General features: G+C 72.7%; 54 protein-coding genes, 1 tRNA gene, 1 pseudogene and 1 riboswitch (2 of these 57 only partly in view). Of the genes and pseudogenes, 27 read left to right on the top strand and 29 right to left on the bottom strand.

All coding sequences use genetic code 11. The features are described from left to right. Nucleotides 1–886 carry the 5' portion of a threonine synthase gene (gene thrC / locus AC07B0_RS22720; protein WP_356875962.1) on the bottom strand. Its footprint begins 404 nt before the window's first position, so 886 of the gene's 1,290 nt are visible here — the first part of the coding sequence; its start codon is at nucleotides 884–886; its stop codon lies off the left edge, out of view. Nucleotides 887–903: 17 nt separating this feature from the next. Continuing rightward, nucleotides 904–1,061: riboswitch (SAM riboswitch) on the bottom strand. Between the two features lie 182 nt (nucleotides 1,062–1,243). On the opposite strand from thrC, the gene AC07B0_RS22715 reads away from it, so the two are divergent. Then, on the top strand, nucleotides 1,244–2,194 hold the full coding sequence (locus AC07B0_RS22715) for a glucosyl-3-phosphoglycerate synthase (RefSeq protein ID WP_356876001.1): 951 nt from the start codon (nucleotides 1,244–1,246) through the stop codon (nucleotides 2,192–2,194). Between the two features lie 83 nt (nucleotides 2,195–2,277). Next, nucleotides 2,278–3,735, top strand: coding sequence for an alpha,alpha-trehalose-phosphate synthase (UDP-forming) (locus AC07B0_RS22710; RefSeq protein WP_478898798.1), 1,458 nt, complete (start codon nucleotides 2,278–2,280; stop codon nucleotides 3,733–3,735). A 57-nt stretch (nucleotides 3,736–3,792) separates the two neighbouring features. Here the strand turns inward: AC07B0_RS22710 and otsB are convergent, their stop codons facing one another. The 3 genes from otsB to AC07B0_RS22695 all read right to left on the bottom strand — a co-directional run bounded on the left by otsB (nucleotide 3,793) and on the right by AC07B0_RS22695 (nucleotide 6,420). After that, entirely contained in the window at nucleotides 3,793–4,647 is an 855-nt protein-coding gene (otsB, locus tag AC07B0_RS22705) for a trehalose-phosphatase (RefSeq protein ID WP_356875966.1), read from the bottom strand. 127 nt (nucleotides 4,648–4,774) lie between these two features. Further along, nucleotides 4,775–5,035, bottom strand: a complete 261-nt coding sequence (locus tag AC07B0_RS22700; protein ID WP_356875968.1) for a DUF3263 domain-containing protein — start codon at nucleotides 5,033–5,035, stop codon at nucleotides 4,775–4,777. Nucleotides 5,036–5,115: 80 nt separating this feature from the next. Next, nucleotides 5,116–6,420 (bottom strand): extracellular solute-binding protein, encoded by a 1,305-nt coding sequence (locus AC07B0_RS22695; RefSeq protein WP_356875970.1) that lies wholly within the window; start codon nucleotides 6,418–6,420, stop codon nucleotides 5,116–5,118. A gap of 212 nt (nucleotides 6,421–6,632) precedes the next feature. Here AC07B0_RS22695 and AC07B0_RS22690 point away from each other — a divergent pair, with 212 nt between their 5' ends. From AC07B0_RS22690 to AC07B0_RS22680, 3 genes are all read left to right on the top strand, one after another. Further along, entirely contained in the window at nucleotides 6,633–7,565 is a 933-nt protein-coding gene (locus AC07B0_RS22690; protein WP_356876003.1) for an ROK family protein, read from the top strand. Beyond that, nucleotides 7,565–8,716, top strand: coding sequence for an N-acetylglucosamine-6-phosphate deacetylase (gene nagA / locus AC07B0_RS22685; protein ID WP_356875972.1), 1,152 nt, complete (start codon nucleotides 7,565–7,567; stop codon nucleotides 8,714–8,716). Before AC07B0_RS22690 ends, nagA begins: the two co-directional genes overlap by 1 nt. Before the next feature lie 102 nt (nucleotides 8,717–8,818). Further along, entirely contained in the window at nucleotides 8,819–9,736 is a 918-nt protein-coding gene (locus tag AC07B0_RS22680; protein WP_356875974.1) for a 1-phosphofructokinase family hexose kinase, read from the top strand. Nucleotides 9,737–9,754: 18 nt separating this feature from the next. On the opposite strand, the gene AC07B0_RS22675 is transcribed toward AC07B0_RS22680, so the two are convergent. Then, complete coding sequence (locus AC07B0_RS22675) at nucleotides 9,755–10,795, bottom strand: CBM35 domain-containing protein (protein ID WP_469380553.1); 1,041 nt, start codon at nucleotides 10,793–10,795, stop codon at nucleotides 9,755–9,757. Between the two features lie 68 nt (nucleotides 10,796–10,863). Beyond that, nucleotides 10,864–12,576, bottom strand: coding sequence for a diguanylate cyclase CdgB (gene cdgB, locus AC07B0_RS22670; protein WP_356875978.1), 1,713 nt, complete (start codon nucleotides 12,574–12,576; stop codon nucleotides 10,864–10,866). 402 nt (nucleotides 12,577–12,978) lie between these two features. Here cdgB and AC07B0_RS22665 point away from each other — a divergent pair, with 402 nt between their 5' ends. Then, on the top strand, nucleotides 12,979–13,464 hold the full coding sequence (locus tag AC07B0_RS22665; RefSeq protein WP_467296636.1) for a flavin reductase family protein: 486 nt from the start codon (nucleotides 12,979–12,981) through the stop codon (nucleotides 13,462–13,464). Between the two features lie 79 nt (nucleotides 13,465–13,543). On the opposite strand, the gene arfB is transcribed toward AC07B0_RS22665, so the two are convergent. Then, nucleotides 13,544–13,969 (bottom strand): alternative ribosome rescue aminoacyl-tRNA hydrolase ArfB, encoded by a 426-nt coding sequence (gene arfB / locus AC07B0_RS22660; RefSeq protein WP_356875980.1) that lies wholly within the window; start codon nucleotides 13,967–13,969, stop codon nucleotides 13,544–13,546. 156 nt (nucleotides 13,970–14,125) lie between these two features. On the opposite strand from arfB, the gene AC07B0_RS22655 reads away from it, so the two are divergent. Further along, a complete protein-coding gene (locus tag AC07B0_RS22655) occupies nucleotides 14,126–14,701 on the top strand; it encodes a TerD family protein (RefSeq protein ID WP_031145314.1) in 576 nt (191 codons plus the stop codon). An 81-nt stretch (nucleotides 14,702–14,782) separates the two neighbouring features. Continuing rightward, nucleotides 14,783–15,325 (top strand): GNAT family N-acetyltransferase, encoded by a 543-nt coding sequence (locus AC07B0_RS22650; RefSeq protein WP_356875982.1) that lies wholly within the window; start codon nucleotides 14,783–14,785, stop codon nucleotides 15,323–15,325. A 34-nt stretch (nucleotides 15,326–15,359) separates the two neighbouring features. Here the strand turns inward: AC07B0_RS22650 and AC07B0_RS22645 are convergent, their stop codons facing one another. After that, nucleotides 15,360–16,799 (bottom strand): M1 family metallopeptidase, encoded by a 1,440-nt coding sequence (locus AC07B0_RS22645; protein WP_467296471.1) that lies wholly within the window; start codon nucleotides 16,797–16,799, stop codon nucleotides 15,360–15,362. 71 nt (nucleotides 16,800–16,870) lie between these two features. Beyond that, on the bottom strand, nucleotides 16,871–17,419 hold the full coding sequence (locus tag AC07B0_RS22640) for a GlcG/HbpS family heme-binding protein (protein ID WP_478898797.1): 549 nt from the start codon (nucleotides 17,417–17,419) through the stop codon (nucleotides 16,871–16,873). 682 nt (nucleotides 17,420–18,101) lie between these two features. On the opposite strand from AC07B0_RS22640, the gene AC07B0_RS22635 reads away from it, so the two are divergent. From AC07B0_RS22635 to AC07B0_RS22620, 4 genes are all read left to right on the top strand, one after another. Continuing rightward, on the top strand, nucleotides 18,102–19,280 hold the full coding sequence (locus AC07B0_RS22635) for a sensor histidine kinase (protein ID WP_478898865.1): 1,179 nt from the start codon (nucleotides 18,102–18,104) through the stop codon (nucleotides 19,278–19,280). Further along, on the top strand, nucleotides 19,277–19,900 hold the full coding sequence (locus AC07B0_RS22630) for a response regulator (RefSeq protein WP_467296467.1): 624 nt from the start codon (nucleotides 19,277–19,279) through the stop codon (nucleotides 19,898–19,900). Before AC07B0_RS22635 ends, AC07B0_RS22630 begins: the two co-directional genes overlap by 4 nt. A gap of 1,212 nt (nucleotides 19,901–21,112) precedes the next feature. Then, nucleotides 21,113–22,267: a M4 family metallopeptidase gene (locus tag AC07B0_RS22625; RefSeq protein ID WP_478898796.1), complete on the top strand. Its 1,155-nt coding sequence runs from the start codon at nucleotides 21,113–21,115 to the stop codon at nucleotides 22,265–22,267. Nucleotides 22,268–22,383: 116 nt separating this feature from the next. Then, the gene (locus AC07B0_RS22620) at nucleotides 22,384–22,887 is read left to right on the top strand and encodes a hypothetical protein (protein WP_356883016.1); all 504 of its coding nucleotides are present in this window, start codon (nucleotides 22,384–22,386) and stop codon (nucleotides 22,885–22,887) included. Nucleotides 22,888–22,919: 32 nt separating this feature from the next. Here the strand turns inward: AC07B0_RS22620 and AC07B0_RS22615 are convergent. The 4 genes and pseudogenes from AC07B0_RS22615 to AC07B0_RS22600 form a co-directional block, all read right to left on the bottom strand. Further along, nucleotides 22,920–23,560: pseudogene (locus AC07B0_RS22615) on the bottom strand (pentapeptide repeat-containing protein). Nucleotides 23,561–23,595: 35 nt separating this feature from the next. Further along, nucleotides 23,596–24,075, bottom strand: coding sequence for a GNAT family N-acetyltransferase (locus AC07B0_RS22610; protein WP_356883013.1), 480 nt, complete (start codon nucleotides 24,073–24,075; stop codon nucleotides 23,596–23,598). Nucleotides 24,076–24,103: 28 nt separating this feature from the next. Further along, nucleotides 24,104–25,009, bottom strand: a complete 906-nt coding sequence (locus AC07B0_RS22605) for an aminoglycoside phosphotransferase family protein (RefSeq protein ID WP_469380541.1) — start codon at nucleotides 25,007–25,009, stop codon at nucleotides 24,104–24,106. A 36-nt stretch (nucleotides 25,010–25,045) separates the two neighbouring features. Then, nucleotides 25,046–25,735 (bottom strand): DsbA family protein, encoded by a 690-nt coding sequence (locus AC07B0_RS22600; protein ID WP_469380539.1) that lies wholly within the window; start codon nucleotides 25,733–25,735, stop codon nucleotides 25,046–25,048. 278 nt (nucleotides 25,736–26,013) lie between these two features. Here AC07B0_RS22600 and AC07B0_RS22595 point away from each other — a divergent pair, with 278 nt between their 5' ends. Further along, complete coding sequence (locus tag AC07B0_RS22595; RefSeq protein WP_469380537.1) at nucleotides 26,014–27,393, top strand: NAD(P)/FAD-dependent oxidoreductase; 1,380 nt, start codon at nucleotides 26,014–26,016, stop codon at nucleotides 27,391–27,393. An 86-nt stretch (nucleotides 27,394–27,479) separates the two neighbouring features. Here the strand turns inward: AC07B0_RS22595 and AC07B0_RS22590 are convergent. Beyond that, nucleotides 27,480–27,555 (bottom strand) — tRNA-Thr (locus tag AC07B0_RS22590). A gap of 159 nt (nucleotides 27,556–27,714) precedes the next feature. On the opposite strand from AC07B0_RS22590, the gene AC07B0_RS22585 reads away from it, so the two are divergent. The 4 genes from AC07B0_RS22585 to AC07B0_RS22570 all read left to right on the top strand — a co-directional run bounded on the left by AC07B0_RS22585 (nucleotide 27,715) and on the right by AC07B0_RS22570 (nucleotide 32,112). Continuing rightward, nucleotides 27,715–29,097: an RNA-guided endonuclease InsQ/TnpB family protein gene (locus AC07B0_RS22585; protein WP_478898795.1), complete on the top strand. Its 1,383-nt coding sequence runs from the start codon at nucleotides 27,715–27,717 to the stop codon at nucleotides 29,095–29,097. Nucleotides 29,098–29,471: 374 nt separating this feature from the next. Further along, the gene (locus AC07B0_RS22580; RefSeq protein ID WP_356883003.1) at nucleotides 29,472–30,563 is read left to right on the top strand and encodes an ABC transporter ATP-binding protein; all 1,092 of its coding nucleotides are present in this window, start codon (nucleotides 29,472–29,474) and stop codon (nucleotides 30,561–30,563) included. Between the two features lie 274 nt (nucleotides 30,564–30,837). Further along, complete coding sequence (locus AC07B0_RS22575) at nucleotides 30,838–31,251, top strand: hypothetical protein (protein WP_356883001.1); 414 nt, start codon at nucleotides 30,838–30,840, stop codon at nucleotides 31,249–31,251. Between the two features lie 63 nt (nucleotides 31,252–31,314). Beyond that, nucleotides 31,315–32,112, top strand: a complete 798-nt coding sequence (locus AC07B0_RS22570) for a nucleotidyltransferase family protein (RefSeq protein ID WP_478898794.1) — start codon at nucleotides 31,315–31,317, stop codon at nucleotides 32,110–32,112. A gap of 121 nt (nucleotides 32,113–32,233) precedes the next feature. Here AC07B0_RS22570 and AC07B0_RS22565 read toward each other — a convergent pair whose 3' ends face one another. The 6 genes from AC07B0_RS22565 to AC07B0_RS22540 form a co-directional block, all read right to left on the bottom strand. After that, nucleotides 32,234–33,778 carry a DoxX family protein gene (locus tag AC07B0_RS22565; RefSeq protein WP_467296454.1) on the bottom strand — a complete coding sequence of 515 codons (1,545 nt, stop codon included), beginning with the start codon at nucleotides 33,776–33,778 and terminating at the stop codon, nucleotides 32,234–32,236. 171 nt (nucleotides 33,779–33,949) lie between these two features. Continuing rightward, entirely contained in the window at nucleotides 33,950–34,921 is a 972-nt protein-coding gene (gene rlmB / locus AC07B0_RS22560; RefSeq protein WP_356882996.1) for a 23S rRNA (guanosine(2251)-2'-O)-methyltransferase RlmB, read from the bottom strand. Between the two features lie 100 nt (nucleotides 34,922–35,021). Then, nucleotides 35,022–36,422 carry a cysteine--tRNA ligase gene (gene cysS / locus AC07B0_RS22555; RefSeq protein WP_356882994.1) on the bottom strand — a complete coding sequence of 467 codons (1,401 nt, stop codon included), beginning with the start codon at nucleotides 36,420–36,422 and terminating at the stop codon, nucleotides 35,022–35,024. A 162-nt stretch (nucleotides 36,423–36,584) separates the two neighbouring features. Next, on the bottom strand, nucleotides 36,585–37,109 hold the full coding sequence (ispF, locus tag AC07B0_RS22550) for a 2-C-methyl-D-erythritol 2,4-cyclodiphosphate synthase (RefSeq protein WP_356882992.1): 525 nt from the start codon (nucleotides 37,107–37,109) through the stop codon (nucleotides 36,585–36,587). Beyond that, entirely contained in the window at nucleotides 37,099–37,845 is a 747-nt protein-coding gene (ispD, locus tag AC07B0_RS22545; RefSeq protein WP_356882990.1) for a 2-C-methyl-D-erythritol 4-phosphate cytidylyltransferase, read from the bottom strand. The genes ispF and ispD overlap by 11 nt, the downstream gene beginning before the upstream one ends. A 253-nt stretch (nucleotides 37,846–38,098) precedes the next feature. After that, nucleotides 38,099–38,581: a CarD family transcriptional regulator gene (locus AC07B0_RS22540; protein ID WP_003953493.1), complete on the bottom strand. Its 483-nt coding sequence runs from the start codon at nucleotides 38,579–38,581 to the stop codon at nucleotides 38,099–38,101. A gap of 554 nt (nucleotides 38,582–39,135) precedes the next feature. Here AC07B0_RS22540 and AC07B0_RS22535 point away from each other — a divergent pair. Next, nucleotides 39,136–39,819: a DUF461 domain-containing protein gene (locus tag AC07B0_RS22535; RefSeq protein ID WP_356882988.1), complete on the top strand. Its 684-nt coding sequence runs from the start codon at nucleotides 39,136–39,138 to the stop codon at nucleotides 39,817–39,819. Nucleotides 39,820–39,915: 96 nt separating this feature from the next. Here the strand turns inward: AC07B0_RS22535 and phoP are convergent, their stop codons facing one another. Further along, nucleotides 39,916–40,596, bottom strand: a complete 681-nt coding sequence (gene phoP, locus AC07B0_RS22530; protein WP_037795450.1) for a two-component system response regulator PhoP — start codon at nucleotides 40,594–40,596, stop codon at nucleotides 39,916–39,918. Beyond that, nucleotides 40,593–41,819, bottom strand: a complete 1,227-nt coding sequence (phoR, locus tag AC07B0_RS22525; RefSeq protein WP_356882986.1) for a two-component system sensor histidine kinase PhoR — start codon at nucleotides 41,817–41,819, stop codon at nucleotides 40,593–40,595. The genes phoP and phoR overlap by 4 nt, the downstream gene beginning before the upstream one ends. A 197-nt stretch (nucleotides 41,820–42,016) precedes the next feature. Here phoR and phoU point away from each other — a divergent pair, with 197 nt between their 5' ends. Continuing rightward, nucleotides 42,017–42,694 (top strand): phosphate signaling complex protein PhoU, encoded by a 678-nt coding sequence (gene phoU / locus AC07B0_RS22520; RefSeq protein ID WP_351825640.1) that lies wholly within the window; start codon nucleotides 42,017–42,019, stop codon nucleotides 42,692–42,694. A 137-nt stretch (nucleotides 42,695–42,831) separates the two neighbouring features. Beyond that, nucleotides 42,832–42,981 (top strand): hypothetical protein, encoded by a 150-nt coding sequence (locus AC07B0_RS22515; RefSeq protein WP_167344738.1) that lies wholly within the window; start codon nucleotides 42,832–42,834, stop codon nucleotides 42,979–42,981. A 96-nt stretch (nucleotides 42,982–43,077) separates the two neighbouring features. On the opposite strand, the gene AC07B0_RS22510 is transcribed toward AC07B0_RS22515, so the two are convergent. Further along, nucleotides 43,078–43,839: a phosphoglyceromutase gene (locus AC07B0_RS22510; RefSeq protein ID WP_356882984.1), complete on the bottom strand. Its 762-nt coding sequence runs from the start codon at nucleotides 43,837–43,839 to the stop codon at nucleotides 43,078–43,080. 153 nt (nucleotides 43,840–43,992) lie between these two features. On the opposite strand from AC07B0_RS22510, the gene AC07B0_RS22505 reads away from it, so the two are divergent. Next, complete coding sequence (locus AC07B0_RS22505) at nucleotides 43,993–45,453, top strand: MDR family MFS transporter (protein ID WP_478898793.1); 1,461 nt, start codon at nucleotides 43,993–43,995, stop codon at nucleotides 45,451–45,453. Nucleotides 45,454–45,495: 42 nt separating this feature from the next. Here the strand turns inward: AC07B0_RS22505 and AC07B0_RS22500 are convergent, their stop codons facing one another. Both AC07B0_RS22500 and mshA read right to left on the bottom strand, forming a co-directional pair. After that, a complete protein-coding gene (locus AC07B0_RS22500) occupies nucleotides 45,496–45,990 on the bottom strand; it encodes a type III secretion system chaperone family protein (protein WP_478898792.1) in 495 nt (164 codons plus the stop codon). Beyond that, nucleotides 45,983–47,365 carry a D-inositol-3-phosphate glycosyltransferase gene (mshA, locus tag AC07B0_RS22495; RefSeq protein ID WP_467296440.1) on the bottom strand — a complete coding sequence of 461 codons (1,383 nt, stop codon included), beginning with the start codon at nucleotides 47,363–47,365 and terminating at the stop codon, nucleotides 45,983–45,985. Before mshA ends, AC07B0_RS22500 begins: the two co-directional genes overlap by 8 nt. 222 nt (nucleotides 47,366–47,587) lie before the next feature. Between mshA and AC07B0_RS22490 the strand changes: the two genes are divergently transcribed. From AC07B0_RS22490 to AC07B0_RS22480, 3 genes are all read left to right on the top strand, one after another. Beyond that, on the top strand, nucleotides 47,588–48,400 hold the full coding sequence (locus AC07B0_RS22490; RefSeq protein WP_478898791.1) for a class I SAM-dependent methyltransferase: 813 nt from the start codon (nucleotides 47,588–47,590) through the stop codon (nucleotides 48,398–48,400). Between the two features lie 221 nt (nucleotides 48,401–48,621). Further along, nucleotides 48,622–49,743 (top strand): C40 family peptidase, encoded by a 1,122-nt coding sequence (locus AC07B0_RS22485; RefSeq protein WP_478898790.1) that lies wholly within the window; start codon nucleotides 48,622–48,624, stop codon nucleotides 49,741–49,743. 275 nt (nucleotides 49,744–50,018) lie between these two features. Further along, nucleotides 50,019–51,338 (top strand): PP2C family protein-serine/threonine phosphatase, encoded by a 1,320-nt coding sequence (locus AC07B0_RS22480; RefSeq protein ID WP_478898789.1) that lies wholly within the window; start codon nucleotides 50,019–50,021, stop codon nucleotides 51,336–51,338. Nucleotides 51,339–51,417: 79 nt separating this feature from the next. Here the strand turns inward: AC07B0_RS22480 and AC07B0_RS22475 are convergent, their stop codons facing one another. From AC07B0_RS22475 to AC07B0_RS22465, 3 genes are all read right to left on the bottom strand, one after another. Continuing rightward, nucleotides 51,418–51,756, bottom strand: a complete 339-nt coding sequence (locus tag AC07B0_RS22475) for a DUF2516 family protein (protein WP_356882972.1) — start codon at nucleotides 51,754–51,756, stop codon at nucleotides 51,418–51,420. Nucleotides 51,757–51,871: 115 nt separating this feature from the next. Further along, nucleotides 51,872–52,477 (bottom strand): hypothetical protein, encoded by a 606-nt coding sequence (locus AC07B0_RS22470; RefSeq protein WP_478898788.1) that lies wholly within the window; start codon nucleotides 52,475–52,477, stop codon nucleotides 51,872–51,874. Nucleotides 52,478–52,500: 23 nt separating this feature from the next. Beyond that, nucleotides 52,501–52,929, bottom strand: a complete 429-nt coding sequence (locus AC07B0_RS22465; protein WP_356882968.1) for a helix-turn-helix domain-containing protein — start codon at nucleotides 52,927–52,929, stop codon at nucleotides 52,501–52,503. Nucleotides 52,930–53,017: 88 nt separating this feature from the next. Here AC07B0_RS22465 and AC07B0_RS22460 point away from each other — a divergent pair, with 88 nt between their 5' ends. Beyond that, entirely contained in the window at nucleotides 53,018–53,503 is a 486-nt protein-coding gene (locus AC07B0_RS22460; protein ID WP_469380518.1) for a helix-turn-helix transcriptional regulator, read from the top strand. Nucleotides 53,504–53,513: 10 nt separating this feature from the next. Further along, nucleotides 53,514–53,930: a VOC family protein gene (locus tag AC07B0_RS22455; protein WP_356882964.1), complete on the top strand. Its 417-nt coding sequence runs from the start codon at nucleotides 53,514–53,516 to the stop codon at nucleotides 53,928–53,930. A 202-nt stretch (nucleotides 53,931–54,132) separates the two neighbouring features. On the opposite strand, the gene AC07B0_RS22450 is transcribed toward AC07B0_RS22455, so the two are convergent. After that, a complete protein-coding gene (locus tag AC07B0_RS22450) occupies nucleotides 54,133–54,492 on the bottom strand; it encodes a winged helix-turn-helix transcriptional regulator (protein WP_356882962.1) in 360 nt (119 codons plus the stop codon). A gap of 50 nt (nucleotides 54,493–54,542) precedes the next feature. On the opposite strand from AC07B0_RS22450, the gene AC07B0_RS22445 reads away from it, so the two are divergent. Beyond that, nucleotides 54,543–54,927 carry the 5' end (the start) of an NAD(P)-dependent oxidoreductase gene (locus AC07B0_RS22445; RefSeq protein WP_356882960.1) on the top strand. Its footprint extends 515 nt past the window's final position, so only the first 385 of its 900 coding nucleotides appear in the window; it begins with the start codon at nucleotides 54,543–54,545; its stop codon lies beyond the right edge, outside the window.

Genomic DNA, 54,927 nt, shown 5'->3' with positions numbered 1-54,927 from the left:
GGGAGCAGCCCTCGGCCTGGGCGCCGAAGATCTTGTACGGCTTGTCCTCGACGAGACCGAGCTTGATCAGCTCCTGGAGACCCTTGTCGATCTTCGTCAGCTGGGAGCCGGACGCGATCGGGATGACGATCTGGTCGGGCAGCCGCCAGCCGAGCTGCTCGCAGATCTCGTAGGCGAGGGTCTTGGAGCCCTCTCCGTAGTACGGGCGCAGGTTGACGTTGACGAAGCCCCAGCCCTCGCCCAGCGGGTCGCCGATGAGCTCGGAGCAGAACCGGTTGACGTCGTCGTAGTTGCCCTCGATGCCGACCAGGTCGCCACCGTAGACACCGGCCATGACGACCTTGCCCTGCTCCAGGTCGTGCGGGATGAACACGCAGGAGCGGAAGCCGGCGCGGGCGGCCGCGGCGCCGACGGCGCCGGCCAGGTTGCCCGTGGAGGAGCAGGACAGGGTGGTGAAGCCGAAGGCGCGGGCGGCCTCGACGGCGATGGCCACGACACGGTCCTTGAAGGAGTGCGTCGGGTTGCCGGAGTCGTCCTTGACGTACAGCTTGCCGGTGACGCCGAGCTCCTTGGCCAGGTTCGCGGCGTCGACGAGCTTGGTGAAGCCCGGGTTCAGGCTGGGCTTGGAGGCCACGTCCGCCGGGACGGGCAGCAGCGGGGCGTAGCGCCAGATGTTGTCGGGGCCGGCCTCGATCGCGGCGCGCAGGGCCTCGGGGTTCCCGAGGGGCAGCTCGTAGGCGACTTCCAGCGGTCCGAAACACTCGGCGCAGGCGAAAATGGGACCGAGCTCGAAGCGGGTACCGCACTCGCGGCAGGAAAGGCCGGTGGCGGGTCCGAGATCCACGGAATCCAGGTCGGCAGAGGTGGCGACGGTCTGTGCAGCCATGATGGCGAGGCCCTTTCTCCTCATCTTCCCCATGGCGCACTTCGCCATGAGACGGAATTGGCACCTTCCCTAGCCGGGGACCCCGCGGGAGTGCGTCTCAGACGCATCGCGAGAACCGACTGGAGGGTTGCCGGGGCTTCAACGGGCCGTATCCCTCTGCCCCTCTGGATGAGCGGTATGGCACCGGGCGGCGCGCAGGGCGCGTCCGGGCGTTTGTACGCGGGACCCCCGGCATGCGGTGGTCCTTCGCGTTGTTCAAGACTGTAACCGAAGGTCCGGGTGGTTGAGACAGCCGTCCGAACCGCGAGATGGATCACTTTTCGGTCCAAACCACCGATGAAGCAGGGAGTCCCGAGAGTGCTGGAAGAGGTGGAGCGCTGGCTGGCCGCCCGCTCCTGGTCCGCAGCCGACCGACCGCTCGACCAGCTGCTCGACCGGAAACGGGCGGCGGGCACGACGGTCAGCGTGGTGCTGCCCGCCCTCGACGAGGAGGCCACCGTCGGACGGATCGTCGAGGTGATCCGGCGCGACCTGATCGAAGGCCCGCCGATCCCCCTCGTCGACGAGCTCGTGGTGATCGATTCCGGCTCGACCGACCGTACGGCGAAGGTCGCGGCCGAGGCCGGCGCCCGGGTGGTGCACCGCGACGACATCCTGCCGCGGCTGCCCGCGCTGCCCGGCAAGGGCGAGGTGCTGTGGCGCTCGCTGCTCGCCACGAGCGGCGAGGTCGTCTGCTTCGTGGACGCCGACCTGCGGGACTTCTCGGCGGCGTTCGTGTCCGGGATCGTGGGCCCGCTGCTCACCGATCCGCAGGTCCAGTTCGTCAAGGCGATGTACGACCGCCCGCTGGGGGACGCCCCCGGCCAGGGCGGCCGGGTCACCGAGCTGGTCGCGCGGCCCCTCCTCAACCTGCACTGGCCGCAGCTGGCCGGCTTCGTGCAGCCGCTGGGCGGCGAGTACGCCGTACGGCGCTCCCTGCTGGAGCGGCTGCCGTTCCCCGTCGGGTACGGGGTGGAGCTGGGGCTGCTCGTGGACGCGCTGCACACGGTCGGGCTGGACGCGCTGGCCCAGGTCGACGTCGGGGTCCGGCTGCACCGGCACCAGGACGGGCAGGCGCTGGGCCGGATGGCCGCCGCGATCTACCGCACGGCGCAGCTGCGGCTCTCGCGCGGGCACCTCGTGCGGCCGGAGCTGACGCAGTTCGAGCGGGGGCCGGACGGGTTCGTTCCGCGCACCTATCCGGTGGACACCGAAGAGCGGCCGCCGATGGTGGAGATCAAGGAGTACGCGGGGCGCCGCGTGGCCTGACCGGGGGTCCGGGCCGGGAGTGATCCTCGCCGCGCTCGGCGTACACGCGTTTGACCGGGGGCGGGCCTGGCTAGGTTGGCCGCATGGCTTCTCAGGCTTCTCAGGTACTCGTCGCCGCGAACCGCGGCCCGCTCTCGTACGCCCTCGAACAGGACGGCACGCTCAGTGCCCGGCGCGGCGGGGGCGGTCTCGTCTCCGGCCTCTCCGCGGCCCTCGCGCGGCAGCCGGAGGCCCTGTGGATCTGCGCGGCCCTGTCCGACGCCGACCGGGAGGCGGTCCGCCGGGGCGTGTCCGAGCCGGGCGTGCGGATGCTCGACATCGATCCGGGGGTGTACGACGACGCGTACAACGGCATCGCCAACTCGGTGCTCTGGTTCACCCACCACCACCTGTACGACGTCCCGCGCGAGCCGGCCTTCGACGCGGAGTTCCGGCGGCAGTGGGAGTCGTACGCCGCCTACAACCGGGCCTTCGCCGAGGCGCTGGCGGAGGAGGCCGCGCAGGGCGCGTCGGTCCTCGTCCAGGACTACCACCTGGCGCTGGTGCCGGGAGCGCTCCGCGAGCTGCGGCCCGACCTGCGGATCTCGCACTTCACGCACACGCCGTGGGCCTCGTCCGAGTACCTGGACATGCTCCCGGACGACGTCCGGCGGGACCTGCTGTGGGGGATGCTCGGCGCGGACGTGGTGGGCTTCCACACCTGGGCCTGGGCGGACCGCTTCCTCGACTGCGCGCGGCTGGACGACGAGCGGGGCGTCGCGGAGCCGAAGTCCGCGGCGGAGTCCCGGTACGTCGAGAAGTCCCCGCTGGGGCCGGTGCGGCACCGGCGGACGGAGGTGCGGGTGTTCCCGCTGGGCGTGGACGGGGACGACCTGCGGGCGCTGGCGCACCGGCCGGAGGTCGACGACAAGCTGGCGGGGCTGCGGGCGGAGGTCGCGGGCCGCAAGACGATCGTCCGCGTGGACCGCACCGAGCTGTCGAAGAACATCCTGCGCGGCCTGCTGGCCTACCGGGAGCTGCTCACCGGGCACCCCGAGTGGCGCGGCGCGGTGGTGCACCTGGCGTCCGCGTACCCGTCGCGGCAGGACCTGAAGGTGTACCGGGACTACACGGCGGCGGTCGCGGAGCTGGCGCAGGAGATCAACGCGGAGTTCGGCACGGAGGACTGGCAGCCGGTGCTCGTGTCGGTGAAGGACGACTTCACGCGCTCCCTGGCGGCGTACCGGCTGGCGGACGTGGCGCTCGTGAACCCGGTCCGGGACGGCATGAACCTCGTCGCGAAGGAGATCCCGGTGGTGTCGGAGGCGGGCTGCGCGCTGGTCCTGTCGACAGGGGCGGGAGCCTACGGGGAGCTCCGCGAGGACGCCCTGACGGTGAACCCCTTCGACGTGTCGGCCACGGCCGAGGCCCTGCACGCGGCCCTGTCGATGCCGGCCGCGGAACGTGCGGAGCGCACGAAGCGCCTGGCAGCCGCCGCCACGGCCCTCCCCCCGTCGCCCTGGTTCGAAGCCCAGCTCGCGGCCCTCACGCCCGACGCCTGACCGCACACCCCCGCCGCGGCGCTCCGTGCGGGCGCCTCGGCGGGGTCGGTGGCGGGGTCAGCGGGTGAGGGCCCTGGCCAGGGTGGCGAGGAGGGCGACCACGTCCGCGGGGCCGTCCAGGACGATGTCCGCGCGGGCGGCCAGCTCCGGAACCTCCGCGGAGCCACTGCACACCAGCAGGCCCGGCAGACCGTCGGCCCGCCGCTTCTCGACGGCGGAGAACGCCGCGAGGTCTCCCAGGTCGTCGCCCGCGTACAGCACCGCCTCCGCGTCCCGCTCCGCGAGGAACTCCGTCAAGGCGACGCCCTTGTCCATGCCGGGCGGCCTCAGCTCCAGGACGGCCCGTCCGGGTTCGACCATCAGCCCGTGCCGCGCGGCCAGCTCGGCCAGGGGTTCCCGCAGGGCCGCGAACGCCCTCTCGGGGTCCTCGGCGCGGCGGGTGTGGACGGCCAGCGCCCGGCCCTTCTCCTCGATCCAGGTTCCGCGCCAGGCGCCGATGGAGTCCAGGAAGCCGGGCAGCTCGGCCCGTACGGCCGCGACGCCGGGATGTTCGGCGGGGGCGTGGACGATCCCGGTGACGGCGTCCCAGCGCTCGGCCCCGTAGTGGCCGAGGACCACCAGGTGCTCCAGCCCGGGCACCCCGGCGAACCCGCCGTACCGTACGGCGACCCCGGCGGGCCGGCCGGTGACGACGGCCACGGCGGCGACCTCGGGCGCCAGCGCGGCGAGCGCCGGAACGGCGTCCGGGTGGGCGCGGGCCTGGTCCGGGTCGGGAACGATGTCGGCGAGGGTGCCGTCGAAGTCGAGGGCGACGACCGCCCTGCGGGGTGCGCGGAGGAGGGCTTCGAGGCCCTCGCGTCCGGCAGCGGTGACGGGCACGGGCATCGGCAGGTCGTGCGGACGGCTCCCCATACCGATGACCCTACCGGCGTAGTCCGCCCTCCGCCCAGACCGCCTCCGCCCCGGCCGCCGCCGAAGCCTCCCGCAGCCGTCCGGTGCGCCCCGCCCGGGACCGCCGCCGGCCGTGGGCGCGGCGAGGTTACCTGCGGCCCCGCTGGGCCTCGCGGAGGCGCCGGAGGCGGTTCACCGTGCCCGGGGCGTGGGCCAGGGCGCGGGGGTCGTCCATGAGGGCGTTCAGGAGCTGGTAGTAGCGCACGGGCGTCAGGCCGAGGGCCTCGCGTATCGCGCGTTCCTTCGCGCCGGGTCCCGGCCAGGTGCGGCCCTCGTAGGCGAGTACGGCGGCCTCGGTGGCGGTCAGCCGTGCCGCCGGCCGCTCCCCCACCTGCCCGTCGTCCGTCATACGGCCAGATTAACGCCGACCGCCGACACCGCCTGCGGGGCGGCCGGCCGGTCGCCGTCGGCCCCGCCCGCCGCCGCCGGTCAGCGGTCGCCGTCCTCCTTGCGCGCCTTCGTCGCGATGTCCTCCAGGACCTTCGCGGGCTGTCCGCCGGGCTTCACGACCTGCCCGATGTTCTCCTTCACGTCCTCGCTGACCCCGGCCCAGGACTTCTTGCCGACGGGGTAGAGGCGGGCGTTGGGCAGGGCCGTCAGGAAGGTCTTCAGCTGGGCCGCCGAGCCGCCCGTGCTCGCTTCCATGGCGCGGTAGCCGCTGGTGGTGACGGGCAGCAGGTCGTACTGGTTGGTGAAGGCGGTCACGTTCTTCTGCGAGTACAGGTGGTCCAGGAACTTCCCGGACTCCTTCCTGTGGCCGTTCTTGAAGGCCATGACCCAGTCCGCGACGCCCATCGTGGAGTGGTCGGTGCCGTCGACGGTGGGCATCTGCACCATGCCGAACTTCACGCCCTTGCCCGCGGCCTGCTTGAGCAGCGTGGGGTGGCCGTTGAGCATGCCGACCTCGCCCTTGGTGAAGGCGTCGAAGGCGGCCTGGCGGTCGAGCTTGCCCGGTTCGACGGAGCCGGTCAGGCCCTGGCCGACCAGCTTGTCGCGCAGGAACTCGAAGGCCTTCACGTTCTCCGGGGCGTCGATCTGGTACGCCTCCTCGTTGTCCGTGTAGCCGCCGCCGCCGGCGAGCATCCACATCATCGACTCGGCCTGGGCCTCCTCGCGGCCCAGGGGCAGCGCGAAGGGCGTGGGGACGTTCGCGCCCTTGAGCTTCTTGGCGGCCGCCTCCAGGTCCGCCCAGCTCTTCGGCTGCCAGGGGGTCGAGCCGTCCTTGGGTATGACGCCGGCGTCGCCGAGGAGCTTGGTGTTGTAGAAGAGCAGGCGGGTGCTGGCCACGAAGGGCATGCCGTACTGGACGCGCTTGACCTTGCCTGCGTCGGCGAGCGGGGCCAGGAAGTCGGCCTCGGTGTTCACCGAGAGCAGTTCGTCGACGGTGTAGAGCTTGCCCGCCTCCGCGTAGTCGGCGTAGGCGCCGATCTGCGCGATGTCGGGGGCCTTGCCCGCCTTGACCATCTCGGCGACCTTGGCGTCGACCTCCGACCAGGAGTAGACGCTGACCTCGACGTGGACGCCGGGGTTGTCCTCCTCGAAGGCCGTGGCGAGGCCCTTCCAGTACCCGGCCGAGGAGTTCTGCGGATTGTCGCCGTAGTCGGCCGCCACGACCCGCAGGGTCACCTCGTTGTCCCCGGTGAGGCTTTCCAGGCTGCCGCAGCCGGTCAGCGTCACGGCGGTCAGGCACAGCACGGCGCCGGACGCGGCCAGGCTCAGGTAACGGCCCTTCACGGTTCTCGATCCACCCCTTGTCGTACGTACGATTCGACGTAAGGTCTACACCACTTTGGCGGTCCCCTCCCACCTGCGACGCGCGCCGCGCCCGGACTGTGTCCGGACCGTATCCGGACCTGGGTCCCGAATTTGTATGGCCACTCAACAATCCCTCCCAATGGACTAGACCTTTGCCTGCCGAGCACGCGAGACTGTCACCTGTGAAACCCGTGAAACACGTCATCGCCCTCGATGTGGGCGGCACCGGGATGAAGGCCGCCCTCATCGCCGAGGACGGCACCCTGCTGCACGAGGCGCGCCGCGCCACCGGCCGCGAGCGGGGTCCCGAGGCCGTCGTCGAGACGATCCTGGACTTCGCCTCCGAGCTGCTCGGCCTCGGCCGGGAACGCTTCGGCGCGGCCGCCTCGGCCGCCGGCGTCGCCGTCCCCGGCATCGTCGACGCCGAGCGGGGCACCGCCGTCTACGCCGCCAACCTGGGCTGGCGCGACGTACCGATGCGCGAGCTCCTCAGCAGACGCCTCGGCGGCATCCCGGTGGCACTGGGCCACGACGTGCGCACGGGCGGGCTCGCGGAGGGCCGCATCGGCGCGGGCCGCGGCGCCGACCGCTTCCTGTTCGTCCCGCTCGGCACGGGCATCGCCGGCGCCATCGGCATCGCCGGCCGCATCGAGGCCGGCGCCCACGGCTACGCGGGCGAGATCGGTCACATCGTGGTCCGGCCCGGCGGCCCCGCCTGCGGCTGCGGGCAGTACGGCTGCCTGGAGACCCTGGCCTCCGCCTCCGCCGTCAGCCGCGCCTGGGCGGCCGCCTCCGGCGACCCCGACGCGGACGCGGCGGACTGCGCGAAGGCCGTCGAGTCCGGCGACGCGCGCGCCCGCGAGGTCTGGCTGGCGGCCATCGGCGCCCTCGCCGACGGCCTCGTCACCGCGATCACCCTGCTGGACCCGCGCACGCTGATCATCGGTGGCGGGCTGGCGGAGGCGGGGGAAACCTTGTTCACACCACTTCGGACGGCCGTCGAGGAACGCGTGACGTTCCAGCGGCTGCCCGAGATCGTTCCGGCGGCCCTCGGGGACACAGCCGGATGCCTGGGCGCAGGGCTGCTCGCCTGGGACCTACTCGCCACGGAGGTACCTGCCTGATGTCCGGAAGCTCACACAGCACCGTTCTGTCGGGCGCCAGGGTGGTGCTGCCGACCGGCACCGTGGCCAACGGCCGGATCATCGTCGCGGGCGAACGCATCGCGGGCAGCGCCGACGAGGGCGCCCGCACCGTCGACCTGTCCGGGCACTGGATCGTCCCCGGCTTCGTGGACATGCACAACCACGGCGGCGGCGGGGCCTCCTTCACCTCCGGGACCGCCGAGGACGTCCTCAAGGGCGTCCGCACCCACCGCGAACACGGGACCACCACCCTCGTCGCCTCCACGGTCACCGGAGACCTCGACGAACTGGCCCGGCGCGCCGGACTGCTGGCCGAACTGACCCAGCAGGGCGAGATCGCGGGCATCCACTTCGAAGGGCCGTTCATCAACCCCTGCCGCAAGGGCGCCCACAAGGAGGACCTGCTCCGCGACCCCGACCCGGCCGAGGTCCGCAAGCTGATCGACGCCGCGCACGGCGCCGCCCGCATGTTCACCCTGGCGACCGAACTGCCGGGCGGACTGGACTCCGTACGGCTGCTCGCCGAGCACGGCGTCATCGCCGCGATCGGCCACACGGACTCCACGTACGAACAGACCCGGCAGGCCATCGACGCGGGCGCCACCGTGGCCACCCACCTGTACAACGCGATGCCGGGCCTGGAACACCGCGCCCCGGGCCCGATCGCCGCGCTGCTGGAGGACGAGCGGGTCACCGTCGAGCTGATCAACGACGGCACCCACCTGCACCCGGCGATGCTGGAACTGGCCTTCCACCACGCGGGCGCCCACCGCGTCGCGCTGATCACCGACGCCATGGACGCGGCCGGCTTCGGCGACGGGATCTACCACCTCGGACCGCTGGAGGTCGAGGTGAAGGCCGGTGTGGCCCGGCTCGTCGAGGGCGGCTCCATCGCCGGCTCGACCCTCACCCTGGACACCGCCTTCAAGCGCTCGGTGACCCTGGACCGGCTCCCCGTCGAATCCGTGGTCCAGGCGATCTCCGCCAACCCGGCCAAGCTGCTCGGCCTCTACGACCAGGTCGGATCGCTGGACCCGGGCAAGTACGCCGACCTCGTCGTCCTGGACGCCGAGTTCGACGTCAAGGGCGTCATGCGGCGCGGCGAATGGGTCGTCAGCCCCGTTGCCTGAGCGCCCGTCCGGCCGTACGGACGGAGGCCACCGGCCCGTGGGACTGGGCTGACCGGCCTCCGTTTGGCATGATCCCGGCACACACCGAAACCGGGACTGGTCATGATCCTCACCGTGACGCTCAACACCGCGCTGGACATCACCCACCGGGTGCCGCGCCTGCGTCCGCACTCCACCCACCGCGCCACCGACGTCGCCGAACGCCCCGGCGGCAAGGGCCTGAACGTGGCCCGGGTGCTCGCCGCCCTCGGCCACGAGGTCACGGCGACGGGCTTCGCGGGCGGGCCGTCGGGCGCGGTCGTCCGCGAACTGCTCGCCGCCTCGCCCGGCGTGACCGACGCCCTGCTCCCCTGCGCGGGCAGCACCCGCCGCACCCTGGCCGTCGTCGACGAAGCCACCGGCGACACCACGCAGTTCAACGAACCGGGCCCGCAGATCACCGCCGCCGAGTGGGCCGCGTTCCTCGCCCACTACACCGAACTCGTCGCCGGGGCCCGGGCGGTGGCCCTGTGCGGCAGCCTGCCGCCCGGCGTACCGGTCGGCGCGTACGCGGCCCTCGTACGGACCGCCCGCGCGGCCGGCGCCCCCGTGCTCCTGGACACCAGCGGCGAGGCCCTGCGCCGCGGGATCGCCGCCCGCCCCGAGATGATCAAGCCGAACGCCGCCGAACTCGCCGAGCTGACCGGCTCCCGCGACCCGCTCCCCGCCACCCGCGACGCCCGCCGCCGGGGCGCGCACGCGGTGATCACCTCCCTGGGCCCCGCCGGACTCCTCGCCGCCACCCCGCACGGCACCTGGCAGGCGGCCCCGCCCCGCGCCCTGACCGGCAACCCGACGGGCGCGGGCGACTCCGCGGTGGCGGGCCTGCTCTCCGCCCTGACGGAGGGCCTCGACTGGCCGGCCCGCCTCACCCGCGCGGTAGCCCTCTCGGCAGCCACCGTCCACGCCCCCGCCGCAGGCGAATTCGACCCCCGCACCTACGAGGAGGTACGGGGGTCGGTGAAGGTCACGGCCGGCTGAGGGCCGGCGGGTGCGGGATCAGCCCTGTTCGAGCCAGAGCTGATCGATGTTCACGTTGCACTTGTTCCCGGTCTCACACGACATCTTTATCGTGTTGGTGCCCTTGTTCAGGGTGACCTGGCCCCAGGTGGTCTGCCAGCCCTTCTCCCAGTCGCCCTTCGGCGACTTGGCGAAGTTGCGCATGTTGAGCGGAGTGCTGTTGGGCTTCCCGTTCACCGCCAGGGTTGCGTTCGCGTCCTCCCCCGGGATGCCGAAACGCACGTAGAAGCGGTACGTACCGGCCTTGGGCAGATCCAGCGTCCAGGTCAGCGCGGCACCGGGCTGGTTGAAGTTGCCGACGTACTGGCCCCCGCCGCTGTTGGCACCGGGGACCGCCGTCATCAGGGTCGCACCGCCCGTGAGGGCCATGCCCGCTCCGGCGGCCTCGCCCTTCGGCAGCGGGGCTTCCGAAGGCCTCGGCGAGCGGCTCGGCTCCGGGGAGCCGTCGGACTTCTGCGGGGCAGCCGACTGCTGGGGCGGGGTGTCCGCCTGGTTCTTGTCGTCTTCCTTGCCCTTGTCGCCGAAGGCCAGCGCCGCGCCGATGCCGATCGCGACCGCCGCGACCACGGCCACCGCCGCGATGAGCAGGCCCTTGCGGCTGGAACCGCCACCACCGCCGCCGCCACCGGCGCGGCCGCCGCCCGGGGGCTGGATCGTCTGCGTCTGGGACTGCGGGGACTGCTGCTGCGGGACTCCGTAGCCGCCGGCCTGGAGGGCCTCGGGGGCCTGGTACTGGGCCTGGTAGGACTGCGGGGCCTGCTGCTGGGGCGGAACGGGGCCGCGCTGGCCGCCGTACGTCCGCTCACCGACCGTGCGGACCTGGTTGTACGAGGTACGGGGGACGCCGGGCTGCACGCCGGGCTGACCGCCGACCGACGGGCCGGGGTAGCCGTATCCACCGCCCGTCCCGGGCGGGGTGGCTCCGGCGGCCTGGCCGTCCGCGTAGAGGTAGCCGAACGGATCGTCGTCCTCGGGCTGGTTCGCCCCACCGTGCGGGCCGTTGTTCGCGGGCGTCGTCATCGCAGGTCACTCCTTTCGACCCACGGGAGCCTACCCCGAACACGTGCACCCACGGGCGGCCGATCGCCTCAGCCGGCCCTGCGGTGCGCCTTGGACCGGGACCGCTTCTCGATGTACATCCGCTGGTCGGCGGAGCGCAGCACCTCGTCCGCGGACATCCCGCAGCTGGCCCAGCCGATCCCGAAACTCGCCCCCACGCGCACCGCACGCCCGTCCACCCGGATCGGCGGGATGATCGCGTTGCGGAGCCGCACGGCGAGGTCCGCGGCGTCGGCGGCGCCCAGTCCGTCGGCGAGGACGACGAACTCGTCACCACCCAGCCGGGCGACGGTGTCACCGTCCCTGACGCCCGTCGTCAGCCGCCGGGCGACCTCGATCAGGACGGCGTCGCCGGTGTGGTGCCCGAACCGGTCGTTGATCGACTTGAAGCCGTCGAGGTCGCAGAAGAGCACCGCGAGGCCCTTCGTCCCGTCGTCGACGTCCGAGGCGGGGGCGACGGTGTGCACGTGGTGGTCGTACGGGCCCTCCGCCCGGCCCGGCGGCCCGCCCGGGAAGTCGGGGAACTCGGCGAAGTCGACGGGGTGGGCGCCCGGGAACCCGTGGGGCGCCTCGGGCTGAAAGCCGTGCTCCGCGGCACCACCCGCCACGGGCCGCGCCTCGAAGGCGGCGTCCAGGGCCTCGACGGCCGTGGCCATCACCGACTGCGGCCGCCGGCACAGCCGGGCCCCGAGCCGGGCGCGCAGCTCGGCGCTGTTGGGCAGACCGGTCAGGGAGTCGTGGCTGGCCCGGTGCGCGAGCTGGAGCTCGTGCCGCTTGCGTTCCTCGATGTCCTCGACGTGGGTGAGGAGGAAACGGGGCCCGTCGGCGGCGTCCGCGACGACCGAGTTCCGCAGCGAGACCCACACGTACGTGCCGTCCCGCCGCCCGAGGCGCAGCTCGGCGCGGCCGCCCTCGGCGGAGGTCCGCAGCAGCGTCCCGATGTCCTCGGGGTGGACCAGGTCGGAGAAGGAGTAGCGGCGCAGGACGGAGGCGGGCCGGCCGAGGAGGCGGCAGAGCGCGTCATTGGTGCGCAGCAGCCGGCCGTGCTGGTCGCCGCCCATCTCGGCGATGGCCATGCCGCTCGGCGCGTACTCGAAGGCCTGGCGGAACGACTCCTCGCTGGCGCGCAGCGCCTGCTGCTCGCGTTCCAGCCGGACCAGGGCCCGCTGCATGTTCGCGCGGAGCCTCGCGTTGCTGATCGCAATGGCGGCCTGGAAGGCGTACATCTGGAGCGCTTCGCGGCCCCACGCGCCGGGCCGGCGTCCGTTGCGCGGCCTGTCCACCGAAATGACACCCAGAAGTTCCCCGCCCGTCGCGTACATCGGGGCGTAGAGCCGGTCCTCGGGGTGCCATTCGTCCTCGAACCGCGGATCGGGGCCGTCGGTGTGCCACTGGGGGACGTCGTCCTCCAGCAGGACCCAGCCCTCGGTGTGCGGGATGAAGCGGAGGCCGTCCCAGTCCTCGCCCATGGTCAGCCGGCGGTCCCAGGAGGGCCGCGAGCCGACGCGGCCGGTGATCAGGGCTTCGGCGGCGGGGTCCCCGGCGAAGGCGGCGACGACCAGATCGCCGTCAGGGCGTACGAGGTTGACACAGGCGAGTTCGTAGCCGAGGCCCACGACGATGCCGTCCACGACGGTCTGCAGGGTGTCCGCCAGGCTCCGGGCCGTATTGAGCTCGGCCACCACCTGGTGCAGCTGCCGCAGGGTCGCAAGACGGACGTACGGCTCCGACTCGGTCTCCATTGCTCGCTCTCCCCGAGACCTCGACAGCAACTCCAGGTTTGTCATCGGCGTTTCGTTGCGGTGTCCCGTCCACTGAATCACAGTGAGCTGTGCGGCAGGTACACAGGGTCAACAAATCTTGCTCTCTGTGACTCAAGTCACATGAGATGAACAACAGGGCGCAACGGGGCCCTTGTTGGATGGGAGCGCTCCCCGTCCTTCTCGGGAGCAAACGATACGCCCGGGACTAGGCCGAGGGGCGGGGACGCGGCTCGGACCAGCGCCCGATGTGCGGCGGACGGACGCGAGACTAGCGTTCCCCACGTGCCGAAGACGATCCCGAGCCCCGTGCCCCCGAGCCCCGTACCGCAGGCCGCCGTACCCCATCCTGAGGGGGTGAGCAACGAAGAGTTCCGGGCGGCGATGTCCCGACTGGCGGCGGGGGTGTGCCTGATCACCGCGCACGAACCGGCCCTGACCTCCGACGGACCGCGCGGCGAGGACGTCGGCATGACCGCGACCGCCTTCCTGTCCGTCTCCCTGGACCCGCCCCTGGTCCTGGTGAGCCTGCGCGAGGGCTCGCGGATGGACGACCTGCTGGCGGAGCAGCCGCTGTGGGCCGTCTCCGTCCTCGCCGACTCCCAGCTCCAGGTCGCGGGCCGCTTCGCGATGAAGGGACGGATCAGCGACCGGCTGCTCTTCGAGGGCCTGCCCTGGGAGCGGGGCGAGGTCTCCGGCGCCCCGCTGCTGACGGGAGCGCTCGCCACCCTGGAGTGCCGCACCGAGTCCCGTGTCGAGGCGGGCGACCACACCCTGGTCATCGGCCGCGTCCTGACCGCCGGCCTGCCGGCCCCCGACGCGCCGCCCCTGACGTACTTCCGGGGGCGCTACCGGCACCTGGCGCCGTAGCCGCGCCGCACGCGCGCGTCCGGTGCGTCCCGCCCGCCGCCGCGTCCTGACCGCCGGCCCGCCCGGCGCGCCGGCGCGGTTACCAGTCCCGGCCCGTACGGCCGCGCTTCGTCTCGCCGCGGGCCTTCTTCTCCCGCAGGCGGCGCTCGTTGATCCCACGCGGGATCTTCGTCGCCCGGCGGGCCTTCGGCGGCGGGGCCGTCGCCTCCGCGAGCAGCGAGGCCAGCCGGACCAGCGCCATCTCCCGGTTGCGGAACTGCGAGCGGTGCTCGGAGGCCCGTACGGTCACCACGCCGTCGACCAGCCGGGACGCGAGCCGCTCCAGCGCCCGCTCCTTCCACACGTCCGGCAGCGCCTTGGTCGCCGCGACGTCGAAGAGCAGCTCCACACGGGAGTCCGAGGTGTTCACGTGCTGCCCGCCCGGCCCCGAGGAACGCGAGAAACGCCAGGCGAGCTCCGCCTCGGGGAGCACGACCGAACCGCGGATGACATAGGGACCAGGCATGCGCCCTATGATCCCGCGCCCGCACCCGCCCCGTCACTCCTATTTCGTGCGGGCTTATTTCGGGCGGGAACCCCGCGGGTACCTCCTCGCGTTAGAGGAGACAGCGGTACTTTGACCGCCTGTACGTGCATGCTGGATGAGGAAAGGGACAATCCCATGGCTGTCAGCCTGTCCAAGGGCGGCAACGTCTCGCTCTCGAAGGAGGCCCCGGGCCTCTCTGCCGTCACGGTCGGCCTCGGCTGGGACACCCGTACCACCACCGGTGTCGACTTCGACCTGGACGCCTCGGCCATCGCGGTGAACGCGACGGGCAAGGTCGTCTCCGACGGCCACTTCGTCTTCTTCAACAACAAGTCCACCCCGGACCAGACCATCGTCCACACCGGTGACAACCGCACCGGCGAGGGCGCCGGCGACGACGAAGCCATCAACGTGAACCTCGCGGGCCTCCCCGCCGACGTGGACAAGATCGTCTTCCCGGTCTCCATCTACGACGCCGAGTCCCGCAGCCAGAACTTCGGCCAGGTCCGCAACGCGTACATCCGCGTCGTGAACCAGGCCGGCGGCGCCGAGATCGCCCGCTACGACCTCTCCGAGGACGCGGCCACCGAGACCGCCATGGTCTTCGGCGAGCTCTACCGCAACGGCGCCGAGTGGAAGTTCCGCGCGGTCGGCCAGGGCTACGCCTCCGGCCTCACCGGCATCGCCCAGGACTTCGGCGTCAACGTCTGACCGACGCCCGGTCCGCGGCACAGCCGCAGGCGAAGCCCCCTCCCCACCGTCCGGGCAGGGGGCTTCGCTACCGTTCGCAAGGTGATCCTCCAACCGCTCGTCCCCGTGGACGGCGCCCTGCCGGGGCCGGTCCTCACCGAAATCGCCACGCTCTACGCGACGAACCACGCGTTCTTCGAGATCAGCGGCGACTTCCCCGACCCCGCCCGCATCACGGTGGAACAGGTCGCGGCCGCCCTCGCCGACGAACTCGCCCACGACGGCGCCGAAGTACTGCTGGCCCGCTCCGCCGGCCGCCTCGTCGGCCTGGCCGCCACCCTCGACCACCACCCCGACCCGGCCTCCGAAGACCCGGACCCGTGGATCGGTCTGCTGCTCATCGACTCCACCGCGCACCGCGAGGGGTACGGCCGCGCCGTCGCCACCCTCGTCGAGGACCGCTTCCGCGCCGCGGGCCGGACGGGCGTACGCCTCGCCGTGCTCGAAGCCAACACCAAGGCCCTCGCCTTCTGGCAGGCCCAGGGCTACACGGTCCTGCGCCACGCCAAGGACCGCGAACTGGGCCGCCCCTGCACGGTGATGCGCAAGACGCTCGGCACGGACGCGCAGCCCCCGGACGCGTAGCCCCCGGAGGCGTCGCGCTCGGGGCGCCCCGGGTTCAGGAAGCCTTCGGTTCGGGCGCCTCGGGCCGGTCCTCGCCGTACAGCCACACGTCCCAGACCTCCTTCAGGTCGTGACCCGTGTGCCGCTGCGCGTACGCCGTGAACTCCGCGGTGCTCGCGCTGCCGTGCCGGTGGTCGGCGGCCCAGCCGCGCAGCAGGGCGGAGAACTTCTCGTCGCCGACCTCCTGGCGGATCCGGTGCAGCACCATCGCGCCCCGTACGTACACGGGCGTGCCCGAGATGTGCTCCGGTCCCGGCGGGGCGGCCGGCGGGAAGGCGTCCCACTCCGAGTCGGCGGCCTCGTCGACGGAGGTGTCACCGGCGAGGATCGCCTCGAAGCGGCGCTGCGCGGTCGGCCCGCCGTGCTCCTCCGCCCACATCCACTCGGCGTAGGTGGCGAAGCCCTCGTTCAGCCACATGTCCTTCCAGGACTTCGGCGAGACCGAGTTGCCGAACCACTGGTGGGCCAGCTCGTGCAGGATCAGGTTCTCGTCCGGCGCACCGGGATAGACGGGCTTGGTCTGCGTTTCCAGCGCGTACCCGAGGGTCCCGCCCGGCAGCACGATCGTGCCGACCGTACCGAAGGGGTACGGGCCGAACTTGGCGGAACCCCACTCCACGATCTCCGGCAGCCGCGCCAGCGCGGGCGCGCTGCGCTCCGCCTCGGCGGGCGTCACCGCGTTGTAGACGGGGATGCCCGACGGGGTCCGGCCGGTCTTCACGTCGAACTTCCCGATCGCGGCGGTGGCCAGGTAGCTGGCCATCGGCTCGGGACTGTGCCAGGCGAACTCCGTCTGCCCGTCCTCGACTTCCGTGCGCGAACGCAGCTCGCCGTTGGAGACCGCCTCGTAGCCCTTCGGGACCGTCAGGGTGATGTCGTAGGAGGCCTTGTCGCTGGGGTGGTGGTTGCCCGGGAACCAGCCCATCGAACCGACCGGCTCGCCGACCCCGACCGCGCCGTCATCGGTGGTGATCCAGCCCTCCTCGGATCCGTCCGGATCCGTGACGGGCTTCGGGCGGCCGGTGTAGTCGATCTCCGTACGGAAGACCTCGCCCTTCTTCAGGTCCTTCGCCGGGCGCACCGTCAGCTCGTTGCCCGTCCGGTTGTACCGGGCTCCGGCGCCCTGCACCTCCACGCTCTCGATCTTGAGACCGCTGAAGTCGAGGTTGAAGGAGCTGAGGCCCTGCCCGGCGCGGGCGGTGATGACGGCCGTACCGTGCAGCTGCCCGTCGGCGGGGTCGTAGGCGAGGTCGAGGTCGTAGTGCTCGACGTCGTAGCCGCCGTTGCCGGCGCGCGGGAAGTACGGGTCGCGGAGCCCGGACGCGCCGGGCCGCCCCTGCACCGTGGAACCCGTACATCCCGTGGCCAGGGCGGCGAGGGAGAGCAGGGCTGCGGCGGCGGGGGCGGCGAGGCGGACGAGCCGGGGGTGTTCCACGCACTCGATCCTAAGCGGGCGGACGGGCCCGCTCCGGTGCCGTGGGGGCTTCGTGGACCACTTCTCCAGGACTACTTCTCCAGGGCGTCGACGCCCGCCTTGGCGAACTTCTCGTCGAGGTCACCGGACGGGGCGCCGGCCACGCCCACGCCCGCGACCGGGGCGCCCTTGGCCTGGACCGGGGTACCGCCACCGAGGAACAGGGTGCCCGGGATGTCCTTCAGGTTCGGGGTCTGGGCGAGACGGCCCGCGAGGACGGAGGTCGGGGCGTTCCAGGACACGGCGGTGAAGGCCTTGCGCTGGGCCGACTCGTAGGACTGCGGGCCCGCGCCGTCGCCGCGCAGCGTGACGATGGTGTTGCCGTTGCGGTCGACCACCGCGACCGTCACCTTCTGGTTCTCCTTCTCGGCGGCGTGCAGCGCGGCCTGGGCGGCGCGGGTCGCGGCGTCGACGGTGAGGTGGGTCGAGGTGGTGAAGTTCTTGTCGTTGTCCTTCTTCGCGGCGGGGGCGGCGGCCGGCGCCGAAGCGGGCGCGGCGCTCGCGCTGACGGCACCGAACGTCCCGGCGCCGAGGGCGAGGGCGAGGGCGGTACCGGTGAGGACGCGGGTGCGGGTGTTCATGTCTGCTCCTGGTGGTAGGACGTCGCCCGATGGGGCGGGGTGTGGTCGGTGGGTCGTGCGTCGGCCGGCTCGTTCTGCCGCTGCTCCAAGACTCGGCCCGGATCCCGCCTCCACCCGTCGCCGTACCGGCTCCCAACGGCCACCGCACCGGCTGACCCGAGGGTCATCCGATCGGCCGATGCGCCACCCCCGCCCCCCCGGTTCTCCTGATCGATACCCCTCCCCCGAACCCCACCGGGGTTCCGGGACCCACCCGGGGGCTCAGGGCCACCCGGGGCCCGGAACCGACCCGGGTCCCGGACCACCCAGGGCCCGGAACCCACCCGAGCCCCGGACCGCCCAGGACCCGGAACCCACCCGAGCCCCGGACCGCCCAGGACCCGGAACCCACCCAGGGGTCAGGACCACCCGGGGCCCGGAACCCCCGGGATCCAGATCCGGAACCCACCCGGGTGCCGGGCCCACCCGGCACCCGGGAACCCGCCGGGGCCGGGCACCGGGCCGCCCGGCGGGGCACCGGCCGCCCGGCGGGCGGATCCCCACCCGCAACCCGCCCGGCCAGGGCAGAGGCAAGATGGATACCACCCCCACCCCCAGGAGCCCCGCCGTGAGCCACACCCCGCGGCCGCACCCCGCCGCCAGTGCCGGTGCCGATCCCGACACCCGCACCCTGGCCACCGTCATGCACGCGGCGTTCTTCCTGCTCCTCGGCGCCTCGGTCGCCCGCTTCCTCCTGCGGCACCCCGGCGAACCCCGCACCCCCTGGGTCATCGCCCTCAGCATCGCGCTGGCCCTGCTGTACGTCCTCGGCCCCGTCGTCGGTGCCACCCGCGTACCCGCCCCGGCGCCGCAGGCCGCCCGCGCATCGGTCCCCGCGCCGCAGGCCACCACCCCCACCCTGCGCCGCCTGCTCTGGCTCGGCCTGGTCGTCGCGACCTGGGTGGTACTGGTCCTCCTCGCGCCGAGCTTCGCCTGGTGCGCCGTACCGCTCTTCTTCACGGCGCTGCGCACCCTCCCCCCACGCGCCGCGATCGTCCTCGTCGCCCTGCTCACGGTGTTCGTCGTCGCCGCCCAGCTGCGGCTGTCCACCGACTTCGACCCGAACCTGTTCCTCGCCCCGCCCGCCGTCGCCGCCCTCGCCACCGCCGTCTTCGTCCACATGGAACGCCAGGCGCAGGCCCAGCGCGCACTCATCGACGACCTGATCCGCACCCGCCGGGAGCTCGCCGCCACCGAACGCCGCGAAGGCACCCTCGCCGAGCGGCAGCGGCTGTCCATGGAGATCCACGACACCCTCGCCCAGCACCTGTCCAGCCAGCAGATGCTGCTCCAGGCCGCGGACCGGACCTGGGACAGCCACCCGGACACCGCCCGCGCGCACGTCCGTACGGCCACCGGCATCGCGGCGCGCGGCCTCGCCGAGGCCCGGCGGCTCGTCCACGACCTGGCGCCGCCCGAGCTGGAGAACGGCGCCGGGCTCGCCGACGCCCTCCGCGCGCTGGACGCCGGCCCGGACATCACCGTCCGCTTCCACCTGGAAGGCGCCCCGGCCCCGCTCCCGGACCGCGCCGAATCGGCCCTCCTGCGGATCGCCCAGGGCGCCCTGTCGAACATCCGCGAACACTCGGGCGCGTGTACCGCCGCCCTCACCCTGAGCTTCCTCGGCGACCAGGTCGTCCTGGACATCGCGGACGACGGCGACGGTTTCACCGAACCCCGCAGCGCCGGCCCCGACCGAGGCCACGGCCTCCCGGCGATCCGCGCCCGCGTGCGCCAGCTCGGCGGCACCCTGACCATCGAATCAACCCCGGGCGAGGGCACCGTCCTCTCGGCCTCGATCCCCCTGGAGCCCACAGGATGACGACGATCCTCCTCTGCGACGACCACGTAGTGGTCCGCGCCGGCCTCCTCGCCCTCCTGGGCAGCGAGCCGGACATCGAGGTGCTCGGCGAGGCCGGCAGCGGCGAGGAGGCCGTGGCGCTGGCCGCGAAGCTGCGCCCGGACGTCGTCCTCATGGACCTCCAACTGGGCGAGGGCATCGACGGCGTGGAGGCCACCCGCCGCATCACGGCCCTGCCCGGCCCCCCGCACGTACTCGTCCTCACCACGTACGACACGGACGCGGACATCACCCGGGCCATCGGCGCCGGCGCCACCGGCTACCTCCTGAAGGCGGAACGGCCCGAGGAACTCTTCGCCGCGATCCACTCGGCGGCAGCCGGGCGTACGACGCTCTCCGCGCCGGTCGCGAGCCGCGTGATGGCCCACATGCGGGGCTCCCGGCCCACCCTGACGGACCGGGAGCTCGACATCCTGGGCCAACTGGCCCGCGGCCTCGGCAACCGCGACATCGCCCGCGCCCTGTTCATCAGCGAAGCCACGGTCAAGACCCACCTGGGCCGCATCTACGACAAACTCGGCGTGGACACCCGCGCGGGCGCGGTCGCGGTAGCCAAGGAACAACGCCTCCTGCCGTCGTGAGGGGGCGGGGGGCGGGGGGCGGGTCGGGGTCGGGGGACGGCGGGGTCCCCGTGATCCGCATCAGGGAGGGTTTGGTGGTTTCCCGTCAGTCTCATCGTCTCTCCGGGCTGGACCGGTCCCTCAAGGGCGCTCACTTCGTTCGCGTCGCTTCGCGATGGCCTACGGCCACCCTTGACCGACCGCCCCACCCCGGAAAGCCGAAGACCGACGGGAACCCCCCAAAAGAACGGTCACGGGGAAGAGCCAGAGGAGCGGCCCCGTCAGGGACGAGACGACGGGCCGGGGGTCGGCCGACCGGGCACACGCCCCCTCGCGGCCCCTTCCGGGACCGGGCTCCTGGCTTACCCACCCGAAATGACGACCACATCAGCCTGGGGCGCAGTCAGGCGCGTCAGATCGCTACGCGCTCCTCTCGGCTCAGCGACAGCGGCCCGTCTGGGGCTGGACATAGGCCGCAGGAGGCATCTGTGCCCGGTGTCGTCTCAGCGGCCGACGACCAGCCGTGGTCACTCCCAGGGGAAGCCTGGAGGTCTTTCCTGCCGGAGGGTGTCACCGCAGGAGTACAGGCGGGCGGTAGCCGCACGTCAAGGGTGATGGGTGGGCCGTGTGGGCGGTCTATGTCCAGCCCCAGACGGTCGCGGGACGCTAAGCCGAGAGGAGCGCGTAGCGATCTCACGCGCGCCTGACTGCACCCCAGGACGTCGTGGTCGTCATTTCGGGTGGCTAGGGCTCGGGTGTGGTCCCGGAAGGGGCCGCGAGGGGGCCGTGTGCCCGGTCGGGCGACCCCCGGCCCCTCGGCTCATCGCTGACGGAACCTTTGGGCAGTCGTTCCCCCCTGCCCTCCTTCGGGGGCTTCCCGGCAGTCTTTGGCATTTCGTTTCGGGCCGGTCGGTCAAGGGTGGCCGAAGGCCATCGCGAAGCGACGCGAACGAAGTGAGCGCCCTTGAGGGACCGGACCGAAACGGAAGGACAGTGGACTGACGGGCAGCCCCCGACACACACCCGACCCCATCAAGGGAGCACCGCCCACCCCCGACCCCTCCCAGCCACCCCCCACCCCGACCCCCCACCCCACCCACCCGGATCCGGACAGTCCGGCGTCGGGTTCGGACAACCACGGTCGGGGTGCCGTCGTAGGGCTGCCGCGCCCGGCCCCCTCGATGGCACGCTCACTCGCGCCGCCACCCCGGCCACCCCCGCGAAGGAGCACGAGTGACCCACCCCGCGCCCTCTCCCCGCACCCGCCTCGCCGCCGTCCTGCTCGGCGCCGCCGCCCTGGCCGCCACCGCGCTCCCGGCGGCCACCGCCACCGCCACCGCCGCCCCGGCGCCGGGGCCCGCCACCCCCAGCCGGCAGCAGGCCACCGGCACGGGCACCACCCCCACCAGCGCCGCAGGCACCGGCACCGGCAACAGCCAGTACGCCGGTACCGTCCCCCTCGGCACCCACTTCACCGGTACCACCCACCAGCTCCGTGACCCCTCCCGCGGAGACCAGCGCACCCTCGACGCACTCAACCAGACCTCCGGGCCCGGCGTCCTGTTCACCGACCCCGACAACACCTGGGGCGACGGCAGCGCCTCCCACCGTCAGACCGCGGCCGTGGACGTCCACTACGGCACCGCCGTGACCTGGGACTTCTACCAGGCGGCCTTCGGCCGCAGCGGCGTACGCGGCGACGGGGTCGGCACGACCTCCCGCGTCCACTACGGCACCAACTACGGCAACGCCTTCTGGAGCGACAGCTGCGCCTGCGTGACCTACGGCGACGGCAACGTCCCCGGCCGGCCCCCGACCTCCCTCGACGTCGTCGGCCACGAACTCGCCCACGGCCTGACCGCCTCCACCGCCCGCCTCGCCTACAGCGGCGAGCCCGGCGGGCTCAACGAGGGCACCTCGGACATCCTCGCCACCGCCGGCGAGTTCTTCGCCGACAACAAGACGGACGTCGGCGACTACCTCATCGGCGAACGCGTCTACGACGGCCCGCCCCGCCGCATGGACCGCCCCAGCAGCGACGGCGTCTCCCCCGACTACTGGTCACGCGACGTCGCCAACCTGCCCCCGCACGCCGCCTCCGGCCCCGCCCGGCACTTCTACTACCTCCTCGCGGAGGGCAGCGGCCCCAAGGTCATCAACGGCGTCACCTACGACTCCCCCACCCACGACGGCTCCAAGCTCCTCGGCATCGGCCGCGAGAAGGCCACCCAGATCTGGTACCGGGCGCTGACCGTCCACATGACCTCCACCACGAACTACGCGCGCGCCCGCACCGCGACCCTCAAGGCCGCCACCGAGCTGTACGGCGCCTCCTCCCCGGAGGCCGCCCGGGTCGCCGCCGCCTGGACGGCCGTCAACGTCCGCTGACCCCCGCGACCACCCCGCTCCCCGGCCCTGCCCCCGGACGGGCCCGGGTCGGACCCCGACGGGCCCGGGTCGGACCCGGGCGCCGGGGGAGTCGCAGCCGTGACACCATCGGGTACGTGCTCGACATCGGCTACTCCCTCTCCCGGCGCTTCCCGGACCCCCCGCAGACCGACTACCGGTCGGCGGACATCCGGACCCTGCGCCACGACCTCTTCTGCGGTGACGTCTACCTCGCCGACACCGACAAGGACCTGGAAGTATCCACAGCCTGGGGATGGGTGCCCGTACTCGACTTCGCCTGGGCGCTCTGCGACATCGTCGAGCAGCTCGACCAGGACCCGCGCGGCAGCCGCTCCGCCAACCGCCAGTACGCCGAACTCGACTTCACCGAGTCCGCGGACCGGATGCTCTTCGAGCGCCGCTTCGGCTGGGTCGACATCGAGGCCGACTGGATGGCGCCCGAAGAGGACCCGCTGACCTTCAGCCACCGCCTGCTGCGCCGCGAGGCCCGTGACTTCCTGCACGACCTGATCGCCGACCTCGTCGACATGCACGACGGCCTCGCCGACAACCCGGTCATCTGGACCCTCCAGGCCCGCTTCCCCCGCGTCCCCGCCTAGCCCCCCCCGGCCCGGCCGGAATCCCCGAGCCCCTACGCCACCACCCGCACCCCCAGCTGCGCCGCCAGCGCGGGTGCCAGGTCGAACAGCTGCGCCGGGCTGATCACCGCCCCGGCCAGCGCGTCCACCCCCCGCGCGATCCCCAGCTCCGCCGCCTCCCGCAGGTCCACGTCCGTCATCCGGACCCCGCTGAAGTCGGCCCCGCGCCGCCGAAGTCCGGCTCCACCAGTACGCAGCCCTCGAACACCACGTCCTTGAGGCGTGCCTTCCGCAGGTTCAGGTAGTCGATCTTCCCGCCGCGCACGAGGACCCGCTCCAGAACCGCCCCGTGCAGCTGCACCCCGCCCAGCCGGGCGTCCACCAGCTCCACGTCCCGCAGCGAGGCCCCCGACAGGTCGGTCCCCACTCCCCGGACGCCCTCCAGCACCGAGTCCATGAACCGTGCCTTCGCCAGCCCCGCCTCGTCCAGCGCGCACCGGCGCAGCGCGCAGTCCATGAACCGCGCCCCGACGCCCTCCTGGCCCGCCAGGTCGAGGCCGTCGAACTCCAGCCCGTCGTAGTCCCCGTCCGGCTCCAGGGCAGACCCGTCCCACGCCGTCAGCTCCGGCAGCCGCACCTCCGGCCGCCGCGCCGCCTTCACCGTCCCCTGCCGCTGCCCACCCGTACGCGCCATCCCCCCATCCTGACCCACCCCACTGACAGCCCGCCCTACGCCGCGTCCGCCGCCAGCGCGGCCAGCGGCCCGTCCGTCAGCCGGTACACCGACCACTCGTCCTGCGGCCGCGCGCCCAGGGACTCGTAGAACGCGATCGTCGGCGCGTTCCACTTCAGTACCGACCACTCCAGCCGCGCGTAGCCCCGCTCCGCGCACGTCCGCGCCAGCTCCGCGAGCAGCGCCTTGCCGTGGCCGCCGCCGCGCGCGGAGGGCCTCACGTACAGGTCCTCCAGGTAGATGCCGTGCACCCCGCGCCACGTGGAGAAGTTCAGGAACCACACCGAGAAGCCGACGGGCTCCCCGTCCGGGGACTCCGCGATGTGCGCGTAGGCCGCCGGCCGCTCGCCGAACAGGGCCTCGCGCAGCTGCTCCTCGGACGCGCGCGCCTCGTGCGGGACCTTCTCGTAGGCGGCCAGCTCACGGATCATGGCGTGGATGACGGGAACATCGGTGATTTCGGCGTCACGGATCATGCCGTCACCCTAGGCGCGGGCCGCGCCGTCAGGGCCGGCGGCCCAGCAGCGTCCGCGCCACCCACGCCTCTCGCTCGGGCAGTTCGTCCTCGCCGTCCTCCAGGTCCCACAGGCAGTTTTGCAGCACCCGGCCCAACGTCCAGGCGCGTGCCCGCTCCCGGTCGAGGCCGGCCGCCTCCGTCAGGAGGTCGAAGCGCCACCGCACCTCCTGCGGCCGGAACACGTTCACGAGCGACGGCAGCAGTTCGAAGCCCGGGTCCCCGGCCAGCGGCTTCGGGTCGATCGCCAGCCACTCCTCGCGGCCGCCCGCGCCGCCGCCGAGCACGTTGTCGAAGTGCAGGTCCCAGTGCAGCAGCCGGTCGCCCGGCTCGCCCGCCACTTCCGCGACCGCCGCCGCGCAGTCGAGGAGCAGCCGCCGCTCCCGCGCGTCCGCCGGGACGGCCGCCGCCCGCGGCGCCGCGTCGAGCATCGCCGCCGCGATCGGGCCCAGCCCGCGCAGCCCCGGGGGCGCGGGTACGGACGTCAGCCGGGCCAGCAGTTCCCCGATCACGCGCACCGCCGCCCGGGAGTCCCGCTCGGCGAGTCCCGACAGGGGCCGGCCCTCGTCCAGGCGCTCCAGCAGCATCGTCCCCGTCGGCCCGTCGTGCTCCCGCAGCTCGACGCAGCCCCGCCCGTCCCACGCCCGCAGTGCGAGGGGCTCGCCCGCGCTCTCCTCGTCCGGCACCAGCAGCTTCAGTGCCGCCGGTGTGCCGTCCGCCCGCTCCACGGGGAGCACCAGCGCGGTCGCCCCGTACATGCCGGGTCCGGTCACGCGCAGCCGCCACCGCTCCAGGAACCCGGCCGCCCGCGCCGGCAGTGCCTCGACGAACTCCCGCCCCGCCGCGCCGTTGTCCCGCAGCTGCGCCCGCACCAACCCGTCCGGAATCTCCACCATGGCAACACCCTAGGCAGTGTCGTCGAAGTGGTGCCGTCACGCCCCGATGCCGGCCGCCGCCAGGGTCCGCCCGAAGGCCTCGGCGTCGAACATCGAGCCGTCCTTCGCGCCGACCGGCTTCCCGTCCACGAGGACCGCCGGCGTGCCCTGCACGCCCGTCGCCTCGAAGGCCTTCTCCGCGTCGGCGACCCACCCCTCGTACGGGGCGGATTCCACCGCCCGGTCGAAGTCCGGGCCGCGCAGCCCCGGGACCCGGTCCGCGATGCGCAGCAGCAGTTCGTCGGTGAAGGCGCCCTTCGGCTGGCTGGCGAAGACCGCCGCGTGGTACTCGGCGAACTTCCCCGCGTCGACGGAGGCCCGCAGCGCGTTCACCGCCCTGACGGAGCCGCTCGCCCCGCCCCGGTCGAGGAAGGAGGCCAGCAGGTACTCGATCCGTACCTTGCCCTCGTCCGCGAGCTTCAGCAGGGTTTCGCCGCCGGCCGCCTCGAACTTCGCGCAGTACCCGCAGCGCGGGTCCACCAGGACCTGTACGGTGCGCGGCGCGTCGGGCCTGCCGACGACCACCTTCGCCCCGTCGGCCGCCGCGGGCAGTTTCGCCAGCCGGTCCGCGATGGGGCTGGTCCGCACGACGGCCGAAGCCGAGGACGACGCGGCGCCGTCCCCGCCGGAGCCGCCGCAGCCGGCCAGTGCCGTGCCCAGCAGGGCCGCCGCGGCGGCCGCCGTCACGATCCGTCCCGCGCGCCCTGTCCCGCGTACCGCCCCGCGCACACCCACCACCGAAACCCTCTCCACGTAAGGCCCGCAGCGCCGTCCGGGCCGCCAAAGCCATCAAGTTCGCCAAGGCCGCCAAAGCCCTGAAGCTCTACAAACCCCCCAAGCCACCCCATCGCACCCTACGATCCCGTCCGCCCCGCCCGCATCGGCCATTCGGCCTGGCAACAGGTCCCGAAACACGACATCCCGCCCCTGGACACCCCTCCGGCACCCCGTGTAGCAACTCCCCCATGACGATCAACGGCGGCATTTCCTTCTGGTACGCGACGGACACCACCGCCCCCCAGCCGGCCCGCGCCCCCCTCACCCACGACGCCACGGCCGACGTCGTCATCGTCGGCGGCGGCTACACCGGTCTGTGGACCGCCTACTACCTCAAGTCCTCCGCACCCGACCTGCGCGTCACCGTCCTGGAGCAGAAGTTCTGCGGCTACGGCGCCTCCGGCCGCAACGGCGGCTGGCTCTACAACGGCATCGCCGGCCGCGACCGGTACGCCGAACTCCACGGCCACCAGGCCGCCCTCCGCCTCCAGCAGGCCATGAACGACACGGTCACCGAGGTCATCGACGTCACCGTCAAGGAGGGCATCGAGGCCGACGTCCACCGCGGCGGCGTCCTCGAAGTCGCCCGCACCCCCGCCCAGCTGACCCGCCTCAGGGCCTTCCACACCGCCGAGCTCGGCTTCGGCGAGACCGACCGCGAGTTCCACGACGCCCCCGCCACCCGCGCCCGCGTCGACATCGCCGACGCCGTCGGCTCCAGCTGGACCCCGCACGGTGCCCGGGTCCACCCCCTGAAACTGGTCAAGGGCCTCGCCGCGGCCTGCGAACGCCTCGGGGTCGTCATCCACGAGTCGACCCCCGTCACCGAGATCGCCCCCCGCCGCGCCGTCACCCCGTACGGCACGGTCCGCGCCCCCTTCGTCCTGCGCTGCACCGAGGGCTTCACCGCCGCCCTCAAGGGCCAGAAGCGCACCTGGCTCCCGATGAACTCCTCGATGATCGCCACGGCCCCGCTGCCGCCGGAGGTCTGGGCCTCCCTCGGCTGGTCGGGGCGCGAGGTCATCGGCGACATGGCCCACGCCTACATGTACGCCCAGCGCACCGCGGACGACCGCATCGCGATCGGCGGCCGCGGCGTCCCGTACCGCTACGGCTCGCGCACGGACAACGACGGCCGCACCCAGCCGGCCACGATCACCGCCCTGACCGCCCTCCTCACCTCGTTCTTCCCCCAGCTCACCGGTACGGAGATCACCCACGCCTGGTCCGGCGTCCTCGGCGTGCCCCGCGACTGGTGCGCCACCGTCTCCCTGGACCGCACCACCGGCCTCGGCCTGGCCGGCGGCTACGTCGGCTCCGGCGTCGCCACCGCCAACCTCGCGGCCCGCACCCTGCGCGACCTGGTCCTGGAGAACTACACGGACCTGACCTCGCTCCCCTGGGTCAACCACCGCGTCCGCCGCTGGGAGCCGGAGCCCTTCCGCTGGCTCGGCGTCCAGGCCCTGTACGCCGCCTACCGCGAGGCCGACCGCCACGAGACCGCCACCCACCGCCCCACGACAACCCCCCTGGCCCGCCTGGCCAACCGCATCTCAGGCCGCCACTGACCCCGAACACAGGAAGGCCCCGGGTGATCACCCGGGGCCTTCCTCTTTCGTCCGAACCCCTCGGTCGACAAGCCTCTGACCTGGGGTGGAGCCGCCTATCGGAATCGAACCGATGACCTGGAGCTTACAAGGCAACCGCTCTGCCAACTGAGCTAAGGCGGCATGACGCCCACCCGCAAACCCACCACGCGTGGAGCCGCCATCACTCTACACAGGCCCGGATTCCCCGAGCCATCACGTTCTGGGGGTCCCGTAACCGCCAGCGCACACGTTCGTTGAACGAACTGGCGTGCCGTTCTGAAGATCAGATCGGGGGGAGTGATGGCGAACCGCGTGACGGGGGACGAAGCCCGTCGCATCAAGCGCGAACACCTCGGGGTGGGTGATCGCACCAAACACCGGACGCGGACAGCAGCTCCGCTGAAGGGCCTGAGCAGGGAACCCGGCGCACAGCAGCGCGTCTACCGGTTCCGTGTCTACCCCACCGCCGAGCAGGCGGCCCAGCTCGCCCGCACCTTCGGCGCCTGCCGCTGGGTCTACAACGAGGGCCTCGCCCTCCGGGCGAAGGCCTGGGAGGAACACCGGGTCTCGCTGGGCTTCGCGGAGACGTGCCGGGCGCTGACGGGCTGGAAGCGGCTACCGGAGACGGCATGGCTGAGGGAGGCGTCCTCGACGGTCCTCCAGCAGTCGCTGCGGCACCTCGACTCGGCGTTCTCCCGGTTCTTCAGGGGATCGGCGAAGTACCCGCGGCGGAAGTCGAAGCACCGGTCGCGCGACTCCGCGACCTACGTCCGCTCCGGCTTCCGCTGGGCCGAGGACCCGGAGCGCCCGGGCACGGCCTCGGTCACGCTGGCCAAGCAGACGACACCCCTGGACGTGCGCTGGTCCCGCGCGGTGCCGCCGGGGCAGTTGCCGGTGAAACTGACGGTCACCCGGGACCGGGCGGGCCGGTTCTTCCTTTCCGTGCTGGTCGAGGAGTTCATCTCGGCGCTCCCCGAGGCGTTCCTCACCGACAGCCGGGAGCCGAAGGCGGTCGGGCTGGACCTCGGACTCGCGACGCTGGTGACGCTGGACGACGGGGAGAAGCTGCCGCACCCCCGGCTGCTGAGGCAGTACGAGAAGCAGCTCGCCTCGCTCCAGCGCGACCTGCACCGGAAGCGGAAGGGTTCGAAGAACCGCGAGAAGGCCCGCGTGCGGATCGCCCGCCTGTACGCCTCGATCGGTGATGTCCGGAGTGATCTCCTGGACCGGTTCACGACCCGCCTCGTGCGCGAGAACCAAGTGCTCGTGGTGGAGGACCTGCCGATCCGCAATCTCGCGCGCGCGGCGACGGGACGGGGCAGTCGCCGCAAGGCAGCACTGAACCGGTCCCTGTCCGACGCGGCTTGGGGCGAACTCCTACGCCGGCTCCACTACAAGTGCGCGTGGTACGGACGGACGCTGGTGATCGTGGACCGGTTCTTCCCTTCTACCCGGCGCTGCTCCTCGTGCCACACGAAGGGACCGAAGCTCGACGTCTCCATCCGCGCGTGGACCTGCACGGAGTGCGGTGCGGCCCACGACCGGGACACGAACGCCGCCGTGAACCTCCGGGAAGAGGGGATGCGGCTCTACTGGACGGTGGCCGCGGCGCTTCCGCCCGGGCAGAAGCCCGCGTGTGTGATCCGGGCTTCCGACCTGGTGGATCTCGCACCGGCCGCGTAGCCACCCGCAGTACGGACCGACGGGCCGTCGGCCGCAATGCCTGTGGAGCCCGTGTCAGACCGGCCGGGCGGGACCCTCAGGGTCACGCCCGACCGGCAACGGGCGTGGAAGCAGGAATCACCACTGGTGACAGTGGTGGGGCGTAGCGCCATGGCCAAAAGCGCGTTGCTCTGCCTCTCGCCAAGGGCACGGAGCCGCCCCCGCCGGCCGCTCGCACACCGGCCCCGGCCCGCCGGGCGAGGTTCAAATCACGGGGGGCGGGGTGCTGACAGGAGGCGGCGGGGCGGGTAGCGTCGGGCGGAGTCCTGTTACTGGACTAGACCTTCCACTCGGATCGTCCGGCACGTTCCTGCCGGTAGAAGGGATTCATCACCATGGCTTCTGTCACTTTCGACAAGGCGACCCGGCTGTACCCCGGCGGCGACAAGCCCGCCGTCGACCAGCTGGAGCTGGAGATCGAGGACGGCGAGTTCCTCGTCCTCGTCGGCCCCTCCGGCTGCGGCAAGTCCACCTCCCTGCGCATGCTCGCGGGCCTGGAGGACGTCAACGGCGGCGCCATCCGCATCGGTGACCGCGACGTCACGCACCTGCCGCCCAAGGACCGGGACATCGCGATGGTGTTCCAGAACTACGCGCTCTACCCGCACATGACCGTCGCCGACAACATGGGCTTCGCGCTCAAGATCGCGGGCGAGGACAAGGCGACCATCCGCCGCAAGGTCGAGGACGCGGCGAAGATGCTCGACCTCACCACCTACCTCGACCGCAAGCCGAAGGCGCTCTCCGGCGGCCAGCGCCAGCGCGTCGCCATGGGCCGCGCCATCGTGCGCAAGCCGCAGGTCTTCCTCATGGACGAGCCGCTGTCGAACCTCGACGCCAAGCTCCGCGTCTCGACCCGCACCCAGATCGCCGCGCTCCAGCGCGACCTCGGCATCACGACGGTCTACGTCACCCACGACCAGGTCGAGGCCATGACCATGGGCGACCGGGTCGCGGTCCTCAAGGACGGTCTGCTCCAGCAGGTCGACACCCCGCGCAACATGTACGACCGCCCCGCGAACCTCTTCGTGGCCGGGTTCATCGGCTCGCCCGCCATGAACCTCGTCGAGGTACCGATCACCGACGGCGGCGTGAAGTTCGGCGACAGCATCGTCCCCGTCTCGCGCGAGGCGCTGTCCGCCGCCGCCGACGCGGGCGACCGCACCGTCACGGTCGGCGTGCGCCCCGAGCACTTCGACATCGGCGACACCGGCGGCCTGACCATCACCGTGAACGTCGTCGAGGAACTCGGCGCCGACGGCTACGTCTACGGCAGCGCCGCGGTCGGCGCCGACAAGGCCAAGGACATCGTGGTCCGCGTCGGCGGCCGCCAGGTCCCGGAGAAGGGCTCGACGCTGCGCGTGGTGCCGCGCGCCGACGAGATCCACGTGTTCTCGACCTCCTCGGGCGCCCGCCTCTCCGGCTGACACCCGCCGCACGGAACACAGAAGGAGGGGCGCCCCGCCAAGGGGCGCCCCTCCTTCGGCAGTTGCGGCCGGCCCGCGCCAACCCCCGCCGGAGACCCCGCCGAAGCCCCGCCGGAGCCCGCGCGCATCCCGCGCCGGCCCCCGCGCCAAACCCCGGCAGACCGGGCCATTCGGCCGCACCCGTCAACCCCTTATTCGAAAAGCCACGTCGAACCATCCCCCGACAGGGTGACTAAATGTCGCCAAATCTTCACCGAGCGCTACTCTCGCCCTCGTGACCCACACTGCCCGCCGTATCGGCCGTTCCCTCGCCCTGGTCCTGCCCGTCGTCCTGGTCCTGTCCGGGACCCTCGCGGTCACCATGGTCCCCTGGGCGGACAACACCCCCTCCCAGATCCTCACCGCCTCCGCCGAGGACGTGTCCGTCCCCGCGAAGCCGCGCGCCGCACAGGAACTCCTGCGCGACAAGCTGCTCAGCGAGCTCCAGCAGGGCCAGGAGCCGGGCGCCGTCCTCACGCACCTCCAGCAGGAGGTGGACCGGCGGCCGTCGCTCGCCGAGCACTGCGTGGGCATCGCGCGCGCTCTGGGCCGGGCCGCCGTCGACGCGTACGGACCCACGAAGGCCCAGTCCTTCGCGCGCCCCGTCTGCGACACCTCCTACGCGGCCGGCGTCGCCTCCATGGGCTGACCCCCGCCGACCCCCGCCGCGCCTGCCACCGCCGGGGCAGGGGCCGTCCCTACGCTGACGGCCATGAGCGACGTCCCTCCAGTACCCCCCGCACCTCCCGCACCTCCCGTACTTCCCCAATCCACCGATCTCGCGGCCGCGTTCCCGGCCTTCCCCACCCAGGCGGTCGTCCTGGCGGGCGGCCAGGGTTCGCGGCTGCGGCCGTATACGGACGACCGGCCGAAGCCGATGGTCGAGATCCCCGGTACGGGGCTGCCGATCATCGGGCACCAGCTGGCCTGGCTCGCGGCGGAGGGTGTCACCGACGCCGTCGTCTCCTGCGGGCACCTCGCCGAGGTGCTCCAGGAGTGGCTGGCCCGGGCCCCGTTGCCGCTCCGCGTGACCACCGTCGTCGAGGAGGAGCCGCTGGGACGCGGCGGCGGCCTCAAGTACGCCGCCCGCCGGCTCCCGCACGCCGACCGGCCCTGGTACGCGACGAACGGCGACGTGTGGACCCGGTTCCCGCTGCGCGAGATGGCCGCCTTCCACACCGAACGCGGGGCCGTGGCGACCCTGGCGCTGGCCCGGCCGCGCATGCCGTGGGGGGTCGTGGAGACCAACGAGTACGGGCAGGTACTGGACTTCATCGAGGCGCCGCCGTCGCCTTATCCGATCAACGCGGGGGTGTACGTCTTCGCCCCCGAATTCACCGCGCTGCTCCCCGACTTGGGGGACCACGAGCGGACGACGTTCCCGCGCCTGGCCCGCGAACGCCGGCTGGCGGGCTATCCGCTGCCCCAGGGGGCCTACTGGCGGGCGATCGACACCGCGAAGGACCTGACCGAGGCCGCACGGGAGTTGGCGGCCCAGACGGCCCCCTGAGGCTTCCCCGGGCCCCGGCCGCCCGGCGACCCCGACCCGCTCCCACACACCCGCACGCGAAGGGGCCCGGCACGCTCCTCGCGCGCCGGGCCCCCGGGCCGTGTCGGGTGTGCCGTACGGGTCAGCCGAGCAGGCCGCCGACCAGGCCGGGCTTCTTGGTCGGGGTGTCCCCGCCGCCACCGCTCCCGCCGCGGCTCCCCGAGGACGAGGTGGGCGGCTGCTGCGGGCTGGACTGCTTCGGGGCGCTGCTGCGCGGGGCCCGGCTGCTGCTCGTACCGCTGCCGCCCTTGGTGGCGGACGGGGTCCCGCCGCCGGTGCCCGCGGTCTCCCGGGCCGTGGAGCCGGTACTGGTACGGCCGGGCTTCGCCGTCGGCGCCGAGGGGGCCACGGACGGGGCCGGCGCCTGCTTCGACGGCTGCTGCCGCACGGGCTCGGGCTGCCTGGCCGGAGCCTTCTGGAGCGGCGTACCCGGCAGGTAGTTGCTCGGGGCCTCTCCCGGCCCGGGCACGGTGACCACCGTGGAGGAGCGCACGGCCCCGCCGAGGAGGGAACCGACGAGCAGGGTGAGCCCGCACACGACGGTGGCCATGACGGCCCCGCGCCGCAGGACCCGCCGGCGCAGCCGCCAGACCTCGGAGCGCGGGCCGAGCGTGCGCCACGCCTCGCCCGCGAGCCGCCCGTCGAGGGAGTACACCGGCGCGCCCGCGATGATCAGCGGGCTCCAGGCGGCCAGGTAGATGATGTCGGGCGCGTCGTACGCCGGGACGGTCTTCCAGCTCACCGTCATCAGCAGCGCGGCGGACAGCAGCGCGCCGATGCAGGCGGCGAACCGCTGCCACAGCCCGAAGACCGTCAGGACGCCCACGATCACCTGGAGGAAGGCCACGCTCAGCCCGGCCCCGACCGGGTGCGCCAGCGCGAAGTCGCGCAGCGGCTCGGCCAGCGCCCACGGGTGCAGGGTCTGGAGCCAGGTGACCATGGAGCCGCGTTCGCCGCCGTCGAAGTAGACGGGGTCGCACAGCTTGCCCATGCCGGCGTAGACGGAGATGAACCCGAGGAAGACGCGCAGCGGGAGCAGCACCACGCCGAGGTTCATGCGGCGGCCGGGGTAGTAGGAGGCCTGGCCGCGGGCGTCGCCGGCGCGCCGGGAGTCGCCGTCCGGGTCCCCGCCGGGGTACTGCGGCGCGTGGTGCTCGCGCGGCAGGTCCCGTACGGCGGCCAGCGGGCGGGTGTCCTCCGGGTCCCCGTAGCTGCGCTGACCGATGACGGTCGGCGTGGCGAGGGTGTCCCCGGCGAGGTCGTGGGCCAGGTCCACGCGGGGGATGACCTGGGTGGCGCCGCCGTCGTACTCGTCGTGGCCGCGCCCCGCCTCCCGTACGGCTTGCAGGAGTCCGCCCATCGCGGCGGAGTCGCCGGGGGCGGACTTGCCGCTCCACACGACGGGGGCCCGGCGGCGGGTGGCTCCGGCGGCGGCGACCGCGGCCACGCCGAGGACGGGCGCGCGGCCGGGGGCATTCGCGGGCTTGGAACGCGCGCTCGGGCTCGGTGCGAGCCGCACGCGGAAGCTGGCGTGGTTGACGATGACCTGTGCGGGGTCGCACGGCACCTTGACCATGCTCAGCGCGGGCTGGTCGTCGAACCCTGACGTTCTGGTGTCCACACTCATCTAACCGAGTGATCAGTGTTTAGGACACTGCCTTGACATCAGGGATCTGTCCGAGACCCGTCAAGATCAAGTCACCCCGCCCGAAAAGGGCGGGGTGACACGCTCACGTGTCACTTTCCGTGAGCCAAGTGGATCAAGCCGGCCGTCCGTTCGCCGGGACGGCCGGACGGATCAGGCGCGGCCGCGCTCGGCGCGGCGGCGGGCCGCCTCGTAGAGGACGACGCCCGCGGCGACACCGGCGTTCAGCGACTCGGCGCCGCCCGGCATCGGGATGCGGACCAGGTAGTCGCAGTTCTCGCCGACGAGGCGGCCGAGGCCCTTGCCCTCGGAGCCGACGACGATGACGACGGGACCGGCGAGCGCTTCCAGGTCGTTGACCGTGTGCTCGCCCTCGGCGGCGAGGCCGACGACGGTGATGCCGGCCTTCTTGTAGTCCTGGAGGGCGCGGGTCAGGTTGGTGACGCGGGAGACCGGGGTGCGGGCCGCGGTGCCGGCCGAGGTCTTCCAGGCGCCGGCGGTCATGCCGGCGGCGCGGCGCTCGGGGATGACCACGCCGTGGCCGCCGAAGGCGGAGACGGAGCGGACGATGGCGCCGAGGTTGCGCGGGTCGGTGACCCCGTCGAGGGCGACGATCAGCGGGTCGTCGCCGGTTTCGTACGCGGCGGCGGTGAGGTCCTCCGGGTGCGCGTACTCGTACGGCGGGACCTGGAGGACGAGGCCCTGGTGGTTGAGCCCGTTGGTCATCCGGTCGAGCTCGGGGCGCGGGGCTTCCATCAGGTTGATGTTGCCGCGCTCGGAGGCGAGCTGGAGGGCCTCGCGGACGCGCTCGTCGTTGTCGATGAACTGCTGGACGTAGAGGGTGGTGGCGGGGACGCCGTCGCGCAGCGCCTCGAAGACCGGGTTGCGGCCGACGACCATCTCGCTGGTGCCCTTGGGGCCGCCGCGGCGCGGGGCGGGGCGGCGCTTGGCGGCCTGGCGGGCGATGGCGTTGCTGATCCGGTTCGCCTTGTGCTTCTTGCGGTCCTCGGCCTTGGGCGTGGGGCCCTTTCCTTCCAGGCCCTTGCGCCGCTGGCCACCGCTGCCGACCGTGGCGCCCTTCTTGTTGGACGTGCGGCGGTTCCTGCGCTGGCTGTTCCCGGCCATGACCTCTACCTGTTTCGTTGGTGCTGCGATATGTACGTATGAAGAGTGTGCCGCCCGGATCGCCGGGCGGCACAGTCGGACTGCTCCGGCTCCGCCGGGCTCAGCGGGGGCCGAGCGTCCAGCGCGGACCCGTCGGGCTGTCCTCGACGACCAGGCCGGACTGCTGGAGCTGGTCGCGGATGGCGTCGGCGGTCGCCCAGTCCTTGCGGGCCCGGGCGGACTCGCGCTGCTCCAGGACGAGGCGTACGAGGGTGTCCACGGCGCCGTGGAGGTCCTCGCCGCGGTCGGATTCGCCGGCCCAGTGCGGGTCGAGCGGGTCCAGGCCGAGCACGGCCAGCATGGCCCGTACCTCCGACAGACGGGCGATCGCCGCGTCCTTGTCGTCGGCGGCGAGCGCGCTGTTGCCCTGGCGGACGGTGGTGTGGACGATGGCGAGCGCCTGCGGGACGCCCAGGTCGTCGTCCATCGCCTCGGCGAAGGCCGGCGGCACCTCGGCGGCGGCCTCGACGGGCCCGCCCGCCTTCTCGATGACGCGCTGGTAGAAGCCCTCGATGCGGGCGAAGGCGGACTCCGCCTCGCGCAGGGCCTCCTCGCTGTACTCGATCATCGACCGGTAGTGCGGGGTGCCGAGGTAGTAGCGCAGGACGATCGGGCGCCACTGCTTGACCATCTCGGAGACGAGGACCGAGTTCCCGAGGGACTTGGACATCTTCTCGCCGGACATGGTGACCCAGGCGTTGTGCACCCAGTACTTCGCGAACTCGTCGCCGAAGGCCTTGGCCTGGGCGATCTCGTTCTCGTGGTGCGGGAAGATCAGGTCCAGGCCGCCGCCGTGGATGTCGAAGGCCTCGCCGAGGTACTTGTGCGCCATCGCGGAGCATTCGAGGTGCCAGCCGGGACGGCCGCGGCCCCAGGGCGTCTCCCAGGAGGGCTCGCCGGGCTTGACGGACTTCCACATGGCGAAGTCGCGCGCGTCGCGCTTGCCGGTCTCGCCGGTGGACTCCGGCTGGCGGATGTTGTCGAGCTCCTGGCGGGACAGCGAGAGGTAGCCCGGGAAGGACTTCACGTCGAAGTAGACGTTGCCCTCGGACTCGTAGGCGTGGCCGCGCTCGATGAGCCCGCGCATCATCTCGACCATCTCGGTGACGTGTCCGGTCGCGCGGGGCTCGTAGGTGGGCGGGAGGCAGCCGAGGGCCGAGTAGCCGTCGTTGAAGGCGCGCTCGTTCTCGTAGCCGATGGACCACCAGGGGCGGCGCTGCTCGGCGGACTTCGCGATGATCTTGTCGTCGATGTCCGTGACGTTGCGGATGAAGGTGACCTCGTAGCCCCGGTACTCGAACCAGCGGCGCATCATGTCGAAGTTGAGGCCCGACCGGATGTGCCCGATGTGCGGGGCCGCCTGGACGGTGGCGCCACAGAGGTAGATCGAGACACAGCCCGCTGTGAGCGGGGTGAAGTCGCGGATCTGCCGGGCGCTGGTGTCGTACAGGCGAATAGTCACGGCATCCAGGGTAGTGCGCCTCTAGCAGTGCCCCGCGACCCTTTGGGGACGCGGGGGCGGGGATTGCCGCCGAAGCGGTGCGGACGGGGCGCGTACGAGGTCCCGTACGGGCGGTTTTCCCGGTTGGTGAGGGATGCGCTCCGGCACGGCACCGGCCGGGTCTCAGGCCCGGCCCGTCCGGTACACGAGGGCGGTGGCGATGGCGGCGAGCCCCTCGGCCCGGCCGGTCAGGCCCAGTCCGTCGGTGGTGGTGCCGGACACCGCGACGGGGGCGCCCGCGGCGGCCGCGAGCGCCTTCTGCGCCTCTTCGCGCCGCTTGCCGACCTTCGGGCGGACGCCGATCACCTGGACGGCGATGTTGCCGATCTCGAAGCCCTCGGCGCGGACGATCCGGGCGGCTTCCGCCAGAAGGGTGACGCCGGAGGCGCCGGACCACTCGGGCCGGGACGTGCCGAAGTGCGCGCCGAGGTCGCCGACGCCGGCGGCGGAGAAGAGCGCGTCGCAGGCGGCGTGCGCGGCGACGTCTCCGTCTGAGTGCCCGGCGAGGCCGTCCTCGCCCTCCCACAGCAGGCCGGCGCACCACAGCTCGCGGCCGGCCTCGAAGGCGTGGACGTCGGTGCCGATGCCGACGAGCGGCATCAGGGGCGCGGCGGCCTGCCCGGCGGGGTCTGCGGGACTAGTAGGCATCGGTGGCCCTCCTGCGGGCGAGTACGGCCTCGGCGAGGACCAGGTCGAGCGGACGGGTGACTTTGAAGGCCTCTTCGTGGCCGGGGACGGTCACGACGGTCACGCCGAGCCGTTCCACCATGCCGGCGTCGTCGGTGGCGCCCTCCCCGAGGACGGCGATCTCCCGGTGGGCGCGCAGCAGGGTCTCCAGGTCGAAGCCCTGGGGGGTCTGGACGGCGCGCAGCCGGGCGCGCTCGGGCGTGGCGACGACCGGCTCGGGCTCGCCGGGCTTGCCGGGCTCGACCTCCTTGACGGTGTCGGCCAGGGGCAGCGCGGGGACGACGGCGGGGGCGCCGTCGCGCACGGCTTCGACGACGGTGTCGACGGTGTCGACGGGGACGAGCGGGCGGGCCGCGTCGTGGATGAGTACGGAGGTGACGTCCTGCGGGAGGGCGTCCAGGCCGGCGCGTACGGACTCCTGGCGGGTCTCGCCGCCGGGGACGACCAGGACCTCGGTGCGGTCGGGCAGGGCGTGCTCGTCGAGCAGGAGGCGGACCTCGGCGGCCCCGTCGGAGGGGGCGACGACCACGACGAGGGACACGGCGCGGGAGCGGGCCATGGCGCGGACGGCGTGGATGAGCATGGGCGTCCCGCCGAGGGCCCGCAGGGCCTTGGGGGCACCGGGGCCGAGGCGGACCCCGCGGCCCGCGGCCGGGATCACCGCGGCCGTGCGGTGGGGACGCGATTCGTCAGACATCAGTAGCTCCGAGCCAGGTTTGTGACTTCGGCCGACATGGGTATGGCCTGAAGCGTGCCGGGTGCGACGCCCTCGCCCCTTCCGTGACGACCGGTCGAGCAGGCTGCCCGAGCCCGGCACGCCAAGAAAAAAGGTATGGGTACAGACATGCCGCAGCGCCCGGCAACAGCTCCCTCGTGGAGGAGGGAGCTCGTCATCGGGCACCGCGGCACAGCTGTGTACTGCTCATTGTTCTGATGAACGGGGCTTCGCGTCAGGACGCGAGAACCTCGTCGAGGAGGGCCTCGGCCTTGTCCTCGTTGGTGTTCTCCGCGAGCGCGAGCTCGCTGACGAGAATCTGGCGCGCCTTCGCGAGCATGCGCTTCTCACCCGCGGAGAGCCCTCGCTCACGCTCACGACGCCACAGGTCACGCACCACTTCGGCGACCTTGATGACATCGCCAGAAGCGAGCTTCTCCAGATTTGCCTTGTAGCGCCGGGACCAGTTCGTCGGCTCTTCTGCATACGGTGCGCGGAGCACCTCGAAGACCCGGTCCAGCCCGTCCTGGCCGACTACGTCGCGAACGCCGACGAACTCCGCATTGTCCGCAGGCACACGAACCGTCAGGTCGCCCTGGGCGACCTTGAGCACCAAGTAGGTCTTGTCCACGCCTTTGATCTGGCGAGTTTCGATGGCCTCGATCAGCGCGGCCCCGTGATGGGGATAGACCACGGTGTCGCCAACCTTGAACGTCATGTGACAGGTACCCCTTCCGTGGCTATCCAGGGTAACACGAGATTTGACTGTTATGAATGGCGTTTTCGCAGGTCAGGGCACATCTCGGGGCTTGACAACAGCGACAGGGACGTGCTGCGAAGGGCTCCGGGAAGGGGGTATTCGCAGGTCGGAGGCGCTGTGCGGACCGGGCGAAACGACCACCGTACACCTGACGAAGGAGTCCGCGAGAGTGACGTACGTCCCGTTTTGCCGGGTTCAGAAGCCGGAAACCGAAGTACTCCGTTCGACTGGCGGGCACCCGTACGGAGCGGGTTCCGGCCCAATCCGGAATTGATCACGCGGCGGCGTTCGACGGAATCCGGAAATTGATCACCGGACGGCACGCGGACGATATGGGGAATGCAAGATCGCCGGACCCGCTCAGGGCGGCGTGCGCGCTGCGGAGGGTCGGGTGCGGGGGCGGGGCGGCGGCTCGGTAACCTAAGCGCGCTGACACACCCTTAGGGCGGCTTTACCTCGGCCGTCCCGAGCGTCCACCCTCCCGTCCGTACGTCCTAGGAGTTGCCGCCGCCGTGAGCCGCAGCCTTCGACGCGGCGCCCTCGCCGCTTCCGCCGTCGTGTTCTCGATCGCTTCGCTCGCCGCGTGCGGTGCGGGCAACGACGCGCAGACTCTCCAGATCAAGCCGGACAACGCCGCCGTCACCAAGGGCGAGATCCAGATCCAGAACGCCCTGGTGATCACCCAGGCGGAGAAGGACAAGAAGGGCCCGGCCGTCGTCTCGGCGACGGTCTTCAACAACGGCGACAAGGCGCAGACCCTGGACGGGATCACCCTCAAGGGTGGCAAGTCCAAGGTCGTCCTGAAGGCCGCGGAGGGTTCCGGCAAGATCACCGTGCCGGCCTTCGGCTCCGTGGTGATCGGCGGCAAGGACAACGCCTCCGCCGTGATCGAGGGCGGCCGCACGGCCGTCGAGGACGGCAACGTGCAGGAGGTCGTCTTCGACCTGAGCCGCACGGGCGACGTGGCCCTGGAGGCCTTCATCGTGCCGGCCGCCGGCATGTACGCGGGCTTCGGCCCCACCGAGGCCCCGGCGGCCCCGGCCGTGGGCGCCAGCCCGTCCGGCAGCCCGTCCGGCGCGGCCTCCGGGTCCCCCTCGGGCGCGCCGTCCGGTTCGCCGTCCGGCTCCCCCTCGGGCGCTGCGGGCGCCCCGTCGGGCAAGCCCTCCGGCTCCCCCTCCCCCAGCGCCGGCCACTGAGGCCCGCAGCGGGACCGCTCGTACACGGGGAAGGCCCCCAGCCTGTGAGGCTGGGGGCCTTCCCCGTCGCGTACCGCCCCGCGTGCGGACCACTGCTTACGGCTCGAACTTGTAGCCCAGGCCGCGGACCGTCACCAGGTAGCGCGGCGCGCCCGGGTCCGGCTCGATCTTGGCGCGCAGGCGCTTGACGTGGACGTCGAGGGTCTTGGTGTCGCCGACGTAGTCCGCGCCCCACACCCGGTCGATCAGCTGCATGCGGGTCAGCACGCGGCCCGCGTTGCGCAGCAGCATCTCCAGCAGGTCGAACTCCTTCAGCGGGAGGTCCACCTTCCCGCCGCCGACGGTGACCACGTGTCGGTCCACGTCCATCCGTACCGGCCCGGCCTCCAGGGCCGCCGGGGTGACCTCCTCCGGTTCGCCGCGGCGGCGCAGGACCGCTCGGATGCGGGCGACCAGCTCCCGCGAGGAGAAGGGCTTGGTGACGTAGTCGTCGGCTCCTATCTCCAGCCCGACGACCTTGTCGATCTCGCTGTCCTTGGCGGTCACCATGATCACGGGGACGTTGGAGCGGCCGCGCAGCTGCCGGCAGACCTCGGTGCCGGGCAGGCCGGGCAGCATCAGGTCGAGCAGGACGAGGTCGGCGCCGTTGCGCTCGAACTCGTCGAGCCCGTCGGGCCCGGTCGCCGCGATCGCGACCTCGAAGCCTTCCTTGCGGAGCATGTAGGACAGGGCGTCGCTGAAGGATTCCTCATCCTCGACGACGAGCACTCGGGTCACGGAAGGACCTCCGGGGCAGGGATGACTGGTTCTGGTTCGAGCAGGGGTCGGGCGGGTGCGGGGGCCGGCGCGGCCGCCTCGGGGAGCCGCAGGGTGAACGTGGAGCCCTGGCCCTCCGAGCTCCATACCGACACCTCCCCGCCGTGCGAGGCTGCCACGTGCTTCACGATCGCGAGGCCGAGGCCCGTACCTCCCGTGGCGCGGGAGCGGGCCGGGTCCACGCGGTAGAAGCGCTCGAAGACGCGCTCGCGGTCCTTCTCCGGGATGCCGATGCCCTGGTCGGTCACGGCTATCTCGATCAAGTCTCCACCCGGCGCGGTCACCCGTCGCGCGGCGATGCCGACGCGGGTGCGGGCCGGGCTGTAGTTGACGGCGTTCTCCACGAGGTTCCCGAGGGCGGCCGCCAGCTGCCCCCGGTGTCCCCATACCCGCAGGTCGGCGGTGCCGCCGGCGGCCATGGTGATCTGCTTGGAGGTGGCCGTGTGGCGGCAGCGGTCGATGGCCTCCGCCACCAGCGTGTCCACGCGTACGGGCTCGGCGTCCTCCAGGGCCTCGTCGTTCTGTACCCGGGAGAGGTCGATCAGTTCCTGTACGAGGTTGATCAGGCGGGCCGACTCGATCTGCATGCGGCCCGCGAAGCGGCTGACCGCCTCTGGGTCGTCGGAGGCGTCCATGACGGCCTCCGAGAGCAGGGAGATCGCTCCGACCGGGGTCTTCAGCTCGTGCGACACGTTCGCGACGAAGTCGCGGCGCACCGCCTCGATGCGGCGGGCCTCGGTGAGGTCCTCGACGAGCAGCAGCACGAGCCGGGACCCCAGCGGGGCGACGCGGGCCGAGACGGCGAGGGCCTCGCCGCGGCCGGTGCCGCGGCGCGGGAGGTCGAGCTCGATCTGACGTATCTCTCCGTCCCGGCGGGTGTCGCGGGCCATGTGGAGCATCGGTTCCACGGCGAGCTTCCCGCCGCGGACCAGCCCGAGGGCGTACGCCGCCGAGCTGGCCTTGACCACCGCGTCGCCTTCGTCGAGGACGACGGCGGAGGAGCGGAGCACGGAGAGGACCGTGTCCACGCCGGGCGGGAGCACCGCGTTGATGTCGGGGCGCATGGAGCTCCGGGTGGGGCGGGCTTGGTCGCGCTCGCTCCAGCGGAACGCCAGCATCGCGATCACGCCGGTGCAAAGACCGGCGATCGCTGCAGCTGCGGCGACCGCCGCGTTCACGTCCATGCATCCAGGTTAAGCAGGCACGACGGCACTTCCACAGCCGTTCGGGTGGCACCTCGAACAGTCGTCGCCCAGAGTTCACCCTGGCGACGGGGTTGATTCACTTGTGGTGCCGGAGTCGGACGCGTTGGGGGCCGAACGTGTCAACGTGGGGCAAGAGGCCACGCAGCAGTAGGCGAGTAGGCGAGAGAGGGACACCAATGCGGGACGCGTACCACGAGGAACTGGACTCGATCGGAGAGAGCCTGGTCGAGATGGCCCGGCTCGTCGGTTCCGCGATCGGGCGGGCCACCACCTCCATGCTCGACGCCGACCTGAAGCTGGCCGAGAGCGTCATCGCCGCCGACCAGAAGGTGGACGACCTCCAGCACGACCTGGAGGCCCGGGCGATCGCCCTGCTGGCCCGCCAGCAGCCGGTCGCCACCGATCTGCGCATAGTCGTCACCTCCCTGCGCATGAGCGCCGACCTGGAGCGCTCCGGCGACCTCGCGCAGCACGTGGCGAAGCTGGCGCGGCTGCGCTTCCCGGACACGGCGGTGCCGCGGGACCTGCACGCGACCATCCTGGAGATGGGGCAGCTGGCGCAGCGCCTGATGGCGAAGGCGGCCGAGGTCATCATCACGAAGGACGTCGACCTGGCGCTCCAGCTGGAGCAGGACGACGACGAGATGGACCAGCTGCACCGCACCCTGTTCCAGCACCTGATGGACGACCGCTGGAAGCACGGCATCGAGACGGCCGTGGACGTGACCCTGCTGGGCCGCTACTACGAGCGTTTCGCGGACCACGCGGTCTCGGTCGCGAAGCGCGTCGTGTACCTGGTGACGGGCGAGCACGCGGACGAGCTCCAGCAGCCGACGCAGGTCGACGGCGTCTGACCCCGTCCGGGCCCGCGCGTGCGGCGGCACGCTTCAGTGCGCCGTTGACGCGCCGGTGCGGCTGGGCATGAATGAGGGCGAAGGCAACTGCGTACGACGTGCCGTACGTGCTGTGCGTGCCCCCACGAGGAGGATCCATGCCCGATTCCCCCGTCCCCATCACCCCGGAGCAGGAGCAGCCGCCGCGGCCCGAGCCGTTGCGCCTGCCGCTGCTCGCGGCCTGCGGCTGCGGATCGGGCTGCGGCTGCGGCTGCCAGTCCGGCGCCCCCTGCCAGTGCGGCGGCTGAACCCGCCCGCGCCAGAAGGGCCCCTCCCGTCCCCGGGAGGGGCCCTTCACGTTCTCCCCGCGCCGTACGCGCGGGTGGCGGGCGGGACCGCGAGGGCTACTTCTTCTTGCCCTGGTTCTTGACGGCCTCGATGGCGGCGGCCGCGGCGGCCGGGTCGAGGTAGGTGCCGCCCGGCTTCAGGGGCTTGAACTCGGCGTCCAGCTCGTAGGCGAGGGGGATGCCGGTGGGGATGTTGAGGCCCGCGATGTCGGCGTCGGAGATGCCGTCCAGGTGCTTGACCAGGGCGCGCAGGGAGTTGCCGTGCGCGGCGACCAGGACGGTGCGGCCCGCGAGGAGGTCGGGGACGATGCCGTCGTACCAGTACGGCAGCATGCGGACGACGACGTCCTTGAGGCACTCGGTCTTCGGGCGCAGCTCCGGCGGGATCGTCGCGTAGCGCGGGTCCTCGGACTGCGAGTACTCCGTGCCGTCCTCGAGGGCCGGCGGCGGGGTGTCGTACGAGCGGCGCCACAGCATGAACTGCTCCTCGCCGAACTCGGCGAGGGTCTGGGCCTTGTCCTTGCCCTGGAGGGCGCCGTAGTGGCGCTCGTTCAGGCGCCAGGAGCGGTGGACCGGGATCCAGTGACGGTCGGCGGCCTCGAGCGCCATCTGCGCGGTGCGGATCGCGCGCTTCTGGAGCGAGGTGTGCACGACGTCGGGGAGCAGGCCGGCGTCCTTGAGCAGCTCACCGCCGCGGACCGCCTCCTTCTCGCCCTTCTCGTTGAGATTGACGTCCACCCAGCCGGTGAACAGGTTCTTCGCGTTCCACTCGCTCTCGCCGTGACGGAGCAGGATCAGCTTGTACGGTGCGTCGGCCATGCGTACGAGCCTAATGGACGTCCCGGGGCGCTCGCGCGCGGTGTGGACGGCCTCGGATTGACGGTCGGCGTCAATCGAGTGGCGGTCGACGGAGCCTCGATCGTAATGTGCCGAGGGCAAGAGAGACGCTTACACGCCCTGGGGGGATTCCTTATGTCCGTTGAGAGTCTGAGACGGGCCGCCCGGGAGAGCGTGTCGGGTCTGCCGAGGGCGTTCTGGTGGCTGTGGGCGAGCACGCTGGTCAACCGGCTCGGGGCTTTCGTCGCCACGTTCATGACCTTGTACCTGACCATGGACCGGGGCTACTCGGCCTCCTTCGCGGGACTCGTGGTCGCCCTCCACGGGCTCGGCGGCGTGGTCTCCTCGCTCGTCGCGGGGGTGATGACCGACCGGCTGGGGCGGCGTCCGACGCTGCTGGCCGCGCAGGCGTCGACGGCCTTCTCGGTGGCGCTGCTGGGGTTCATGGAGCATCCGGCGGCGATCGCGGCGGTGGCGATGCTGGTCGGCATGACCTCCAACGCCTCGCGGCCGGCGGTCTCGGCGATGATGGCGGACATCGTGCGGCCCGAGGACCGGGTGCGGGCCTTCGCGCTGAACTACTGGGCGATCAACCTCGGCTTCGGGATCAGCGCGGCGGTGGCGGGGCTGGTGGCGGAGTACAGCTACCTGGCGGGCTTCCTGGGCGAGGCGGCCCTGACGCTGGTCTGCGCGGTGCTGGTGTACGTGAAGCTGCCGGAGTCGCGGCCGGTGAAGGACGCCTCGGGGGCCGCGGACGACGGTCCGGAGGTCGGGATGGGGACGGTGCTGCGGGACGGCCGGTTCATGGGGGTCGTCGGGCTGTCGTTCGTCATCTCGCTGATCTTCACGCAGGGCTCGGTGGGGCTGCCGGTGGCGATGGGCGCGGCCGGGTTCTCGCCCGGGGACTACGGCCTGGTCATCGCGGCGAACGGGCTGCTGATCGTGGTGCTCCAGATCCCGGTGACGCGGTTCATCGAGCACCGGGACCCGCAGAAGCTGCTGGTGGTGTCGGCGCTGCTGGCCGGGTACGGGTTCGCGATGACGGCCTTCGCGGGGCCGCTGTGGGCGTACGCGCTGACGGTGTGCGTGTGGACGCTGGCGGAGATCGTGAACTCGCCGACGCAGATGGGGCTCGTGGTGCGGCTGTCGCCGGTGCACGGGCGGGGGCGCTACCAGGGGATGTACACGATGTCCTGGGCGGTGGCGTCGCTGGTGGCCCCGCTGATGGCGGGCGTCGTCATCGACCGGCTCGGCGCGGGCTGGCTGTGGGGGGCCACGGGCGTCCTGGGCACGGTGGCGGCGCTGGGGTACTGGCTGCTGATGCGGAGCATGCCCGAGGGGCGGGAGCGGCCCGTGGCGGAGGGGGCCGGTGTGGTCGCCGGTGCCGGTCAGGCCGGTGCGGTTCCCGGAGCGGGTGAGACGCCCGGAGCCGGTGAGACGCCCGGAGCAGGTGCGGTGCCCGGATTCGGCGAGGTTCCCTCAGCCGGTGCCGTGCCCGGATTCGGTGAGGTGCCCGGAGCCGGTGCCGTTCCCGGAGCCGCCGCGACTGGCGGCCGGCCGGAGCAGCGGCACGTCCCGGCCGCCGAGGCCGTGTAGCCCGCCGTCCGGCGAGCGCGCCGCCCTGCGGATCCCCGCCCGTCAGGCCCCGGCCGACGGGCGGGTCAGGTGCTTGAAGGCGTCGAGGTTGCGGGTGGACTCGCCCCGCGAGACCCGCCATTCGTACTCGCGCCGGATCGCGCCGGCGAAGCCGAGCTCCAGCAGCGTGTTGAAGGCTCCGTCGGCGGCCTCCAGGACGGTGCCGAGGAGCCGGTCGAGGTCGTCCGGGGTGATGACGGACAGCGGGAGCCGGGCCGTGAGGTAGACGTCGCCGAGCGGGTCGACGGCGTAGGCCATCCCGTACAGCTTGAGGTTGCGCTCCAGCAGCCAGCGGTGGACGCCGGGCTCGTTCTCGTCGGGGTGCCGGATCACGAAGGCGTTCACGGAGAGGGAGTGCCGGCCGACGCGCAGGGAGCAGGTGGTGCTCAGCTTGCGCGTGCCGGGGAGCTGGACGACGTACGAGCCCGGTTCGGGGCTCTCCCAGCTGAGCTCGGCGCCGGTCAGGACGCTCTCGATGATCGCGGCGGTGTCAGCCATGGTGGGAGCGTACGCGACGGCGGTGATCGTGCATGGCCGCCGTGTACACGTCGGCGGTGCCGCTGGCGGCGGTGTCCCAGCCGAAGAACTGCGCGTGCCGCGCGGCCTGGCCGCCCATCCGGTCGGCGAGGGCGGGGTCGTCGACGAAGCGGCGCAGCTCGCGTGCGTAGTCGACCGGGTCGTGGCCGGGTACGAGGATCCCCGTGACCCCGTCGTTGACGGCGACGGGCAGGCCCCCGACCGAGGCGGCGAGGACCGGGGTGCCGGTGGCCTGGGCCTCGATGGCGACGAGCCCGAAGGACTCGCTGTAGGAGGGCATGACCAGCACGGACGCGGCCCGGAACCAGTCGGCGAGCCGGTCCTGGTCGACGGGCGGGTGGAAGTGCACGAGGTCGGCGATGCCGAGCTTCGCGGCGAGCTTCTGGAGCCCCTCCGGCTTGGCGAGGCCGCTGCCGCTGGGGCCGCCGACGACGGGGACGAAGAGGCGGCGGCGCAGCGAGGGGTCCTGGCCGACCAGTTCGGCGACGGCCCGCAGGAGGATGTCGGGGGCCTTCAGCGGCTGGATGCGGCCCGCGAAGAGGGGGATCACGGCGTCCTGCGGGAGGCCGAGGCGGGCGCGGGCGGCGGCGCGGCCGTCGCCGACGGTGAAGCGGTCGAGGTTCACGCCGGGGTGGACGACGGCGACCTTGCCGGGCTCGGCGCCGTAGTGGCGTACGAGTTCGTCGGCCTCTTCGGCGGTGTTCGCGATGAGGCGCTGGGCGGCGGCGACGATCTGGGTCTCGCCGATGACGCGGGCGGCCGGCTCGGGGGTGTCGCCCTCGGCCAGCGCGGCGTTCTTGACCTTGGCCATGGTGTGCATCGCGTGGACGAGGGGGACGCCCCAGCGTTCGGCGGCGAGCCAGCCGACGTGGCCGGAGAGCCAGTAGTGGGAGTGGACGAGGTCGTAGTAGCCGGGGCGGTGGCCGGCCCAGGCCTGCATGACGCCGTGGGTGAAGGCGCAGAGCTGGGCGGGCAGCTCCTCCTTGGCGAGGCCCTCGTACGGGCCCGCGTCGACGTGCCGGACGAGGACGCCCGGAGCCAGGTCGACCACGGGCGGCAGACCGCCGGTGGTGGCGCGGGTGAAGATCTCGACCTCGATGTTGATCGCGGCGAGGCGCTTGGCGAGCTCGACGATGTACACGTTCATGCCGCCGGCGTCGCCGGTGCCGGGCTGGTGCAGCGGTGAGGTGTGCACGCTGAGCATGGCCACGCGGCGCGGCTTGCGGTGGTGGCCGACGGCCGGCAGGCGCAGCCGCGGCTGGTCGTGGCGGGTGCTGCGGGCGGCGGCGATGCGGCCGCTGATGCTGCCGCCGAGACGGGACACGTACTGACTCAAGGGAGCAGTTCCTCTCGCTCGGACGACTCGCTCGGTGGTGCCGCGGCCCGCGGTGCCGGGGGTGGCACGGCGGCGCACGGCACGCATGACTGCGGGAGCGCGGTCGGCGCTCTGCAAGGAGTGCAACCCGGACGGCGGCCCCCCGCATTCCGGGGGTGGCGGAATTCCTTCTCGGTTTGCCGGATTTTTATCCTGCCCGGGGGCTCCGCTTACGCTCGGCCCATGGTCTCCCGCAGCACTCCGCCGTCCCAGAAGCGCCCCGTCGGCACCGTGACGCGCGGGACCACGAATCCGAACCGGCTGCGCCGGATGGACCGCTGGATCGCGGCCGCGCACGGGGCGGCGCTGCGGCGTGCGGACGCGCCGGTGGCGGTGGACCTCGGCTACGGGGCGGCCCCCTGGACGGCGGTGGAGCTGCTGGCGCGGCTGCGGGAGGCGGCGCCGGCGGTGCGGGTGGTCGGCATCGAGATCGAGCCCGCGCGGGTGGCGGGGGCCAAGCCGTACGAGCGGGAGGGGCTGAGCTTCCGGCACGGCGGCTTCGAGGTGCCGCTGGACGGGGGCGAGCGGCCGGCGCTGATCCGCGCGGCGAACGTGCTGCGCCAGTACGACGAGGAACAGGTCGCGCAGGTGTGGGAGCGGCTGTGCGCGCGGCTGGCGCCGGGCGGGCTGCTGGTGGAGGGGACCTGCGACGAGATCGGCCGGCGGCACGTGTGGGTGGCGCTCGGTCCGGAGGGGGCGCGCACGGTGACCTTCGCGACCCGGCTGGGCTCCCTGGAGCGCCCCTCGGACCTGGCGGAGCGGCTGCCGAAGGCGCTGATCCACCGGAACGTGCCGGGCGAGCCGGTGCACGCGTTCCTGCGGGACTTCGACCGGGCGTGGGCGGCGGCGGCGCCGTACGCCTCGTACGGGGCGCGGCAGCGGTGGATCCGGACGGCGCGGGCGCTGTCCGGGGACTGGCCGCTGGCGGACGGTCCGGGGCGCTGGCGGCAGGGGGAACTGACGGTGCGGTGGGAGGCGTTGCGCCCGGCGGGGTGAAACTCGCGGGACGGGGAACCGGCGTCGGCGGCGGCCCGTTGAGTCGGCAGGGGTGGGCGGGGCGTGGCCGGTCATGATCGGACCGTGACCCGGAAGGGTGTTGGATTTCACCGAGTCGTGGCACCATCCCGGAGACAGTGAAAAGTTACTGATGAATAGTCAGATCTGATGCCGGGTGATGCGTCCGGTGTCCGGGATGACTCGGGGCGCCTGGGGGAGCCATGGGGACCGCGAAGCGAGCGTCGCGACGGCACGGAGCATCGGCTCTGACACTGCTGTGCGCGATGGCGATACTGACGGCCCCGGCGATCGCCGCGGGCAGCGCGTACGCGGCTCCGGCCGCGCCCACCCCGCCGCCCGCGCCCTCCTCCCCGGCCGTGCCGCCCGCCGCTCCGCCGGCGCCCGGGACCAAGTCCCTGGAGCAGGTCCGCAAGGAGATAGAGGACCTCTACCGGCAGGCCGGCTCCGCCACGGACGCGTACAACCTCGCGGAGAGCGAGGCGAAGGCCCAGTCCGAGCGGATCGTGGAGATCGCGAAGCTGGTGGTGGCGGGCCAGGACCGGATCTCCGGCCTCAAGGCCCGCGCGGGCGCCGCGGCGCGCGCCCAGTACCGTTCGGGCGGTCTTCCGCCGGGCGCGCAGCTGGCGTTGAGCGACAGCCCGAGCCAGTTCCTCGACGGGGCGAACCGGTTGCGGCAGGGCGAGAAGGCCACGACGGACCTCCTCTCCGAACTGAACCGGACGCAGGCCGACTTGGAGCGGTACGCCAAGGACGCGGGCGCGATCTGGCAGAAGCTGGAGGAGAACCGGGTCAAGCAGGAAGCCGCCAAGAAGGAGGTCGAGGGGAAGATCAAGGCGGCGGAGGAGCTGGAGAACCGGCTGGAGGCCGAGGAGAAGGCCCGGCTGCTCCAGCTCGAACAGGAAGCCCAGTACAAGGCGCAGACGCAGTGGCTGTCGACGGGCGCCGTGAAGGACGCCAAGGGGTCGGCGACGGACGCCGGGAAGCGGGCCGTGCAGTTCGCGACGGCGCAGATGGGCAAGCCGTACCAGTGGGGCGCCACCGGGCCGGCTTCGTACGACTGCTCCGGGCTGACCTCGCAGGCGTGGCTGGCGGCGGGCAGGCCCATCCCGCGCACCTCGCAGGAACAGCTGCGGCTGCTGCCGAAGGTGGCGATGAAGGACATCCGCCCCGGCGACCTGATCATCTACTGGGACGACGCGAGCCACGTCGGGATGTACGTCGGTGACGGCGCGATGGTCCACTCCCCGCGTCCGGGGCGCAACGTCACGATGGCGGGCGCGGGCTCGATGCCGATCAAGGCCGTGGTCCGCCCCGACGCGTAGGCCCTGGCCGGGCGGAAACCGCCCCGGACCCTCGCGACGGGCGGGCCCGGCCTCCGGGCCCGGGCCCGTGCGGTGGGGGTCGGGTGAGGTGCGTTACGTGAGGGGTGCGTTCCGGTGGGGGCTGCCGGGGTCTCGGTGAGCGGGACGGGGTGCGCGGGTTTCGTGACGTTGGTCATCCCGGCGGGGCGTTTATCCCCCTCGATAACGGCATATGACGGAGGCCCTCCTCCGGCCGCCATTCCGTTCGCCGGTACCGGGCCGCTAGGGTCGGGCGCATGAGCGCACCCTCGGGGGGAGGGAAGGAACCGGAGACGATGTCCGTACCCGTACCGCGGCAGCGGGACACCCCGCCCTCGGAGAGCGGTCCGGCGGTTCTTTCCGTCGCCCCCGCGACGCCCGCACCGCAGGCGTCGCTGACCCTGCTGGTGATCGAGGACGACCCCGCGGGCGGCCTCACCGTCCCCGAGATCCTCGACGCCGACGGCCACCGCATCCGCCTCCGCAGCGCCCGCAACCTCACCGAGGCCGCCCGGCTGCTCACCCCCGACGTGCACTGCATCCTGCTCGACCTGGCACTGCCGGGCACGGGCACCGGCACCGGCACCGGTCTCGGCGCCGAGGACGGCCTCGCGACCCTGCGCCAGGTGCTGCGCATCGCCCCGCGCCACGCCGTCCTCGTCCTCACCGGCGAGGCCGACGCGGAACGCGCCGCCGAAGCGGTCCGCGTGGGCGCCCAGGACTTCCTCTTCCGCGACGAGCTCGACGGCCGGCTGCTCAGCCGCGCCATCCGCTACGCCGTGGAGAGAAAGCGGGCGGACATCGCCCAGTACAAGCTTGCAGAATCGAAACTGCGCGCCCAGGAGAACGCCCGCCTGGAACGCGGACTGCTCCCCACCCCCCTGCTGGAGGGGTCGGACCTCCGCTTCGCCGCCCGCTACCGCCCCGGCCGCAGCCGGGCCCTCCTCGGCGGGGACTTCTACGACACCGTCCGCACCCCCGACGGCACCGTCCACGCGATGATCGGCGACGTCTGCGGCCACGGCCCGGACGAGGCGGCCCTCGGCGTCGAGCTCCGCATCGCCTGGCGCGCCCTGACCCTGGCCGGGCTGTGCGGGGACGACCTGCTCTCCACCCTCCAGCAGGTGCTGGAGGTGGAGCGCCCCTGCGAGGAGATCTTCGCGACGCTGTGCACGGTGGACATCGCCCCGGACGGCCGCCGGGCGGGCCTGTGCCTGGCCGGGCATCCGGCCCCGCTGATATCCCGGCCGGGCCGGCCCGCGCGGCTCCTGCCGTACGAGAACAGCGGCCCGGCCCTCGGCCTGCTGCCCCGGGCCCGCTGGCCCCGCCGCCAGGTCGAGCTGGGCGGCACCTGGAGCCTGATGCTCTACACCGACGGCCTCATCGAGGGCCGCATCGGCGAGGGCCGGGAGCGGCTCGGCCAGGACGGCATGATCGAGATGATCAACCGCCACCTGGACGAGGGCCTGACCGGGGAGGCGCTGCTGGAGGCCTCCGTCACAGAGGCCCGGCGCCTCAACGGCGGCGAGCTGACGGACGACGTCGCCGTGGTCATGCTCTCCCGCGCGGCCGGCTGAGCGCCCGGCCGGATCGGCCGGAACGCCGGGCCGCCGGGGTTCGGACTACCGGGGGCGGGTCGGGCTACCGCAGGTCGGACTACCGGCCGCCGTTGTAGGGCCCGTACGGTCCGTCGCTGCTGCTGCCGCGGCGCTTGTTGCCGCCGCCCGTGACCTGCTTGAGGGCGGGCCGCACGTCGACGAGGAAGACGATGGTGGCCACCAGGCCGGCGATCTGCAGGAAGAGCATCGCCAGGAAGAAGTCCACCACGACCGTGACGCCCAGGATGACCAGCCAGAAGGTCTTGGTCTGCTTGTCGGCCGCCTGGTAGGCCTGCCCGCTCGGCACCGCGGCCATCGCGAACGCCACGACGGCGAGGGCCAGCATGGCGTAGCCGAACAGCGGGAGCACCCCGTTGTCGAACCCCTGCATCAGCATCGTCTCAACCGCCTTCTCCCGTCCGGCACACCTGACTCCACGCTACCGCCGGAGCCGTCTTCCCAAACGACAACGAACCGGGCACCCCTCGGGTGCCCGGTTCGTTCCGCCTCAATCAGGCCTCGCTGCCGGAGGTGGCGGCGGCCTTCTTGGCCGTGCTCTTGCGGGCGGTGGTCTTCCGCGCGGCGGGCTTCTCCTCGCCGGAGGCGTCGGAGGCGTCCGCGGCGGGTTCCGCCGAGGCCTCGGCGGCCTGCGGCTCGGCCTGGGCGTCCGCGGCCGGCTTCGGGTCGGGCTCCACCACGTCGGCGAGGTCCACGATGTCGTCGGAGATCTCGCCGCGCCAGGCCCGTACGGCCTGCTCGCCGTGCTCGGCGACCTTGTCGTAGGTCTCCTTGGCCCGGACCGCGTACTCGGCGGCCACGCCGACGCCGCGCAGCGCCAGGTCCTGGGCGGTCTCGCCCAGCTTCTTCGGGTCGATCGCCCCGAAGACCTCGGCGACCTTGGCGGTGACCGCCTCCTGCGCCTCCTTGGCCTTCTCCTGGACGACCTTCGGGTCGGTGTTCTTCACGGCCTCGATGCGCGCGGGGGCCTCGGCGCGCAGTTGTTCGAGCAGCCCGGGCACCTTCTTGGCCTGCTGGACGGCGAGGTCGGCGGTGCCGGCGGCGAAGTAGAGGGGAGTGGGGTCGGTGAGGGTCTTCTTCAGGTCATCGGCGATGGCCATGTGCTGGTCCTCCCGGATCACAGTCAGTTCGTAGGGGGCATCGGCCCGTCGTCGGCCCCGGAGCCGGGGCCCGCGCCGGGGGCGGCGTCGGCGGCCGCCTCGGCGTCGAGCGCGTTCTCCTTGCGGAACGAGTCGTAGATCTGGAGCAGCACCTGCTTCTGCCGCTCGTTGATCGACGGGTCCGAGAGGATGACGGCCCGCGTCTCCACCTCGTCCCGGTCCCGTTCGTCCAGGATTCCGGCCTGCACGTACAGCGTCTCCGCGGAGATCCGCAGCGCCTTGGCCAGCTGCTGGAGGATGTCCGCGCTCGGCTTGCGCAGCCCGCGCTCGATCTGGCTCAGGTACGGATTCGACACCCCCGCCGCGTCGGCCAGCTGTCGCAGTGAGAGCTGAGCCTGCCGCCGCTGATCACGGAGGTATTCGCCGAGATTTCCGACGTTGAGCGATGCCATGCCCCGATCCTGCCGCACCGTGCTAACTATTGCAAGCGGCTGCTTGCAATAGCTCCCACTCCCGGCGCCGGGCCGGGGGCGGCGTGGGATGCTGAGGGGCGTGAACCTGGAGGACCTCAGACGGCTGCGGCGCGCGCGGGACGCGATGGACCGCGACTACGCGCAGCCGCTGGACGTTCCGGCGCTGGCCCGCATCGCCCTCATGTCCCCCGGGCACTTCTCCCGCAGCTTCCGCGCCGCCTACGGCGAGACCCCGTACGGCTACCTCATGACCCGGCGCGTCGAGCGCGCCAAGGCGCTGCTGCGGCGGGGCGACCTGAGCGTCACGGAGGTCTGCTTCGAGGTCGGCTGCACCTCGCTCGGGTCGTTCAGTTCGCGCTTCACCGAGCTGGTCGGCGAGTCGCCGAGCGCGTACCGGGCCCGCTGCCACGAGGCGGGCGCGGCGATCCCGGCCTGCGTGGCCAAGGTCGCCACGCGCCCGCAGCGCAACGCCGAACCGGCCGGGAACCGCGAACCGGCGGGAGGCGGCGAACCGGTCAGGAACGGAGAAGCGGGAACCGGCGGCGGCTCGTAACGTCGGAGGCATGACCATCAAGCTCTCGCAGTGCTTCATCGCAGTCGACGACCACGACAAGGCGCTCGCCTTCTACCGCGACGTCCTCGGCATGGAGGTCCGCAACGACGTCGGGTTCGAGGGGATGCGCTGGGTGACCGTCGGGTCCCCCGAGCAGCCGGACGTGGAGATCGTCCTCGAACCCCCGCTCGCCGACCCCAACGCCTCCCCCGCCGACAAGCAGGCCATGGCGGAACTGCTGGCCAAGGGCATGCTGCGCGGCGTCATCTTCGCCACCGACGACGTCGACGCCACCTTCGAACGGGTCCGGGCCGCCGGCGGCGAGGTCCTCCAGGAGCCGGTCGACCAGCCCTACGGCGTCCGCGACTGCGCCTTCCGCGACCCGGCCGGCAACATGCTCCGGTTCAACCAGCCCCGCAAGCGGTAGGACCTCCCTTCCCGATCAGCTCCGGCGGCGGCCCTTCCCAGGGGGCCGCTCGCCGGATCCACCGGCCCGGGACGCGGGGCGGCGCCAGGAGGCACCCACCTTTTAGTGGGTACTTGGCACCGTCCGCGCCCCGGGCCAGGCTTGTTCCGGGGCGGCCGAGGGGCCGCCGGGAACGGGCCGGACGGGAAGGGGGCAACGTGCGTCAGGAAGCCGGGCGGTCCCCGGCGGCCGCGGTGAGCCGCTCCAGGCGGCGGTGGCCCCAGTCGGAGACCGGGCCCAGCGCCTCGGAGAGATCACGGCCGAACCCCGTCAGGGAGTACTCGGTCTTGAGCGGCAGCACGTCGTGCACCTCCCGGTGCACGAGGCCGTCCGCCTCCATCTCGCGCAGCGCCTGAGTCAGCACCTTCTCGCTGAGGCCCGGCAGCCGCCGGCGCAGCTCACCGGGGCGGTGCGGACCCGATTCCAGCAGCCACAGCAGCGCGGTCTTCCACTTGCCGTCGATCACCGCGATGGCCGCCGTCACCCCGCAGACCTCCGTGTCCTCCGCCCGCCCTCGCGTCATCCCCGCCCCTTTTCTCACGTTTTTTCGTACTTCACTCTGGGAGCCGAACCATGTCCACGTCCACACCCACGTCCTCCGGAAAGTCTGCCGTCACCGTGCTCGGTCTGGGGCCGATGGGCCGGGCCCTGGCCGGGGCCTTCCTCGAAGCCGGGCTGCGCACCACCGTCTGGAACCGGACCCCGGGCCGGGAGGGGGACCTCGCCGGGCGCGGGGCGGTCGTCGCCGGATCGGCCGCGGAGGCCGTCGCGGCGAGCCCGCTGACCGTGGTGTGCGTGGTGAACTACGACGCCGCGGACTCCGTACTGCGCCCCGGGGCCGTCACCTCGGCGCTGAAGGGCCGGGCCCTCGTGAACCTGACCGCCGACACCCCCGTCCGGGCGCGGGACACCGCGGCATGGGCCGACCGGCACGGCATCCGCTACCTGGACGGCGCGA

This window comes from Streptomyces sp. NPDC044704, from assembly GCF_056433525.1.
Note: the sequence above shows the minus strand (reverse complement) of the source record. Positions and strands in the feature narration are given on the sequence as shown.

Coding starts and splice junctions, on each gene's coding strand:
- AC07B0_RS22710 (WP_478898798.1), top strand. CDS start 2,278: ATGGCTTCTCAGGCTTCTCAGGTACTCGTCGCCGCGAACCGCGGCCCG.
- otsB (WP_356875966.1), bottom strand. CDS start 4,647: ATGGGGAGCCGTCCGCACGACCTGCCGATGCCCGTGCCCGTCACCGCT.
- AC07B0_RS22700 (WP_356875968.1), bottom strand. CDS start 5,035: ATGACGGACGACGGGCAGGTGGGGGAGCGGCCGGCGGCACGGCTGACC.
- nagA (WP_356875972.1), top strand. CDS start 7,565: ATGTCCGGAAGCTCACACAGCACCGTTCTGTCGGGCGCCAGGGTGGTG.
- AC07B0_RS22680 (WP_356875974.1), top strand. CDS start 8,819: ATGATCCTCACCGTGACGCTCAACACCGCGCTGGACATCACCCACCGG.
- AC07B0_RS22675 (WP_469380553.1), bottom strand. CDS start 10,795: ATGACGACGCCCGCGAACAACGGCCCGCACGGTGGGGCGAACCAGCCC.
- cdgB (WP_356875978.1), bottom strand. CDS start 12,576: ATGGAGACCGAGTCGGAGCCGTACGTCCGTCTTGCGACCCTGCGGCAG.
- AC07B0_RS22665 (WP_467296636.1), top strand. CDS start 12,979: ATGTCCCGACTGGCGGCGGGGGTGTGCCTGATCACCGCGCACGAACCG.
- arfB (WP_356875980.1), bottom strand. CDS start 13,969: ATGCCTGGTCCCTATGTCATCCGCGGTTCGGTCGTGCTCCCCGAGGCG.
- AC07B0_RS22655 (WP_031145314.1), top strand. CDS start 14,126: ATGGCTGTCAGCCTGTCCAAGGGCGGCAACGTCTCGCTCTCGAAGGAG.
- AC07B0_RS22640 (WP_478898797.1), bottom strand. CDS start 17,419: ATGAACACCCGCACCCGCGTCCTCACCGGTACCGCCCTCGCCCTCGCC.
- AC07B0_RS22635 (WP_478898865.1), top strand. CDS start 18,102: ATGCACGCGGCGTTCTTCCTGCTCCTCGGCGCCTCGGTCGCCCGCTTC.
- AC07B0_RS22630 (WP_467296467.1), top strand. CDS start 19,277: ATGACGACGATCCTCCTCTGCGACGACCACGTAGTGGTCCGCGCCGGC.
- AC07B0_RS22610 (WP_356883013.1), bottom strand. CDS start 24,075: ATGATCCGTGACGCCGAAATCACCGATGTTCCCGTCATCCACGCCATG.
- AC07B0_RS22605 (WP_469380541.1), bottom strand. CDS start 25,009: ATGGTGGAGATTCCGGACGGGTTGGTGCGGGCGCAGCTGCGGGACAAC.
- AC07B0_RS22595 (WP_469380537.1), top strand. CDS start 26,014: ATGACGATCAACGGCGGCATTTCCTTCTGGTACGCGACGGACACCACC.
- AC07B0_RS22585 (WP_478898795.1), top strand. CDS start 27,715: ATGGCGAACCGCGTGACGGGGGACGAAGCCCGTCGCATCAAGCGCGAA.
- AC07B0_RS22580 (WP_356883003.1), top strand. CDS start 29,472: ATGGCTTCTGTCACTTTCGACAAGGCGACCCGGCTGTACCCCGGCGGC.
- AC07B0_RS22570 (WP_478898794.1), top strand. CDS start 31,315: ATGAGCGACGTCCCTCCAGTACCCCCCGCACCTCCCGCACCTCCCGTA.
- AC07B0_RS22565 (WP_467296454.1), bottom strand. CDS start 33,778: ATGAGTGTGGACACCAGAACGTCAGGGTTCGACGACCAGCCCGCGCTG.
- rlmB (WP_356882996.1), bottom strand. CDS start 34,921: ATGGCCGGGAACAGCCAGCGCAGGAACCGCCGCACGTCCAACAAGAAG.
- ispF (WP_356882992.1), bottom strand. CDS start 37,109: ATGCCTACTAGTCCCGCAGACCCCGCCGGGCAGGCCGCCGCGCCCCTG.
- ispD (WP_356882990.1), bottom strand. CDS start 37,845: ATGTCTGACGAATCGCGTCCCCACCGCACGGCCGCGGTGATCCCGGCC.
- AC07B0_RS22540 (WP_003953493.1), bottom strand. CDS start 38,581: ATGACGTTCAAGGTTGGCGACACCGTGGTCTATCCCCATCACGGGGCC.
- phoR (WP_356882986.1), bottom strand. CDS start 41,819: ATGGACGTGAACGCGGCGGTCGCCGCAGCTGCAGCGATCGCCGGTCTT.
- phoU (WP_351825640.1), top strand. CDS start 42,017: ATGCGGGACGCGTACCACGAGGAACTGGACTCGATCGGAGAGAGCCTG.
- AC07B0_RS22515 (WP_167344738.1), top strand. CDS start 42,832: ATGCCCGATTCCCCCGTCCCCATCACCCCGGAGCAGGAGCAGCCGCCG.
- AC07B0_RS22510 (WP_356882984.1), bottom strand. CDS start 43,839: ATGGCCGACGCACCGTACAAGCTGATCCTGCTCCGTCACGGCGAGAGC.
- AC07B0_RS22505 (WP_478898793.1), top strand. CDS start 43,993: ATGTCCGTTGAGAGTCTGAGACGGGCCGCCCGGGAGAGCGTGTCGGGT.
- AC07B0_RS22500 (WP_478898792.1), bottom strand. CDS start 45,990: ATGGCTGACACCGCCGCGATCATCGAGAGCGTCCTGACCGGCGCCGAG.
- AC07B0_RS22490 (WP_478898791.1), top strand. CDS start 47,588: ATGGTCTCCCGCAGCACTCCGCCGTCCCAGAAGCGCCCCGTCGGCACC.
- AC07B0_RS22485 (WP_478898790.1), top strand. CDS start 48,622: ATGGGGACCGCGAAGCGAGCGTCGCGACGGCACGGAGCATCGGCTCTG.
- AC07B0_RS22480 (WP_478898789.1), top strand. CDS start 50,019: ATGAGCGCACCCTCGGGGGGAGGGAAGGAACCGGAGACGATGTCCGTA.
- AC07B0_RS22475 (WP_356882972.1), bottom strand. CDS start 51,756: ATGCTGATGCAGGGGTTCGACAACGGGGTGCTCCCGCTGTTCGGCTAC.
- AC07B0_RS22470 (WP_478898788.1), bottom strand. CDS start 52,477: ATGGCCATCGCCGATGACCTGAAGAAGACCCTCACCGACCCCACTCCC.
- AC07B0_RS22465 (WP_356882968.1), bottom strand. CDS start 52,929: ATGGCATCGCTCAACGTCGGAAATCTCGGCGAATACCTCCGTGATCAG.
- AC07B0_RS22460 (WP_469380518.1), top strand. CDS start 53,018: ATGCTGAGGGGCGTGAACCTGGAGGACCTCAGACGGCTGCGGCGCGCG.
- AC07B0_RS22455 (WP_356882964.1), top strand. CDS start 53,514: ATGACCATCAAGCTCTCGCAGTGCTTCATCGCAGTCGACGACCACGAC.
- AC07B0_RS22450 (WP_356882962.1), bottom strand. CDS start 54,492: ATGACGCGAGGGCGGGCGGAGGACACGGAGGTCTGCGGGGTGACGGCG.